This window comes from Sphingomonas sp. 1185 (genome assembly GCF_040544655.1).
Taxonomy (GTDB): domain Bacteria; phylum Pseudomonadota; class Alphaproteobacteria; order Sphingomonadales; family Sphingomonadaceae; genus Sphingomonas.
The window spans coordinates 1-57671 of sequence record NZ_JBEPKL010000002.1; the positions used below are offsets into that span (position 1 = coordinate 1).

At 67.6% G+C, this 57671-nt stretch carries 42 protein-coding genes, 1 tRNA gene and 1 pseudogene (1 of these 44 running past the window's edge); 25 read left to right on the top strand and 19 right to left on the bottom strand.

Going from position 1 to position 57671, the window contains the following annotated elements; all coding sequences use genetic code 11:
* The first annotated feature begins 198 nt into the window (after nucleotides 1-198).
* On the top strand, nucleotides 199-516 hold the full coding sequence (locus ABIC44_RS02345; protein WP_354293390.1) for a helix-turn-helix domain-containing protein: 318 nt from the start codon (nucleotides 199-201) through the stop codon (nucleotides 514-516).
* A gap of 41 nt (nucleotides 517-557) precedes the next feature.
* On the opposite strand, the pseudogene ABIC44_RS02350 reads toward ABIC44_RS02345, so the two are convergent.
* A pseudogene (locus ABIC44_RS02350) lies at nucleotides 558-671 on the bottom strand (DUF4238 domain-containing protein); the annotation flags it as partial.
* 161 nt (nucleotides 672-832) lie between these two features.
* The gene (locus ABIC44_RS02355) at nucleotides 833-961 is read right to left on the bottom strand and encodes a helix-turn-helix transcriptional regulator (RefSeq protein WP_502959812.1); all 129 of its coding nucleotides are present in this window, start codon (nucleotides 959-961) and stop codon (nucleotides 833-835) included.
* Between the two features lie 553 nt (nucleotides 962-1514).
* Here ABIC44_RS02355 and ABIC44_RS02360 point away from each other — a divergent pair.
* Nucleotides 1515-3614: an FtsX-like permease family protein gene (locus ABIC44_RS02360; protein WP_354293391.1), complete on the top strand. Its 2100-nt coding sequence runs from the start codon at nucleotides 1515-1517 to the stop codon at nucleotides 3612-3614.
* A gap of 40 nt (nucleotides 3615-3654) precedes the next feature.
* Here ABIC44_RS02360 and bioB read toward each other — a convergent pair whose 3' ends face one another.
* Nucleotides 3655-4677 (bottom strand): biotin synthase BioB, encoded by a 1023-nt coding sequence (bioB, locus tag ABIC44_RS02365; RefSeq protein ID WP_354293392.1) that lies wholly within the window; start codon nucleotides 4675-4677, stop codon nucleotides 3655-3657.
* A gap of 261 nt (nucleotides 4678-4938) precedes the next feature.
* Between bioB and ABIC44_RS02370 the strand changes: the two genes are divergently transcribed.
* Nucleotides 4939-7461 (top strand): putative bifunctional diguanylate cyclase/phosphodiesterase, encoded by a 2523-nt coding sequence (locus ABIC44_RS02370; protein ID WP_354293393.1) that lies wholly within the window; start codon nucleotides 4939-4941, stop codon nucleotides 7459-7461.
* A gap of 181 nt (nucleotides 7462-7642) precedes the next feature.
* The gene (locus tag ABIC44_RS02375) at nucleotides 7643-10096 is read left to right on the top strand and encodes a putative bifunctional diguanylate cyclase/phosphodiesterase (RefSeq protein WP_354293394.1); all 2454 of its coding nucleotides are present in this window, start codon (nucleotides 7643-7645) and stop codon (nucleotides 10094-10096) included.
* A 54-nt stretch (nucleotides 10097-10150) separates the two neighbouring features.
* On the opposite strand, the gene ABIC44_RS02380 is transcribed toward ABIC44_RS02375, so the two are convergent.
* From ABIC44_RS02380 to ABIC44_RS02415, 8 genes are all read right to left on the bottom strand, one after another.
* Nucleotides 10151-11671, bottom strand: a complete 1521-nt coding sequence (locus tag ABIC44_RS02380) for a tryptophan halogenase family protein (protein ID WP_354293395.1) — start codon at nucleotides 11669-11671, stop codon at nucleotides 10151-10153.
* Nucleotides 11668-12393 (bottom strand): DUF6445 family protein, encoded by a 726-nt coding sequence (locus ABIC44_RS02385; RefSeq protein WP_354293396.1) that lies wholly within the window; start codon nucleotides 12391-12393, stop codon nucleotides 11668-11670. The genes ABIC44_RS02380 and ABIC44_RS02385 overlap by 4 nt, the downstream gene beginning before the upstream one ends.
* Nucleotides 12394-12456: 63 nt before the next feature.
* Nucleotides 12457-15258, bottom strand: a complete 2802-nt coding sequence (locus ABIC44_RS02390) for a TonB-dependent receptor (RefSeq protein WP_354293397.1) — start codon at nucleotides 15256-15258, stop codon at nucleotides 12457-12459.
* A gap of 459 nt (nucleotides 15259-15717) precedes the next feature.
* On the bottom strand, nucleotides 15718-16722 hold the full coding sequence (locus ABIC44_RS02395) for an SMP-30/gluconolactonase/LRE family protein (protein ID WP_354293398.1): 1005 nt from the start codon (nucleotides 16720-16722) through the stop codon (nucleotides 15718-15720).
* 55 nt (nucleotides 16723-16777) lie between these two features.
* Nucleotides 16778-19069 (bottom strand): family 43 glycosylhydrolase, encoded by a 2292-nt coding sequence (locus ABIC44_RS02400; RefSeq protein WP_354293399.1) that lies wholly within the window; start codon nucleotides 19067-19069, stop codon nucleotides 16778-16780.
* Nucleotides 19066-20472 carry a family 43 glycosylhydrolase gene (locus ABIC44_RS02405; protein ID WP_354293400.1) on the bottom strand — a complete coding sequence of 469 codons (1407 nt, stop codon included), beginning with the start codon at nucleotides 20470-20472 and terminating at the stop codon, nucleotides 19066-19068. Before ABIC44_RS02405 ends, ABIC44_RS02400 begins: the two co-directional genes overlap by 4 nt.
* Nucleotides 20473-20629: 157 nt before the next feature.
* Nucleotides 20630-21799, bottom strand: coding sequence for a sensor histidine kinase (locus ABIC44_RS02410; RefSeq protein ID WP_354293401.1), 1170 nt, complete (start codon nucleotides 21797-21799; stop codon nucleotides 20630-20632).
* On the bottom strand, nucleotides 21762-22988 hold the full coding sequence (locus tag ABIC44_RS02415) for a sigma-54-dependent transcriptional regulator (protein ID WP_354293402.1): 1227 nt from the start codon (nucleotides 22986-22988) through the stop codon (nucleotides 21762-21764). The genes ABIC44_RS02410 and ABIC44_RS02415 overlap by 38 nt, the downstream gene beginning before the upstream one ends.
* Nucleotides 22989-23195: 207 nt before the next feature.
* Between ABIC44_RS02415 and ABIC44_RS02420 the strand changes: the two genes are divergently transcribed.
* Genes ABIC44_RS02420 through ABIC44_RS02440 form a run of 5 tightly spaced genes read left to right on the top strand, consistent with a single transcriptional unit; the run spans nucleotide 23196 to nucleotide 29601 of the window.
* Nucleotides 23196-24428, top strand: coding sequence for an efflux RND transporter periplasmic adaptor subunit (locus ABIC44_RS02420; protein WP_354293403.1), 1233 nt, complete (start codon nucleotides 23196-23198; stop codon nucleotides 24426-24428).
* A 13-nt stretch (nucleotides 24429-24441) separates the two neighbouring features.
* Nucleotides 24442-25119 (top strand): ABC transporter ATP-binding protein, encoded by a 678-nt coding sequence (locus ABIC44_RS02425; RefSeq protein ID WP_307097969.1) that lies wholly within the window; start codon nucleotides 24442-24444, stop codon nucleotides 25117-25119.
* Nucleotides 25120-25130: 11 nt separating this feature from the next.
* Nucleotides 25131-25892, top strand: a complete 762-nt coding sequence (locus tag ABIC44_RS02430; RefSeq protein ID WP_354293404.1) for a GIN domain-containing protein — start codon at nucleotides 25131-25133, stop codon at nucleotides 25890-25892.
* A gap of 27 nt (nucleotides 25893-25919) precedes the next feature.
* Nucleotides 25920-28334, top strand: coding sequence for an ABC transporter permease (locus ABIC44_RS02435; protein WP_354293405.1), 2415 nt, complete (start codon nucleotides 25920-25922; stop codon nucleotides 28332-28334).
* Nucleotides 28327-29601 (top strand): TolC family outer membrane protein, encoded by a 1275-nt coding sequence (locus ABIC44_RS02440; RefSeq protein ID WP_354293406.1) that lies wholly within the window; start codon nucleotides 28327-28329, stop codon nucleotides 29599-29601. Before ABIC44_RS02435 ends, ABIC44_RS02440 begins: the two co-directional genes overlap by 8 nt.
* A gap of 13 nt (nucleotides 29602-29614) precedes the next feature.
* Here the strand turns inward: ABIC44_RS02440 and ABIC44_RS02445 are convergent, their stop codons facing one another.
* From ABIC44_RS02445 to ABIC44_RS02465, 5 genes are all read right to left on the bottom strand, one after another.
* Entirely contained in the window at nucleotides 29615-30001 is a 387-nt protein-coding gene (locus ABIC44_RS02445; protein ID WP_354293407.1) for a response regulator, read from the bottom strand.
* Entirely contained in the window at nucleotides 29994-33407 is a 3414-nt protein-coding gene (locus ABIC44_RS02450; protein ID WP_354293408.1) for a CheR family methyltransferase, read from the bottom strand. The genes ABIC44_RS02445 and ABIC44_RS02450 overlap by 8 nt, the downstream gene beginning before the upstream one ends.
* Before the next feature lie 32 nt (nucleotides 33408-33439).
* Nucleotides 33440-34030 carry a PAS domain-containing protein gene (locus ABIC44_RS02455; RefSeq protein WP_354293409.1) on the bottom strand — a complete coding sequence of 197 codons (591 nt, stop codon included), beginning with the start codon at nucleotides 34028-34030 and terminating at the stop codon, nucleotides 33440-33442.
* Between the two features lie 102 nt (nucleotides 34031-34132).
* Nucleotides 34133-36028: a M61 family metallopeptidase gene (locus tag ABIC44_RS02460; RefSeq protein WP_354293410.1), complete on the bottom strand. Its 1896-nt coding sequence runs from the start codon at nucleotides 36026-36028 to the stop codon at nucleotides 34133-34135.
* Nucleotides 36029-36200: 172 nt separating this feature from the next.
* Nucleotides 36201-36274 (bottom strand) — tRNA-Cys (locus ABIC44_RS02465).
* A 210-nt stretch (nucleotides 36275-36484) separates the two neighbouring features.
* Between ABIC44_RS02465 and ABIC44_RS02470 the strand changes: the two genes are divergently transcribed.
* The 5 genes from ABIC44_RS02470 to ABIC44_RS02490 all read left to right on the top strand — a co-directional run bounded on the left by ABIC44_RS02470 (nucleotide 36485) and on the right by ABIC44_RS02490 (nucleotide 43730).
* On the top strand, nucleotides 36485-37153 hold the full coding sequence (locus tag ABIC44_RS02470; protein WP_354293411.1) for a protein-L-isoaspartate O-methyltransferase family protein: 669 nt from the start codon (nucleotides 36485-36487) through the stop codon (nucleotides 37151-37153).
* Nucleotides 37154-37159: 6 nt separating this feature from the next.
* The gene (locus tag ABIC44_RS02475; RefSeq protein WP_309694503.1) at nucleotides 37160-38677 is read left to right on the top strand and encodes a TolC family outer membrane protein; all 1518 of its coding nucleotides are present in this window, start codon (nucleotides 37160-37162) and stop codon (nucleotides 38675-38677) included.
* 52 nt (nucleotides 38678-38729) lie between these two features.
* Entirely contained in the window at nucleotides 38730-39311 is a 582-nt protein-coding gene (locus tag ABIC44_RS02480; RefSeq protein WP_354293412.1) for a DUF2497 domain-containing protein, read from the top strand.
* 78 nt (nucleotides 39312-39389) lie between these two features.
* Nucleotides 39390-41015: a histidine kinase famiy protein gene (locus tag ABIC44_RS02485; protein WP_354293413.1), complete on the top strand. Its 1626-nt coding sequence runs from the start codon at nucleotides 39390-39392 to the stop codon at nucleotides 41013-41015.
* A 42-nt stretch (nucleotides 41016-41057) separates the two neighbouring features.
* A complete protein-coding gene (locus tag ABIC44_RS02490) occupies nucleotides 41058-43730 on the top strand; it encodes a valine--tRNA ligase (protein WP_354293414.1) in 2673 nt (890 codons plus the stop codon).
* A gap of 142 nt (nucleotides 43731-43872) precedes the next feature.
* On the opposite strand, the gene ABIC44_RS02495 is transcribed toward ABIC44_RS02490, so the two are convergent.
* A complete protein-coding gene (locus ABIC44_RS02495; protein ID WP_354293415.1) occupies nucleotides 43873-45651 on the bottom strand; it encodes a cation:proton antiporter domain-containing protein in 1779 nt (592 codons plus the stop codon).
* Between the two features lie 112 nt (nucleotides 45652-45763).
* Between ABIC44_RS02495 and ABIC44_RS02500 the strand changes: the two genes are divergently transcribed.
* Nucleotides 45764-46213: a c-type cytochrome gene (locus tag ABIC44_RS02500; RefSeq protein ID WP_354293416.1), complete on the top strand. Its 450-nt coding sequence runs from the start codon at nucleotides 45764-45766 to the stop codon at nucleotides 46211-46213.
* A gap of 668 nt (nucleotides 46214-46881) precedes the next feature.
* Here ABIC44_RS02500 and ABIC44_RS02505 read toward each other — a convergent pair.
* Nucleotides 46882-48102 (bottom strand): NADP-dependent isocitrate dehydrogenase, encoded by a 1221-nt coding sequence (locus tag ABIC44_RS02505; protein WP_354293417.1) that lies wholly within the window; start codon nucleotides 48100-48102, stop codon nucleotides 46882-46884.
* A gap of 142 nt (nucleotides 48103-48244) precedes the next feature.
* Between ABIC44_RS02505 and ABIC44_RS02510 the strand changes: the two genes are divergently transcribed.
* On the top strand, nucleotides 48245-48967 hold the full coding sequence (locus tag ABIC44_RS02510) for a phosphatidylserine decarboxylase (protein WP_307097985.1): 723 nt from the start codon (nucleotides 48245-48247) through the stop codon (nucleotides 48965-48967).
* Nucleotides 48968-48975: 8 nt separating this feature from the next.
* Complete coding sequence (gene pssA, locus ABIC44_RS02515) at nucleotides 48976-49785, top strand: CDP-diacylglycerol--serine O-phosphatidyltransferase (protein ID WP_354293418.1); 810 nt, start codon at nucleotides 48976-48978, stop codon at nucleotides 49783-49785.
* On the opposite strand, the gene ABIC44_RS02520 is transcribed toward pssA, so the two are convergent.
* Entirely contained in the window at nucleotides 49724-50044 is a 321-nt protein-coding gene (locus tag ABIC44_RS02520) for a hypothetical protein (protein WP_354293420.1), read from the bottom strand. The genes pssA and ABIC44_RS02520 overlap by 62 nt on opposite strands.
* A gap of 284 nt (nucleotides 50045-50328) precedes the next feature.
* On the opposite strand from ABIC44_RS02520, the gene rpsB reads away from it, so the two are divergent.
* The 8 genes from rpsB to rseP form a co-directional block, all read left to right on the top strand.
* A complete protein-coding gene (gene rpsB, locus ABIC44_RS02525; protein ID WP_307097988.1) occupies nucleotides 50329-51138 on the top strand; it encodes a 30S ribosomal protein S2 in 810 nt (269 codons plus the stop codon).
* Nucleotides 51139-51298: 160 nt separating this feature from the next.
* Nucleotides 51299-52234: a translation elongation factor Ts gene (gene tsf, locus ABIC44_RS02530; RefSeq protein WP_354293422.1), complete on the top strand. Its 936-nt coding sequence runs from the start codon at nucleotides 51299-51301 to the stop codon at nucleotides 52232-52234.
* Nucleotides 52235-52556: 322 nt separating this feature from the next.
* On the top strand, nucleotides 52557-53282 hold the full coding sequence (pyrH, locus tag ABIC44_RS02535; protein WP_307097990.1) for a UMP kinase: 726 nt from the start codon (nucleotides 52557-52559) through the stop codon (nucleotides 53280-53282).
* 3 nt (nucleotides 53283-53285) lie between these two features.
* A complete protein-coding gene (gene frr, locus ABIC44_RS02540; RefSeq protein ID WP_307097991.1) occupies nucleotides 53286-53843 on the top strand; it encodes a ribosome recycling factor in 558 nt (185 codons plus the stop codon).
* 89 nt (nucleotides 53844-53932) lie between these two features.
* A complete protein-coding gene (gene uppS / locus ABIC44_RS02545; RefSeq protein WP_502959814.1) occupies nucleotides 53933-54601 on the top strand; it encodes a polyprenyl diphosphate synthase in 669 nt (222 codons plus the stop codon).
* Between the two features lie 53 nt (nucleotides 54602-54654).
* On the top strand, nucleotides 54655-55422 hold the full coding sequence (locus tag ABIC44_RS02550) for a phosphatidate cytidylyltransferase (protein ID WP_354293691.1): 768 nt from the start codon (nucleotides 54655-54657) through the stop codon (nucleotides 55420-55422).
* Entirely contained in the window at nucleotides 55422-56579 is a 1158-nt protein-coding gene (gene dxr / locus ABIC44_RS02555; RefSeq protein ID WP_354293424.1) for a 1-deoxy-D-xylulose-5-phosphate reductoisomerase, read from the top strand. The genes ABIC44_RS02550 and dxr overlap by 1 nt, the downstream gene beginning before the upstream one ends.
* Nucleotides 56576-57671, top strand: the 5' portion of a protein-coding gene (gene rseP / locus ABIC44_RS02560; protein ID WP_354293426.1) for an RIP metalloprotease RseP. It continues 41 nt past the right edge of the window; 1096 of the gene's 1137 nt are visible here — the first part of the coding sequence; the start codon lies at nucleotides 56576-56578; its stop codon lies beyond the right edge, outside the window. The genes dxr and rseP overlap by 4 nt, the downstream gene beginning before the upstream one ends.

Here is a 57671-nt window from a genome sequence, read left to right on the forward strand (position 1 = left end):
GTTGGGGGCCGTGCGGAGGACGTGGTGTGGCGGTGTTCCGCCGCCAGCTGCCGGGCGAGCAGCTGCACGAGTTCGGCCAAAGCCTTCTCGCTTTTTGCATTTTTCACCCACGAGATCCGCGCAATGGCCATGGGGCGGTGATAGGAAGACAAAAATCAGGCGTGCATCAACGATACACAATCGTTAGATCGTATTTCGATGGCCCATCGAAAGCCCGCCCGGATGCGCCTCCCGCCTGGCTATGCCAGGCTCAAGGACAACCTTGGCCAGATCATCCGGGCGCACCGGCTGGCCGGCACCGGCACAGATGGGCCTCTGCCGCCCAAGCTCTTCGCACACCGCGTCGGCATTAGCCGGGTAACGCTGTCGCGGATTGAGCATGACCGAGCCTGGCCACGCTCCGAGACGCTGGAGGCAATCATCGACATTTTCGGGATCGACTGGTCTGATGTTGCCGAGCCCGGTGTGACGCGCTCACCACCTCGGCGGATACCCTCATCGTCGAACTGCGAATAATAATAGCGCTCGAACCCGGTCGACCCCGGGCGCTGCCGGAAGGGCCGGGCAGGATCGTCCTTGCGGAAAACCTGCAGCTGCCCCGAGCCATCGCAAAAATTCTTCAGATAAGTGACCGGCACATAATGGTGACGTTTCGGCATCGAGAAGAACATAGCCAAAACATCGGCGCGCTGCGAGGCTGATTCTGGCCGCGTCGATCATTTGGGATCAAATTGAACGGCTTAGGCGCTGCGAAAAAGGCGGCGTGCGCATCTTCAACGGCGCGACACACTGGGCGATCCGGCTCGATACCGGTGACCTCATTTCAGGCCGACTATAAGGCGTGGCTGGCGGCCGAGCCGAAGGTGCCGTTGGCTATCTTCCGGTAGAGCGTGGACCGGCAAAGCCCGGTCTGGCCGAGGACGGCCTTCAGACGCAGGATGCGGTCGGGGTTGGCGGACATGGCATCACCTCGCAGTTCTTTGGAAGGGAGCCGGCAAGGTCCTACTTTTCCATGATTGGCAGGAGAGCTTCGCTGGGGTCCTGACGGCACTGTCGAGGGACATTCAGACAGCAGAGCGATGCCGTCTCCTGCGATGCCGCAGGACCGGGCTCTACGCCGCTGGCGCGTCGCCGAGCCGTGCCGTCTCGGCCCATGCGGGTTGCGATCCCTGACGGGTGACGGTGCGGCCTCCGCACCGTCAGCGGACAGCGTGGGGGGCACGCTGGCGTTGCGCGCCTGGCGCGTCTGGCGAGGGTGGGCGTCACGGCCCTGTAGTCCCGCCGCGGCGTGCTGCAACCGGCTGCGCCGGTCCTCCACTTCGTTTCGGCCCATTGGGTGCAGCCAGCCTCGTATCGGCGGGACTGTCGGTCCGCTCCTGCCGCCCACCCCCGCCATTCCGGCCGGGCTGCGGTGGTTTTGAAGGAGTGAGGATCATGTCCAGGACCATCGACCACCGTCAGACCCTCTATGCCGAGGTGACGGCATCCGGGGCGGCAAGCAGGGGGGCAGCATCGTGCGACAGGGCGACGCGATCGTCGCCGATGTCGCGCAGGTGGATCCGGGATTCTTCGATGTCTTCGACCTGCCGATGCTGCGCGGCGACGGGCGGCGCGCGCTGGCGGACCCGTCCGGCGCGCTGCTCAGCCGGACCGAGGCGCGCAGGCTGTTCGGGGATGCCGACCCCATCGGACAGAGCCTGACCATCGCGGTCGATACCCCCGAAAGCTACCGGGTCGCGGGGATCTTCGAGGATCTGCCCCGGAACAGCGACCTGCAAATCTCGATCCTGATTCCGATGCCGCGCAAGCCGCCGCCCGCGCGGTGGGATTGGTATAAATGGGGCACGGTCGATGCGATGACCTATCTGCGCTTTCCCGATGCCGTGACCGCGCGCGCGTTCGAGGCGCGGATGCCCGCCTTCATCCGGCGCCATGCCGGACAGGATCTGGGCCCCGATCCCGCCAAGGTGATTTCCCTGCCGCTGCTGCCCATCGCGCGCTTCCATCTCGAGCCGCCGGGCGGCGCCGAGGTCGGCGCGCGCAAGCTGACCGTGGTGACGCTGGGGCTGGTCGGGCTGCTGACCCTGCTGATCGCGATCATCAACCATGTGAATCTGGCGACCGCGCAGTCTGGGCTTCGGGCGCGCGAAGTGGCGATGCGCAAGGTGCTGGGGGCGGATCGCGCCCGGCTGATCCGCCAGTTCCTGGGCGAGGCGGTGGCGATGGCGGCGGTCGCGACGCTGGCGGGCATGATCCTGGCCGAGCTGAGCCTGCCGCTGGTCAATGCGGCGGGCGGATTGTCGCTGGCCTTTCCCTATGCGCTGGCCCTGCCGATCCTGGCAGGCATGGCGCTGGCCGTCGGGGTGATGGCGGGCGTCTATCCGGCGATGGTCCTGTCGCGCTTCCCGGCGGCGGCGGTCCTGGCCTCCGCGCACGCGCCGGGGGGCGGGCGGGCGGGGATGCGCGGTCGTGAGGCGCTGGTCGTGATCCAGTTCGGGCTCGCCATCGCCTTCCTGATCGCCACGACGGTCCTGGTCGCGCAGACGCTGCATGTGCGGCGATCCGATCTGGGCTTTCGGCGCGAGGGGCTGATGCTCATTCCCTCGCTCGCCGACAAGCGCATCTTTCCGGATCAGGCACGCCCGATCCTGGCGGCCTTTCGCCGCCTGCCCGGTGTCGTCTCGGTCGGGGCAGCTTCCTCGGCGCCGGGGGGCGGATCGGAGAATGTGGACATGCTCGACCTGCCGGGGCGAGCGCCGCTGACGATCGGCAATCTGATCGTCGGGCCCGATTTCTTCCGGACCTATGCCCCCATATTGCTCGCCGGGCGCGTGTTCGACGATGCCCACCGCGCCGACGACGCCAGCGACTGGACCCGGTGGAAGGACGGACGCAACGTCGTCATCAACCGGCCCGCCGCGCGCGCGCTGGGTTTCCGCAGCCCGGCGGAGGCGATCGGCAAGACCGTGGGGCGCGGCAATCCCCGGACGATCATCGGAGTGATCGACCAGCTGCGCTTCGGCTCGCCCCGCGCGCCTGACATGGTCACCTTCTATCAATATCACCGCGACGGGCCGCCGAATGCGATCGCGGCCATCCGCTATACCGGGGACGCGTCGGTCATGCTGGCGCGGGTGCGGGCGACCTGGCGTCGGCTGGCACCTCAGATACCGCTGGACGCGCGGACCGCCGACCAGCGGCTGGCGGAATTCTATACGAGCGACGATCAGGCGGCCCGCCTGTTCGCGATCGGGGCGGCCATGTCGGTTCTGATCGCCTGTGTCGGCCTATGGGGCCTTGCCTCGTTCGACACCGCGCGGCGGGTGCGGGAGATCGGTATCCGCAAGACCCTGGGGGCGTCGTCGGCGGATATCGTGCGGTTGCTGCTGCTCCGCTTCCTCCGGCCGATCCTGATCGCGAACCTGCTGGCCTGGCCGCTGGCCTATGTGGCGCTGCGCCTGTGGCTGGCGGGGTTCGGCGACCGGATCGCATTGTCGCCGCTCCATTTCGTCGCGCCCAGCCTGGGGGCGATCGTCATCGCCGTGGCGACGGTGCTGGGGCAGGCCGTGCGCGCCAGCCGGGCGACTCCGGCCTGGGCGCTGCGTCAGGGGTGAGCGGCGGTGCCCCCCGGCCTGCGCCGGGGGGGCTCGACGTTTATTCCGCCGCGACCCGCATGGGCTCGGCACCTTCCATCGGCTTCAGGCCCAGTTTGGCGAACAGCGCAGCGTCGGCATCGTCGCCCGCATTGCCCGCGGTCAGCAGCTTGTCGCCGGTGAAGATCGAGTTCGCCCCCGCCAGGAAACAGAGCGCTTGCGTCGCCGCCGACATGCTCTCGCGCCCCGCCGACAGGCGGACCATGCTCATCGGCATGGTGATGCGCGCGACGGCGACCGTGCGGACGAACTCGATGTCATCGATCCGCGCCAGCGGCGTGTCGGCGAGCATGTCGCCCAGCACCGTGCCCTTGACCGGGACCAGCGCATTGACCGGCACGCTTTCCGGGTGGCACGGCAGGGTGGCGAGCGCATGGACGAAGCCGACGCGATCGCCGCGCGTCTCGCCCATGCCGACGATACCGCCGCAGCACACCGAAATGCCCGCCTCGCGCACGTTGGACAGCGTCTCCAGCCGGTCCTCGAAGCAGCGCGTCGTGATGACGTTGGCGTAGTTCTCGGGGGAAGTGTCGATATTGTGGTTGTAATAGTCGAGCCCCGCTGCGGCCAGCCGCTGCGCCTGGGGGGCGTCGAGCATCCCCAGCGTCATGCAGGTCTCCAGCCCCATGGCCTTCACGCCTTCGACCATGGCGACGACCTTGTCCATGTCGCGCTCCTTCGGGCTCCGCCAGGCCGCCCCCATGCAGAAACGCTGCGAACCCGCCGCCTTGGCCTCGGCGGCGGCCGCCAGCACCGCCTGCACGTCCATCAGCTTTTCCGCCTTCACGTCGCTCTCCGCCGAGGCGCTCTGCGAGCAATATCCGCAATCCTCGGGGCAGCCGCCGGTCTTGATCGAGCACAAAGTGCATAGCTGCACCTCGTCGGCGGCATGATGCGCGCGGTGGACCTCGGCGGCGCGAAACAGCAGTTCGGTGAAGGGCAGGTCGAACAGCGCGGCGATCTCGGCGCGGGTCCAGTCGGTGCGCAAATGCGCCTCGGGGCGAAGCGCTATGGTCGTCGTCATTACGTCTGGTCCTGTCCTTCGCCCGTCTCGGGCGGCATGTTATGGCCGAGCAGCCTCAGCCCGTCCTCGGCCGCGTCGCAGGGCGCCTGATAGTCTCGCCATGGGGCAAGGTCACCCGGTATGTCCCGGTTTTCTTCCGGCAATCCGGCCTAGCAACCTTGGCACGCCGCGTGATAGGACGCGTTTTCATCTTTGTTAAGATGTCCAATTTAATGACGGTTCGTTATCGATCGGCGGTGGGGGCCGCAAAAATTGCTGTCCATGTTCAAAGCGCTGCGGCTGGTCATGCTGGCCGTCCTGATCGGCCTTGCGCCGGGAATCGCGTCGGCCGCCGGCGTCGATCTCCATCGCTCGGTGTGCAGCGCGGCGCTGCCGGACAAGGCGGGCGATGCCGCGATCGCCGCCGCGTCCTATCGCTGCGGCGCCGAGGCCCCGACCGACAGCGACCAGTGGCTGTGGCTGCGGCTGGACCCGTCGCATCTCGGGGGGCTGGCCTCGCCGTGGAGCCTGCTGGTCGACCAGGTGCGATTCGACCGCATCGCCGTGCTGAGCGTGACCGACCGGGGCATGACGCGCCGGAGCTGGTCATCCTCCGAGCTGGGAGGCAACTGGGCGCCGGGGGGGCTGCTGAAATTCCCGATGACGGTGCCCGGTCGTGACATTCGCGGCCTGTATCTGGGCTTTCGGCGGATCGACGACCTGTCGCTGATGCGCAAGGTCGTGGCGATGCCGGGTTCGGCGCTGACCACGGGCGAGGTGAAGTGGCTGTTGCTGATCGGGCTCTTCACCGGGACGCTGCTCTCGGCCTTCCTCTACAATCTCGTCATCCATACCGGGCGGCGTCTGGCGTTTCAGCGCTGGTATCTGCTCTGGGTCTCCGTCTCGCTCGCTTATGGGCTGGTCTGGACCAATGCGGCGGCCTTTGTGGTGCCGCAGCTGGTCGGCCCGGTGGCGTTCCGGCTGGATTATGTGCTGGTCGGGCTGATGGTGGCGGCGTGCAACATGTTCTTTTTCTCGGTGATCGAGGAGGGGATATTGCCGCGCGGCTTCGTCCGGGCGGGGCGCGTGCTGGCCGTGGCGGGGGCGGTGATGGGCTTCGTGGCGGCGGCGGACATGTGGTTTCCGGTCATCCTCACCGACCGCCTGCTCAACTATGTGATCGCGGGAACCTCGGCGATCATCGCGCTGTCCTGCGGCATCGCGGTGCGGCGCGGCAGCCGGGTCATCTGGTTCTACATGATCGGCTGGGGGCCGGTCATCTGCCTGTTCCTGCTCCGTCTCGCGCGCAATCTGGGCTTCGCACCCCAGAACGACCTGGTCGACCTGGCGACCTTCGCCGCGCTGGCCTTCGAGGCGCTGGTCCTGTCGCTGGCGATCGCCGACCGGTTCCGCCTGATCCGCCACCAGCTCGAACTCGCGCGCCAGCGCCGCGAGGTCGACATGGCGGAGACCAAGACGCTGCGGATCGCCGCGCATACCGACTTCCTGACCGCGCTGGGCAACCGCGCCGCGTTCCAGCAGCACGCCAACGACCTCATCAAGGGCCATGTCCCGTTCAGCCTGTTCCTCATCGACGTCGATTATCTGAAGGACGTCAACGACCGGCTGGGCCATGCCAGCGGCGATGCCCTGCTGCTCAGCGTCGGCTCGGCCTTGTCCCAGGCCACTAGGCTGTTGCCCGACGTCCGGGTGGCGCGGATCGGCGGCGACGAATTCGCCATATTGTGTCCCGGATCGGTCGAGGCCGAAACCGCGCTGTCCGAGGCGATCATGACCATCCAGGGCGACCGCTGGCACCCGACCGACAGCAACTGCACCCTGTCGCTCAGCATCGGCGCGGCGCGCTATCCGGACGATGCCGACGCGCTCGACATGCTGTATCAGAATGCCGATCTGGCGCTCTATACCGCCAAGCGGCTCGGACGCGCGCGCTATATCCGGTTCGATCCGTTGCAGCGCAGCCTGCGCGACCTGCAACTGGAATTCACCAGCGATGTCGAGGCCGCGCTCCAGCGGGGCGAGTTCCAGCTCTATCTCCAGCCGATCGTCTCGCTGGAGACCACGCGGGTCTGCGGCTATGAAGCGCTGCTCCGCTGGAACCACCCACGTTACGGCCTGATGGCGCCCGACCGCTTCGCCGATGTGCTGGTGGCGGAACGGATCGGCCTGCGCATCCAGGAACATGTCCTCGAACTCGCGCTGCTCCAGCTACGCGAGCATGGCGAGCGGATGGGCGTGCTGAGCGTGAACTTCACCTCGGCCCAGCTCTCGGGCCCGCGCTCGGCGCGCAATGTCCTCGACCGGCTCGCGCATCACGGTATCGCGGCGTCGCGACTGTGCGTCGAGGTGACCGAAGGGGTGATGCTCGACCGGACGGCGGACACGATATTGGCCAATCTCCGTATCCTGCACGATGCGGGCGTGACGATCGCGCTCGACGATTTCGGCACCGGCTATGCCTCGCTGGTGCATCTCCGCCGGTTGCCGGTGGACCGGATCAAGATCGACTGCTCCTTTGTGTCGAGCATCGAGCAGTCCGAGGGGGGGACGATGGCGATCGTCCGGGCGATCGTCGGCATGGGCACCGGTCTGGGCAAGGTCGTGGTCGCCGAAGGGATCGAGAGCGAGGCGCAGGCGCTGTGCCTACGCGACCTGGGGTGTCAGCTGGGGCAGGGGTTCCTCTATGGCCGCCCCGCACCCGGCCTGGTGGCGGATCCCCTGCGCGTGGCCGCCGGACCGGCCGCAGCCAATGACGTGGCGCAGGTGGCGGCGGCCCACCACTAAGCCCGAATGGCGGGCGGCCTGCCCCCGAGTGGGACAAACCGGCCCTTTCGGCCGCAAATGGCGATGCGGTATTCCGCGTTAACATAGTTTATGGAGGCGGCCGTCGCGCTCGGCCTCGGGCGGGCCTGACCCTTTCTCCCGCTTTTCTTGGAACCAGGATCGCCTCTTGGCTGCATGCTCTATGGACGGATCGGACGTGGACGGCGGCACGGCGCTTTCCCGCTTCTGCGCGCTGGCCCGGCAGCTTTTCGCCATGCCCCATGCCTTTGTCCTGCTGGAAGAGGGGGGCGAATACCGCCTCGTCGCAGGATCGCGGGGCGAGGATCGGGATGACGAACGCATTCTGCACGACGAGGTGATGCGTCGTCGCGCGGTGAAAGTGCTCGAAGTGCAGGAAGACGGCGGCACCACGGCCTTTCGGGCTGCGGCACCGCTGATGCGCGCGGATGGCGGATGCGCGGGGGTGCTGGCGCTCGGCGACCGGGGGCCACGGCGTTGGGACGCGCGGTCGTCAGCACTGCTCGAACGGCTGGCGGCGGACGCGGCAGCCCTGTGGCAGCGCGAGGCGGAGAGCGCCGCCACCACCGCCCGGCTGCGCGATCAGCTGGCCGAGACGCGGCAGGAACTGCACGAACTGGCGGATCATGGCGCGCATGCCCGCATGTTGAGCCGCCAGATGCCCTGGACCGCCGATCCGAACGGCAGCATCCGCGAGGTGGACCCGCGCTGGCTGACCCTGACCGGGCGCACGGCCGAACAGATATTGGGCGAGGGCTGGACCAGCGCGGTTCACCCCGACGACCTGCCCGTCATCGCCGCGGCGTGGCAGCGGGCCCTGTCGACCGGAGCCTCGACGGGGGTCGATGCGCGCGTGCGGATGCAGGACGGGGCCTATCGCTGGTTCAACACCCGCTCCGCCCCGCGTCTGGGGGAGGATGGTTCGATCTATCGCTGGTACGGGACGATCGAGGATATCCATGATCGCGTCATGGCCGAGCAGGCGCTGAGCGAAAGCGCGGCCTTTACCCGCAACGTGCTGGAAAGCACGACCGATTGCGTGGTCGTCATCGATCGCGACTGGCGGATCACCTATCTGAATGCGCGGGCGTCGAAATTCTTTCGCCCGTTCCGCGCGGCGGCGGTCGGCGACGCGGTCTGGGATCGCTTCGCCGAGTATCGCAAGAGCGACCTGGCCCAGCGCCTGAAGGTGGCGATCGGCACCGGCCAGCCCAAGCGGTTCGAGATGCACCTGTCCGACCCCGATATCTGGCTGCATATCCACGCCTGTCCGGTCGCCGAGGGACTGGCGATCTTCTTTCGCAACATCACCAAAAGGATACGCGACCGCGAGCGGCTCGTCCGGCTGGCGCATTGCGACCCGCTGACCGGGCTGGCAAACCGGACCTTGTTCAACCAGGTGCTGGAAAGCGCCTTTGCCGGGCGGACCGAACGGCCGGTCGATGTCCTCATGCTCGACCTCGATTTGTTCAAGGAGGTCAACGACACGCTGGGCCATCCGGTCGGCGATGCGGTATTGTGCGCGGTCGCGGAGCGGTTTCGGTCGGTGATGGGCGAGGGGGACGTGCTCGCGCGGCTGGGCGGTGACGAGTTCGCGGTCATCCACTGGCCCGATCCGGCGGGGGGCAGCGCGATCGCGCTGGCGCATCGGCTGCTTGCCTGCTTCGCCGCGCCCTTCCCGCTGGAGGATACGGCGATCCGGCTGGCGGCCAGTATCGGCGTGGCGTCCTCGGTTCAGGCGCAAGGCTCGGCGAACGAGCTGTTCAAATCGGCCGATATCGCGCTCTACCGCGCCAAGGAGGCGGGAAGGGGAACGATCCGCGTCTTCGACTGCCCGATGGCGGCGCGCGTGCGCGACCGTCAGGTCATGAAATATGATCTGGAAGCGGCGCTGTCGCGTGACGAATTGCGGCTGGTCTATCAACCGCTGCTCGACCTGAAATCCGGTCGGATCACGGGGGCCGAGGCGCTGCTCCGCTGGCATCATCCGACCCGTGGCGAGGTGCTGCCCGCCGATTTCGTCCCGCTGGCCGAGGAAACCGGCCAGATCGTGGCGATCGGCGACTGGGTCGTGGCGACGGCATGCCGCGATGCCGTGAAATGGCCCGGCGATGCGACCGTCGCGGTCAATCTGTCGGGCGTGCAGTTGCGCGACGACCTGCTGCCGTCGCGGGTGCTGTCCGCGCTGTCGCGATCGGGGCTGGCGGCGGAGCGGCTGGAGCTGGAAATCACCGAGTCGATCCTGATGAGCGACAGCGACGGCACCATGGAAAAGCTGCATCGCCTGCGCCGGCATGGCGTTCGCATCGCACTCGACGATTTCGGGACGGGCTATTCCTCGCTCTCCTATCTGCGTCGTTTCCGTTTCGACAAGCTGAAGCTCGATCGTTGCTTCGTCGATGACATCGGCCGATCGCCCCAGTCGGACTCGATCGTGCGCGCGGCGTGCGAAATGGGACGCGCCTTTGCGATGACGATGACGGCGGAAGGCGTGCAGACGCCCGAACAGCTCGAATGGCTGCGCGCGCATGGCTGGTCGCAGGCACAGGGTTACCTGATCGCCCGCCCCCTGGAGGCGGACGCGTTCCTGCGTCACATGGTGGCGTACAACCGCTAGGTCGGATCGCCGTTACAGGCGTCATGCCTGATCGTCCCGCCCCGAACCGACCCGTTACCGCCCGGCGGCGCAATGCCGGGCGATGAAGTCGGCATGGGCGGGGATATGGCCGACCGCCGCGCGGGTCACGGTCGCGATCCGCTCCAGCCGCGCGCGCAGTTCCTCGATCGGGATGCCCGCCGCGATCGGGTCATAGGTGCCGGGGTGAAGTCCCTGTCCATCCATCACCGCCAGCCAGCTCGTCTTGGTGAACAGTTCGTCGCCCTCGCGGAACACGCGCCCGGTGCGGTCGTAGATCGCGATCCGCTCGGCCAGCGAGTCCGGGATCGGCATCGCCGCCAGCTGCCGCCAATAGGGGGTGTCGCGCCGTTCGGTCGCGTGGAAATGCAGGATCAGGAAGTCGCGGATGCTTTCGAACTCGGCCGCCATCAGCCGGTTGTAACGCCGGGTATCCGCCGCCTCGAACGCACGGGTCGGCAGCATTTCTAGCAGGCGCGCGATCCCCGCCTGGATCAGGTGGATGCTGGTCGACTCGAGCGGCTCCATGAACCCGCTCGCCAGCCCCAGCGCCACGCAATTGCCGATCCAGAAACGGTCGCGGCGCCCGGTGCGGAACCGGAGCAGTCGCGGTTCGGCCAGCGGCTCGCCGTCCAGATGTGCGAGCAGCGTCGCGGTCGCCTCGTCGTCGGAGATATGACGGCTGGCATAGACATGGCCGTTGCCCGTCCGGTGCTGAAGCGGGATGCGCCACTGCCATCCCGAACCATGCGCGGTGGAGCGGGTGAAGGGGACAGGCGGTCCCGCCGGAGCGGTCGGCACCGCCACCGCGCGGTCGTTGGGCAGCCAATGGCCCCAATCCTCGAACCCCGCGCCCAGCGTCTCCCCGATCAGCAAGCCGCGAAAGCCGGTGCAGTCGATGAACAGATCCGCGGCGATACGGGTGCCGTCGGCCAGCACGACCGCCGCGATGCGCTCCGGCCGGGCGTCGCGCGCCACCTCGACCACGCGGCCCTCTTGCCGGACCACGCCCTGCGCTTCGGCATGGCTGCGCAGGAACCGCGCATAGAGCGCCGCGTCGAAGTGAAAGGCATAGCCGATATGGGCCAGCGGAGTATTGCCCGGCTGCGGCCGCATGAACCGTCCCGCCCGGGCCGCCGCCGCGCAGATCGAATAGGCCTCTAGCGGCGCGGCTTCGCCCGCCAGCCGCAACCGCTGCCACATCGCCTCGAACGGCACCGCGCCCCGGTCGACGCCGTGCACGCCGAAGGGGTGGAAATAGCGATGGCCGGGACGCAGCCAGTCGACGAACTCGATGCCCAGCTTGAACGTGCCCTGCGTGGCGCGGACGAAGCTGTCCTCGTCGATGCCGAGCAGCGCGTTGAACGCCTGGATCGGGGGGATGGTCGCTTCGCCGACGCCGACGGTGCCGATCTCCTCGGACTCGACCAGCGTGATGGCCGGGCCCCGCGGTCCCAGCACGCGGGCCAGCGCGGCGGCGGCCATCCATCCGGCGGTCCCGCCGCCGATGATCGCGATCCGGGCGATCGGTCCGTCCTGGTCGTCGCGTCGGCTCATGCGTCCATCCGGCATTGCAGGAAGAGATTGCCGGTCAACCGGCCATGGCGCGGGTCCGCCGCCCTATCGGGCAGCGCGGTGATCTGGCCCGAATGGAGCAGCGCCGCGCGGTAGAGGATCAGCCGGTCGGGCCGGGCGGGGATCGCCTCGATCCGCACGAAGGCCGGGTCGTCGCCGGTGCAATAGCCCGGCGGCGGGGCGGGGTCCGTCGCCCGCGCCGCCTGATAGGCAGGCAGGCGCGCGGCATCGATGGTCTCGAACCCCGTCGCGCGGTGGCGGAAAAAGGCGGTGCCATCCGCTTGGTCGGCCGACAGGAAATGCACGGTCGCGAATTGCAGGCGGTCGGCGGTGTCGACATGCGGCGCGCGCTGATCCTCGCTCAGATCGGCGGCGGGCGTGGTGACGAGCGAGAAATTGCCGCGGGCACGGGCCGGACGAACCGGCGCGCCGGTGAAATGCGCGGCGATCAGCGGCAGCACCGCGCGCACCATCGCATCGATATAGGCGACCGGCGCAGGTCCCAGCAGGCCGGGATAGCCGCTGCTTACCGATGCAGCGGGCGCGAAGGCGGAGCGGCTGGCGGCGAAATCGCGCAGCGCCGCCATCTGCCCCGACGCCCGGTCGACGATCAGCACGGGTTCGCGCTCCCGCCCGATCCGCAACAGGGTGAAGGCGGCCTCGGCGCCGAAGAAGGAGAATGCCGGGGGCGGCAAGGTGGCCATGGCGATCGTCCCGCAAAAAATACCGGCATGTCCTTGCGATAAGGACATGCCGGCAGTCGGGGATCAATAGGTCGCGCGCAGCGACAGGCCGAAGCGGCGGTCGTTCAGCTGATATTGCAGCGGCTGGCCGATGGTACCGATATAGGTGACGTTCATGCGGTTTGTCAGGTTCACCGCATCCGCCGACAGCGCGATATGGCTGTTCACATTGACGCTGACCGAGGCGTCGAGCGAGGCATAGGGCTTGGCATATTGCGGCTGGTTGGTGCCCGCGCCGAAGGTCTGGTCGAGATAGCTCGACCGCCAGTTATAGGCGAGGCGCGCGGTCAGCGGCCCCTTTTCGTACAGGCCGATCAGATTGTAATTATGCTTGGACAGCTTCTCCAGCGGCAGCTGGGTCGACATGCCCGATCCGGCGACCGCGAACGGGTTGGTCACGTTGGAGTCGACATAGGTATAGTTGGCCTGCACGCCGAACCCGCTGAGCAGCCCCGGCAGGAAGTCGAAGAATTGCTGATAGCCGATCTCGGCACCCTTGATCGTGCCCTTGCCCGAATTCAGCACCGTGCTGACGTCATAGGCGCGCCCCTGGAAATTCTGGACGACCACGCCGCTGGCCAGGAAGCCGTCGACCTTCTTGTAGAACAGGCCGCCGGTCAGCGAGCCGGTCGGCGCGAAATACCATTCCGCCGTCAGGTCGAAATTGCCCGAAGAGATCGGGTTCAGGCGCGGATTGCCCGAGCTGGCGCTGGGGCGGCCGGTGATCGGGTTGACCTGGTTGGGATTGTTCAGCGTCAGGTTGGTCGATAGCTGGTCGAAGTTCGGCCGCGCCAGCCCCTTGGAATAGGCGAAGCGCATCTGGAACTCGTCGGTCAGCCGGGCGCGGATGTTCACGCTGGGCAGCGCGCGGGTATAGCTTTTCTGGACCGCCAGCGGCGAGGTGGTGCCGTTGGAATTGAACTGGGTCCCGAACGAGGTCAGGTCGGTCTTGACCAGCCGGACGCCCGCGCCGCCGTCGAAGCGCACGCCGCCCGCCGTGAATGCGAAGTCGCCCGCGCCCCAGACCGTATAGGTCTTTTCGGTCTGCGCATTCAGGTCGCCCGGCGTGAACGCGTCCTTCGTCTTGGCGCCGAACAGCGCATAGAGCGCCTTGGTCTGCGCCCAGACCCCGTCGCCCGCCGGGAAGGCGGGATAGAGCAGCCCGCCGGTGACGGTGCGTCCGTCGAAGAAATTCTTGGACGGGCCCTGCATCGCCAGCTGCGGATTGCGGCTGAGCGGGATGAGCGCGGTGCCGTCGGGGGCCGAGCAGGACGGGTCGGGGCCGGTGGCGTACAGGCAGACGCCGTTCCAGGTGCCGCGCAGGTTGATCGAATTGTCCGAATAGCGCGCGCCGCCGCGCAGCTTCTGCAGGAAGCCGCCCTCCAGGTCATAGTCGATGTCATAGGCCAGCGCGAGCGTGTCGGCGTCGTTCCGCTGCAACGCGTCGGCGATATAGGGGGTGGCGTAATTGGCCGGGTTGGTCAGCAGCGCCTTGTCACGGACATCCCATTGTGGACGGCTGCCGCGCAGGTCGAAATCGATGGTCGACGGATGCGGCGATCCGGTCGTCGTATTCTGGCCGGTCGCGGTGAACAGCGTCAGGACATGGCCGTTGCGATCGGCGTTGTAATAGCTCTTCAGATACTGGACGTCGAAATGCACCTTGGCGCGGTCTGTCGCCTGCCAGTCGGCGCCCAGCGTGAAATTCTGGCTCTGGCTCCACAGCTGCTGGTCGAAGCGACCCGACTCGAAATTCTGGCCCTGGAGCGACCCCGATGTGGCGTAGCCATCCTTGTTGAAGGTGAAATTGGACCCCGGCAGCGGGCTCGACTGGCTGCCGCCATTGACGGTGTAGAAATAGGCGCCGCGCCGGTTGAACCAGTATTTGGCGAGCTGATACTGGCCGGTGATCAGCAGATTGTCGGCGGCGCGCCACTGGATCGCGGTCGCGACGCCTAGGCGGCGGCGGTCGCCCAGATCGTCATAGACCTGCATGCCCATCGGCGCCTTGGCATTGGCGGGCGCGCCCGCGATCGATCCGGCGGGGATCGGCTGCTGCGGATTGGCGAGGATGCCGTCCTGACGGTAATAGCTGGTCGAATAGACCGCGTTCACCAGCAAGCCGATCTCGCCGATGCCGGTGTCGAACCGGTTGCTGTACAGGCCCGAGGTGGAATAGCCGAACTTGTCCGCACGGTCATAGTAATTGCCGCGAATGGTGCCGCTGATCGTCTGGCCGGGCTTGTCGAAGGGCAGGCGGGTGCGCAGGTTCACCGCGGCGCCCACACCGCCCTCGATGATGTTGGCGGGGGCGTTCTTGTACACGTCGATGCCCGCCAGCAATTCGGGCGGAATCCCCTCCAGATCGAAGGCGCGACCGCCCGAGGCGGAATAGATGGCGCGGCCGTCGAGGAAGTTCTGCACCTGGGTCAGGCCGCGCACGGTGATGGCGGGTGAGGTGCGGTGGTCGAAATCGGTCGCGCCTTCGCCGTAACGGCGCTGGATCTGGACGCCGGTGATGCGCTGCAACGCCTCGGTCGTGTTGGCGTCGGGCAGCTTGCCGATATCCTGCGCCTGCACCGAGTCGACGATCTGATTGGCGTTGCGCTTGAGCGCCTGCGCCGACCGAAGGGACTCGCGCACGCCGGTGACGACGATGTCCTGGTCGGAGACGCCCTGCGCGACCTGGGTGGCGTTCAGTGCGCCCGTGGGCTTGGTCGGGTCGCGGCCCGCCTCGACGCGCAGGCCGCCGCCCTGCATCGGTGTCGCGTCGCCGGTCTGCGCCTGTGCGCCACCGCTGAACCCGCTTATGGCCAGAGCCGCCATGGATGCACCGATCAGCCAGCGCGATTGCAAATCTCGCATATATCCTCCCCCAATGTCCGGCCGCTCTTCGCGGCTCGACTGGGATCATGCCATATCGGCAAATGACTGACAAATAGAAGTTGCGGCCCGTCACCTGCTCAGATTAAGGATGGGGAAGCAAATCGCTCATTTTTCAGCAGAAAAATTGTGAAAACGGCTGTGTCTTGCGCATAGTGGCGAGCGTCGCTGATGTTCCTGCCGACCATCTGCGAGTGCCGATGAAGCGGAAATGAGTCGTTGCAGCCTTTTCATCAGACAAAATAACACGGTTGGGTCACCGGGCACGACAACGCGATTCGGCGGCGCGGTCGACCCGGTCGGCCGTTCGCGTTCGGCATGGCGCCCGGTCATGAAAGCATGCCGGATGGCGATCCGTGAGTGGGGCGCGGCGCTGCTGATGCCGGACCGCGCCGGACGGCTTTATCCATGCCAGCCCGGGCGGAGCGCCACGCGCAGGATGCGGTCGTTCGCCGCCAGGAACAACGCGCGGCCGCCCTCGCCAAAGGCGCAGTTGGCGATCGGCGCGTCCTGTTCGATCAGACCGAGCGGCTCGGCCTCCGGTGTCATCAGCATCATGCCGCCGGGCACCGAGCAGACCAGCGTGCCGTCGCGCGCGACCTTCATGCCGTCGGGCAGTCCGGCGCCGCCCGCCGCCAGCATCGACCGCGCATCGAGCAGCACGCGCCGCCCGCGCGCCATGCCCTTGGCGTCCAGATCATAGACCATGATCCGGGGCGCGGCTTCGTCCGAAACCGAGACATAGAGGCGGCGCTCGTTGGGCGACAAGGCGATGCCGTTGGGGCGGGTCAGATCGCCGTCGATCAGGTCGATCCGGCCATCGGGGCGGCGGCGATAGACGCCGTTGACCGTCTGTTCCTTCAGCGCCGACGTGTCGCCGTCCTTCAGGCCATAGGGTGGATCGGTGAACCAGATCGTCCCGTCGCGCGCGACATGCAGATCGTTGGGGCTGTTGAAGCGCTTGCCCGCATGGCGATCGGCCAGCACGATGCGGCGGCCGGTGGTCAGGTCGACCCGGTCGATCGATCGCCCGCCGCTATTGGCGATCAACAGCGCGCCGTCCCCGTCCAGCGCCAGCCCGTTGGCGCCGGGCTCGCGGACCAGCGCCGGATCGGTGCCCGGTGCGCCCGACGGATCGAGCACGACCGACACCGCGCGGCCGCGCTGCCACCGGCGGACGATATTGGCGGGCGGATCGGAGAAGAGGAGATAGCCGCCACGCGGCACCCATAAGGGCCCCTCGGCCCAGCGTATGCCGGTCGCGATCACCTCCGGCTCGCTCCCCGGCGCGATCATCCGGTCGAGCCGCGGCGAAAGGCGGCGGAGGCGCGGGGTCGTCTCCGCACCCGCGGGCGCGGCGAGCATGGCGAGACCGGCGGCAAGCACGGAGCGGCGGGAGAGTGTCATGATTTCGGCAGCTTGCGGGAAAAGCGGTCACCCGGCAAGCGGGCGGACCGGGGCGTCATCGCCGGGCCTTGCCGCGCGTGACCGTCACCCGCATCGTCACGCTCCGCTGCGACGGCGCGACCTCCTCGTCACGGGTCATGTCGAGGACGGGGCGACCATCGGCGGCCCAATGGACCCGGCGCAGGCGCGTGTCGCGACCATTGCCGCCCACCCCGTCGCCCCAGCTGTGATAGACGTAGAGCGGATTCCCGTCCTCGTCGGTGGTGAATGCGCCGTGGCCGACCCCTTGTTCGTACCGGCGATAGTCGACGACGCCCTTGGGCATCGGCTCGCTATGCTGGAGCGGCGCGTTCCATTTGTGCCAGTTGTCGATCCGCGTCGGGTCCTCCCCGTCGCGGAGCCATGCGCCGCCGACGACATAGGTCGGGCTGACCCCCGAGCTGGAATAGATCAGATGGGTGCGTCCGCCATGATGGAGGGCAAAGGCCCCTTCGGACAGATTTTCCTCGAAGGACCGTGTCGGCGCGACGATCGGGCGCGGGGTGGAGGTGAGGCGGGTGGGATGCGCCGGATCGACCCGTGCGATCCAGGTCAGCGGATCGCCCAGCGGGCCCTGGCCGGGCAGATAGCGCTGCGACCAGGTGTAATAGGCCTTCCCGCCGATCGTGACATAGGACATGTCGAGGCTGATGTTGCGGGCGAATTCGGCGCGACCCAGCGGTGATCCGTCCGCCTTTCGAATGGCGGCGGGCCGCGACCAGTCGGCGGGGTCGGCGGGATCGCCGCCGGGCCGCAACTGCATGATATGCGACGCCACCCGGTCCCAGGCGCCGTCCTTGTTCGACTGATCGTCCTTGGGGTTGAAGCAGGGCGCGAACAGGATGGACAGCCGCCCGCCAATCTCGTGCAGTTCGGGCGCCCAATAGCATCCGGCGATCACGCGTCCCTCGGCGGTACGGTCGCGCCGGGTCAGGCGGTTGAGCAGGTCGACCTCGCGCCCCCGCCCGCCATGGTCGTCGGCCAGCGCCGCGATGCTGTCCGCGACCCGGATCGGCAGATGGACCGATCCGACATTGTCGTTGTTCGTATCGTCGGTCGCGATGAACAGATAACGGACCCGGCCGTCCCGTGCGTAGGGATAGATGACCGGATCGGCGCGGTTATAGGCGAAGATGGCCGGATAGACGGGCTGGCGGACGGTCCCCCGCACGACATAATGCCCCGGCCCGCCGCGGGCGACCCGCGCCAGATCGGCGGAGTCCCAGTCGACGCCCCGTGTCGCGGACGATCCGTCCGAATAGGTGAGGCGCGCCCGCGCTTTCGCCAGCTGGGGGATTTGCGCGATCGTGATGCGGCGCGGGTCGACCATGGCTCGCAGATTGACGATCCGGCCATAGCGATCGGCCAGCGCGGCGGCGGTCCGGCTGTCGAGCGGCAGGGCGGCGTCGTCCTCCGCCATTCCGGCGACCTCGCCCGCCTGCACCGCACCGACATTGCCCGCCGCGACGATGCGCATCCGGCGTCCATCATGATCGGGGAAGAAGGGCGTCGCCACCCGCTCGGTCCGTGCCAGATCGGCGACGCTGGCCCAATGCGGCTTGCCCGCATCGTCACGCCAGGCGACCCGATAGCGCCGCGCGGCACTGTCCCAGATCGCACGCGGGGCGACGACGCCGCCGGTCGTGCCAAGGTCGATCAGCCCCAGTTCGGTGAAGTCGGCGGGACTGGCGGGATCGCTCTTGAACACCAGCGCGCTCGACCGCTGCGACTTATCCGGCTTTCCCGCCAGATCGACCCGCGTTGCGATGACGCCCAGGCTGCCATCGGCGAAATGGAACAGCGAAGGGGTGACGATCCCGCGATGCTCGACCCGGTCGACCCCGACATATTCGCCGATGGGAAAGAGGATGCCGTAATTCGCGTTGAGCGGGGTTGCGGCGCCATCGCCGGTGGCAAGCGCCAGATGGACCGAGCGGGCGATGATCGGCTGGTTCGCGTCATGCGCATCGGTCGGGCTGCGACCATAGGCCGACAGGCGCGGCGCGGATCGGGGCAGGAGGGTGACGGTGAAGCGCTTCTCCTCGGCCCCGGCCCCGGCCGTGACGCGACGCCCGGTCAGCGTGACGCGAACCGGCCGATCGCCGCGAAGGACCAGGCGATCGCCATCCAGCACCGGTCGGTCGGCGGACCAGCGTATCGCTCCCTCGGGCGAGACGGGCAGGCGGCTGCCCGATGCCATGACCGGCGGCACGATCCAGGGGGACGCTTGCGCCGCGACCGGCTGGGCGGAGCCGGGGGCGGCCATGACGATCAGCGGCCAGGCGGCGGCGCGAAGCAACCCGCTCATCGCTCCGCACCGCTGGTCGGCGCGGCGGGGCTCCAGCGGGCGACCAGCGCGTCCCGTTCCTTGGCGGTGATCGACAGGACCGAGCCGTGACGCGGCGAGGCGGGCAGGCGGAAATCCTTGGGATAGGTCCATCGGATGGTGCCGCGCAGCGACCGGGTGGCGAGCGGGATGTAACCGACGCCGCCATAATTATCGACCCAGAGGAAATATCGGAACCCGCTGGTGTCGCCCGGATTGGCGACGAAGGCGCTCGGCCCCTCGACCTCGGGCGTCCCCGCCTTTCGGCCGATGCAGCGGTCGATGGTGTGCCACGCACCCGAATGGCCGGTAGCGCGCAGCGTGCGGGAACGCTGACCCATGATGTCCGACGAAGGACAGCCCGACACCTCCGACACCTTGGTGAAGCGGTAATAGTCCGCGCCGTCCTTGAGCACGGTGGAGTCGATCATGCCCTTGTCTTTCACCAGAAAGGGCAGGTCGGCGGCCTTGAACCAGGGGCGGGGCGGGGTGAAATGGCGGAAGTCGCGGGTGGTGGAGATCAGGATTTGCGGCCCATTGCCGTCACTGGTCCGGTGGCTGGCATCGGTGAACAGGGTCGATGTCCAATAGACGACATAGGCCTGGATCGTCGGGTCATAGGTCGCCTCGGGCGCCCAGGTCATGCCCGCTTGGGGAAGGTTGACCTTCACATGACGCTGCTCGCTCCAGTGGACGAGGTCGGTCGATTCCCAGATTTCCAGGTAATGGCTGCCCTTGTCGGTCGCGCCGCCCCAGCCGCTGCGCCCCACCGACAGGTCGGTCGCCAGCAGGAAGAAGCGGTCGCCCTCCGCCGATCGCAGGATGAACGGATCGCGCAGGCCCATCGTGCCCTTGCTCGACTCCAGGACCGGCCGTGCGCCGTTCAGCTCCCGCCATCGCAGCGCATTGTTGCCGTCCGAAACCGCAAAGCGCAGCTTCTCGCCCTCCACCGTGTCGGAATGGAAATAGACGAACATATAGGCGCTCATGTCGGCGGGACGCGGCGCGGCGGCGGCCAGGACCGTCAGGTCGAGCGGGACCATGACCGGCGCGGCCCCCGGCGCGGTGACGGTCGCGGTCAGCCGAACCCGGCGGTCGGTCCGGCCGCGATGGACCACGCCCTTGCGGACCCGAACGTCGCCCCGGCCCCGGTCGCTGTCCGACAGGATCGCCGGGGCCGACGAGCGCCAGCCTATCGTGACGAGACGGGCCTGCGGGTCGTCGGATGTGGCGGCAAGATCGGCGGCGGTATCGGGCAGGGTGATGCTGCCCCGGATCGGCACGGTCAGCGCGGGATCGCGACGGATCGCATCCGCCACCCGGTACACCAGCGCCGTCGCGTCATCGGCGGGCACTGCCACTGGAGGGGTCGGTGCGGCGGGCATCGCCCATGTCGGAGTGATGGCGACGCTGGCCAACGCCAGCAAAAGCCCTTGCCCGCGCCCCAATCCCGGTATCCTGCCCGACATTCCCGCTCCCCGATGCTGTGATTTCGAGGCAGGATCGATTATTATGTCCTACAAGTAAAGCGGCAAGGTTGCCCTATTCGCCGGGTATGGCCAGTGCGAATGTCGTCGTCGCCACCGGCAACAGCGTCAGGTCGCCGCCATGCGCGCGGGCGATGCGGCGGGCCAGGGTCAGGCCGATGCCCGACCCGTCGGGTTTGGTGGTGTGGAAGGGGCGGAAGATCCGCGCGCGCTCCGGCCCCGCTACGCCGCCGCCGCTGTCGGTAATCGCAAAGCGCAGGCTAGGCCCGTCCATCGCGGCGGTCAGCGTCACCTGCGGCGCGACCGCTCCGCCCAGCGCCGCCTCGGCCGCGTTTTGCAGGAGTGCCCAGAGCGCTTGCGTCATCTGATCGCGGTCGCACCGCCCGATCAGTCCGTCCGGCACCGCCATGGAGAGCGCGACCCCGCTTCCGAAGCGCTGCTCGAACAACCGCGCCAGATCGACGGCCAACTCAGCGACCTTGAACGGATTGCGGACCGGATCGGGCAGCCGGGCCAGCGTGCGATAGGCGCGGGTGAACCGCTCCAGCCCCTCGATCCGCCTTGCAAGGGTGGCGAGGATGCCGTGCAGTCGCGCATCCTGCCGCTCCGCCGCCATCACCGCGCTGTCGGCCAGCGACACGATCGGCGACAGGCCGTTCAGCAGCTCGTGCCCCAATATGTCGATCATCTCGCTATCGGCATGCGCCTCGGCGGTGCGGCGCTCCGCCTCGACATCGATCAGCATGGCCAGCGCGCGCTCGGGTCCGGCCTCGACTCGTTCGATCCGCCAGCTTCGCCCCTCATGCCGCAACCGGCTTTCCTGCGGCTCGAACAGCGCGGGCGGCGGCGATGGCAGGCGGTCGTCGGTCGCGAACAGCGTCCGGCCGGCACGGTTGAGCGCCCGCGCCGATCGCCCCTCGATCCGCAGTAGCGGCAAGGGGATCTGGTCGAACAGCGCATGGAGCGGCGGCCCGCGCGGCGCCATGTCGGCGGGCGCGGGGGCGGGGGGCAGGAGGGGTGTCCGCGCGGCGGCCCAGCCGATCGCCCCGATCAGCCAGCCGGTGCCCAGGCCCAGCCCCAGCATCGACCCCAGCATGCCGTTCTGCCACGCCACCACCATCAGCCCGCCGAACAGCGTCAGCATCAGTCCCGACAGGAGGATGGCGACGACCCGCCGGGTGGGCGCGTCAAAGACCATGGCGCGCCATGCGACGATATAGCGCACCCCGGCTGAGCCCCAGGGCCTGGGCGGCATGGGTGACGTTGTGATGATGCTCGATCAGCGCCGCCTCGATCATCCCCCGCTCGGTTTCGTCCAGGTCGAAGCTGGAGCGCGGGGCGGCGGCGACGACCGGCGCGGCGGGGGCGAGCAGCGCCGCCTCGATCACGCCACCATCCCCCAGCAGCAGCGCCCGCTCGATCGCGGCGGACAGGCCGCGCGCCTCGTCGGGCCATGGCGCGGAGATCAGCAGCGCCTCCGCCGCCGGGGTGAAGCGTGGGGCGGGGCGACCATGCCGCTCGGCCGCGATCCGGGCGAAATGGCGCGCGAGCAGGGGAATGTCCGCCTGACGCCGGGCGAGCGAGGGGGCGGCGATCTCCACCGTCGCGATCCGCCGCGCCAGCGCCGGGGTGATCCCGCCCGGATCGTCGGCGATCGCGATGAAGCGCGCCGCCATTGGCAGCCGATCGAGCAGCCGCGCCTGCGCGACCTCGTCCAGCCGGTCGGGATGGCGCAACAGCCAGGTCCCGGCCTCTTCACCGGCCAGCCGGTCCCACGCCGCCATATCGCGCAGGTCCAGCCGCGCCATCGGCCGGTCCGCATCACCGGAGGCGGCGTGGACCGCCTGGGCGATCAGCGTCCGCCCCGCGCCCGACGGGCCGGTGACGACGATCCCCGCCCGGGTCGGCCCGACGCGGCGGATCAGCGCGCGCACCTGCTCGATCGCGGGACTGTCCCCCAACAGCCGGGCGGGTTCGCCGCCGGGGACCTCGCCGCCATAGACATGGGGACGATCGGAGCGCGGGGCGGCGCGGGCGGCGGCGACCTCGATCTTGGCGATCAGCTCGGCATTGCGCCACGGCTTCATGACGAAATCGCGCGCGCCCGCCTGCATCGCGGCGACGGCCAGGCGTATGCCGCTGTGGGCGGTGATGACGATGATGCAGGCCGCCGGATCGTCGGCGAGCAGCCGCGCGAGCATGGCCAGCCCCTCCGCGCCATCGGTGCGTCCGGCGGCATAGTTGAGGTCGAGCAGGATCGCGTCGTACCGCTGCGCCGCCAGGCGGGAAAAGCCCTCTTCCGGCCCCGATGCGATATCCAGCCGGTGTCCGGCCATCTCGATCGCGATGCCCAGCGATTCGGCGATGCGCGGATTGTCGTCAATGACCAGGATCGACAGCGCGCTTGACGACACCCCGCACCGTCCATTTCCGGACAGGCTGTCCGGACGCGAACGGTCGGATTCGGCGGTCGGCGGGGAAAGTGGCGGTTTCATAGGGCTTTAGGTTTTTCGGCCGTCCTGGGTGACATTCGTCCCATGATGACCGAACAGATGACAGGCGCAATCACTTCCGCCAGCGGGGATGGCGGAGGCGTTTCGGGGACCCCGCCGGGGGCCGCGATGGACCGGCGGATCGCGCGAAAGCCCGTCCCCTGGTGGCGTCGCCGCGCGGTCGTGATCGCCATGCTGGTGGTGATCGGCGCGGGGCTGGTCTGGCACTTCCTGCCCGCCGCCGGATCGACCGACATCGCCGCCGCCAATGTCGACACGGGCGAGGTCACGCGCGCCGCGTTCGACGATTACCTGCCGGTCCGCGCCACGGTGACGCCGCGCGTCACCACGCTGGTCGGCGTGCTGGCGGGCGGACAGGTCGAGAAGCTGCTGGCGCAGGACGGCGACATGGTTCGCGAGGGACAGCCGCTCGCCACCCTCGCCAATCCGCAGCTCAAGCTCGACGTGCTCACCCGCGAGGCGCAGATCGCCAGCCAGCTGGGCGGCGTGGCGAGCGAGGGGCTGGGGATCGAGCGCAACAAGCTCGACCGCGCGGGGCAGGTGGCGCAGGCCGAATATGACCTCATCAAGGCGCGGCGCGACCTGGGTATCCGGCGCCAGCTTCACGATCAGGGCTTTCTGTCGGATGCGGGCGTCCGCAGCTTCGAGGAGGAGGCCGCCTATCAGGAAAAGCGCCTCGCCCAGCTCAGGTCCGGCCGCGCGACCGAGGCGCGGATCACCGCGACCCAATCCGCGCGGCTGTCCGACACACAGACGCGGCTGTCGGGCAATCTGGCGGCGGTTCGCGCCGGACTGGAGGCGCTGACCATCCGCGCGCCGACAGGCGGACGGCTGACCAATTTCACGATCCAGCCGGGCCAGACGCTCAAGCCCGGCGATCCGGCGGGCCAGGTCGATAGCGAGGGGTCGTGGAAGCTCGTCGCGCAGGTCGACGAATATTATCTGGGCCGTGTTGCGGTGGGCCAGAAGGCGACGACCTCGGAGGGCGTCGGGCTGACCGTGTCGAAGGTGCTGCCCGCGGTGAAGGACGGGCGGTTCCAGGTCGAGCTGACCTTCGACCGCGCGCCCGCCGGGCTCAATCGCGGGCAGACGATCGACATCCGCATCACGCTGGGCGCCGCGAGCCGCGCGCTGGTCGCCCCGGTCGGCGGCTGGCTGGAGGCGGGCGGCAGCTCGGCCTTCATCCTCGATCCCGACGGCGCGCATGCCCGCCGCCGCACCGTGCGCATCGGCCGCCGCAATCCCGAACAGGTGGAGATCCTGTCCGGCCTCAACCCCGGCGAGCGCATCGTCACCAGCAACACATCGTCCGTGAAGGGCGACATACTGAACATCCGATAAGGGGGACCGACAGATGATCCGACTGGAAGGCATTCAGCGCCGCTATGTCTCCGACGAGGTGGAGACGACCGCGCTGCACGATATCGACCTGCATGTGGCGGCGGGCGAGTTCCTGGCCATCATGGGCCCCTCGGGTTGTGGCAAGTCGACCTTGCTCAACACGCTGGGCACGGTCGACCGGCCGACGGGCGGGCGATACCTGTTCGGCGACCGCGATCTGGCGGCGATGGACGAAAAGGAACTGGCGAAGTTCCGTGCCGAGACGCTGGGCTTCGTCTTCCAGAGCTTCAACCTGATCGACGAGCTGACCATCGAGGAGAATGTCGCGCTCGGCCTCGCCTATCGCAGCGATGCGGGGGATCGTCGCGGCCGGGTGGCGGCGGCGATGGACAAGGTCGGCATCGCCCACCGCGCGCGCCACTTCCCGCACCAGTTGTCGGGCGGTCAGCAGCAGCGCGCCGCCATCGCCCGCGCGATCGTCGGCGACCCCAAGCTGATCCTGGCGGACGAGCCGACCGGCAATCTCGACACCGCCAATGGCGAGCAGGTGATGAACATCCTGACCGGCCTGAACGATGCGGGCGCGACCATCGTGATGGTCACCCACTCGCCCAGCCATGCCGACCTCGCCAAGCGCCGCATCGACATGCTCGACGGCCGCATCGTCGCCAGCGCCATGCGCGCGATCTGAAAGGATTTGTGATGAAGACCATGATCCCCGCCATCGCCCTGCTCTCGCTCGCCGCCGTTGGCGCCTCCGCGCAGGACAATGCCCAGACCTCGCGCAGCTTCGATGTGCGCGGGTTCGACCGGATTTCCCTCGAAGGGTGTGACAGTGCCGTGGTCACGATCGGCTCCGACTTTTCGGTCAGGGCGATCGGGCCATCCATATCCCTGGCCGTCATCCGCGCCGAGGTGCGGGGGCAAAAGCTGATCGTCGACCGCCCCGAGCATATGTGCGACAGCCGCGCCAGGCGGCCGGGCGTCACGCTCGAAATCACGCTGCCGCGCCTGCGGGCGGTCGAGTCGGAGGGCACCGGCTCCTTTCGGCTTCGCCCCTTCGAGGCGGCGGAGTTCCAGGCGGACATGACGGGCACCGGCAACCTGACCGTCGAGGGCCTGCGAAGTCAGCGCGTGGGGATCGTCATGTCCGGAACAGGGAACGCCATGCTTCAGGGCATCCGGATTGCCAGGCTGTCGCTCGAGCTGAACGGGACCGGCTCGATCCGAGGGGCGGGCGCGGTCGAAGCCTTGGCGATCGACAGCAGCGGCACCGGCAATGTCGATACCACCGCCATGTCCGCCCGCAACCTGTCGGTCGATGCCAGCGGAACGGGCGGCGTGCGGGCGCAAGCCGACGGACCGGCGACCATCGACGCCAGCGGTATGACCCGTGTCGTCGTGAGCGGCCGCCCGCAATGCAGCATCGACAAGAGCGGCTTTGCCCGCGTCACCTGCGGCTGAGCCGGGATTATCGGGGGGGCTGTCATCATGAACCGCTACGCACTTCTCTCGCTCTATCGCTCGCTTGTGCGCCACAAGCTCTATGCCGCGCTCAACATCGGGGGGCTGGCGGTGGGCATCGCCGTGTTCCTGGTGCTGGGCCTCTATGTTCGGTTCGAGACGGGGTATGAGAAATGGCTGCCGAACCATGACAAGATTTATCTGGTCGAGACCGTATGGAATCTGAAGGGCAGCGAGTTCAACGGTCCGTCGGCCGAGACGATGGGTGGTCTGCTCGACCAGTTGCGGGGTGATTTTCCCGGCGTCATCGGCACGCGACTGAGCGGCGGCAAGGGGGGCGGCAGCGTGCTGGTCAACGGCGTCGCCACACAGGAGGATGTCGCGCAAGTCGACCCGTCCTTCTTCGATGTATTCGACCTGCCGATGGTGCGGGGAAACGGGCGTCAGGGTCTTGCAAGCCCGACGGGTACGCTCATCAGCGAAAGTCTCGCGCGCAAATATTTCGGCAACCAAGACCCTATCGGCCGAACCATGACGATCGTCGGGGATGCGCCGAAGCAATATCGGGTCAACGGTGTGTTCCGGGACCTGCCCCATGCGACCGAACAGCAATTCACGATTCTCGTCCCCTTGCCGCGCACGCCTCATTCTCCCCAATGGACTCATTGGGGCAGCACGGCGCTGACGACCTATCTGCGTTTCGATACGTCGGCAGCGGCACGGAGTTTCGAGCAGAAAATGCCCGGCTTCATCGATCGGCATGGCGCGAACGATTTGGATGGTCGTCCATCGGATCAGATCGGCATTGCGCTTTACCCCTTGGCCAAAGTCCATCTGGCCCCGGATGTCGGCGAAGGGCAGCGCATGACCGTGGTGACGCTGGGTGTCGTCGGCGTCGTGACGCTGCTCATCGCGCTGGTCAACTATGTGAACCTTGCGACTGCGCGATCAGGACTGCGGGCCCGTGAAGTTGCGATGCGCAAGGTGCTCGGTGCCGATCGCTTCGCGCTGATCCGCCAGTTTCTCGGCGAGGCCATATCGATGGTTGCCTTGGCCGCATTGTTCGGCCTGATCCTCGCCGAACTAGGCCTGCCGCTGGTCAATGCCGCGGGCGGCCTGTCACTGACCATACCGTATCGGCTTGTGCTGCCCGCGCTGGCGTTGCTGGTGGTCGTTACCGGTGTCACGGCGGGCTTCTATCCTGCAATGGTTCTTGCCCAATTTCCCGCCGCCTCGGTTCTCGCTTCGTCGCGTACACCCGGTGGCGGCCGTTCCGGCACACGAACGCGTGAGGCTTTGGTCGTCTTTCAGTTTGGTCTGGCGATCGCGTTCATGATCGGTACGGCCGTGCTGGTGGCGCAGACCTGGCATGTCCGCAACGCTGACCGGGGTTTTCGGCGCGACGGCCTTCTGATCATTCCGTCGTTATCGAGCGATCAGATCGGACCGACGCGTGCCGACGCGATCATTGCGGCGATCAGGGCATTGCCGAACGTACGCGCCGTCGGCGTATCCAATTTCGTGCCGGGCGGTAGCGGCAGCAAAAGCAGCGACAATGTGCCGTTGCCAGGTGTGGCTGGAAACGGACCCATGCTGAATTGGGTCGATGTCGGTCGCGATTTTTTCAAGACGCAGGGTGTCAGCCCTATCGCCGGCCGATTGTTCGACGACGCGCATCGTAGCGACGATCGTAGTCTGGTGGCCGACGGCGGCGGGAATAACATCGTCATCAACCAGAAGGCGGTCAGCACACTTGGCTTCAAGTCGCCTGAGCAGGCGGTCGGCAAGACGGTGGGGGGTGATCGTCCACGCACGATCATCGGCGTCATTCCCAATGTCCGCTTTGAATCGCCACATGATCCGACGGCCGCAACCTATTATTACTATACGACAAAGGCGCCATCCTCCGTTACCGTCGCAAGCGTTCGGGTGTCGGGCGATCCGCGTGCGACCTTGGCGCAGATCCGCAGCATCTGGCAGCGATTGGCGCCCCAGGTACCGTTCGGTGGCCAGACAGCGGATGAGCGTCTCGACCGCTATTACAAGGCCGACGAGCACGCGGCCCGCTTGTTCGGCATCGGAGCGGGCTTAGCCGTCCTGATCGGCTGCGTCGGCCTCTGGGGTCTGGCCTCGTTCAACACCCAGCGGCGGGTGAAGGAGATCGGGATCCGCAAGACGCTGGGCGCGTCGTCGGCTGCCATCGTGAAGCTGCTGGTCGGACAGTTCCTGCGGCCCGTCATCCTGGCCAATCTCCTCGCCTGGCCGCTCGCCTATGTCGCGATGCGGACATGGCTGGCGGGGTTCGAGGATCGCATCAGCCTGTCGCCGCTCTATTTCCTCGCCGCCACCGCGCTGGCGCTGACCATCGCGGTGCTGACCGTGCTGGGTCAGTCGCTGCGGGCCAGCCGGGCGGCACCGGCCTGGGCGCTGCGTCATGACTAGGCGGTGGCTTCTGGCTGGGGCGGCGCTGGCCCTGGCCGTGCCCGCGTCGGGCGAAACCCTGCGCGATGCCATTGCCGCGGCATGGGACGGCAATCCCCAACTCGCCGCCGCGCGCGCCCGGCAGGAGGCGCTGGCCGAGACGCCCAACCAGGCGCGCGCGACCGGGCGGCTGACCGCGGCGGCGACGGGCGGCGCGGGTTATGACCGGCTGGGCTATGACGACACGGGCAGGCGTTCGGGCGCGTCGAGCGGGACCGGCGCGGTGACGGCGACCTTGCCGATCTGGACCGGCGGGCGGGTGCGCGCGGCGGTGCGTGCGGCGGACGGCGATGTCGCGGCGGGGGGCGAGGCGCTGCGCGATGTCGAGGCCGATGTGCTCGAGCGTGTCGTCGGCGCCTATGCCGACCTGCTCTATACGCAACAGGCGGTGGAGATCGCGCGGGTCGGGATCGAGCGGCTCGACCGACAGGTGGCGGAGGCCCGCTCGCGCTATGGCCTGGGGCAGGCGACGCGCACCGACATCGCCCAGCTGGAGGCGCAGCGGGCCAGCGTCGTCTCCAACCTCGTCGATGCCGAAGGGGCGGCGGCGACGGCGGCGGCGAGCTATCGCGCGGTCGTGGGGCGCGACGCGGGGGCGCTCGACGCGACGATCGCGCCGCCCACGGCCTTGCCCCGCACCCTGGCCGATGCGCGCGGCGCGGCGGAGGCGGCCAATCCGCTGCTGCTGGCGCAGCGACAGCGGGTGGAGGCGGCGTCGGCGCGGGTCGATCAGGCCCGCGCCGAACGCGCACCCGCGCTCGACCTGACCGGAAATTACGGGCGCGGGGTGCAGGTGGCGGGCGGCCGCTGGACCGGCTTCGACAGCGCCGCGAGCGCGGGGCTGGGCCTGCGGGTGCCGCTGTTGACCGGGGGGCTGGTCGCATCGCATGTCCGGCAGGCGGAGGCGGTGCGGCGGGCGGAGCGTTTCGATGTCGAGACGGCCGCGCGCAATGCGGTCCGGAGCGCGGATACCGCCTGGGCCTCGCTGATCGCGGCCGAGGGACGGCTGAAGGCCAGTGTGGAGGGGCTGTCCGCCGCCGACCTCGCGCTGAAGGGCGTGCGCGCCGAATATGGGTTCGGGCTCCGTTCGACCATTGACATTCTGGTCGCCGATCAGAGCTATCGCTCGGCGCAGCTGGCGGTGGCGCGGGCGAAGGTCGATGTGCTGACGGCGCAGGCCGCGCTGCTGCGCGCGACCGGGCGGATGGGACGGGGCGCGTTCGACTGAGCGCGGACCCGCCTCAACTGGCTTCGCGGTCGCCTTCGCTGGGGCCTGATACCGCCATCGACAGCGTGCGGCGGAGCAGCGAGGGCGAGCAGGGCTTGCCGCACACCGCCGAGCCCGGATAGCGATTTTGCAGCGCCTGCTCATCGGCATGACCCGAATGGAAGATCAACGGCACGCCCGCCTCGCGCAGCCGCTCGGCCGCCGGAAAGACCTCGCCGTCGCGCAGCCGGACGTCCAGAATCGCGCAGGCCAGGTTGGGACGATCGCCGTCGAGATGCGCCAGCACCTCCTCGACGCTGACATAAGGACCGTCGACCTCATAGCCGCCGTCTTCGATGATAGTCTGGATATCCAGGGCTACGAAAAATTCGTCTTCGACCAGCAAAATCGTTTTAGTCATGCGCGAGGACCGTTTCAGGTAGAGCTAAGTTAAGAATGAAACGCCCATCGGCGTAATTCCGCTCCAGCCGCGCACCCAATTGTCGTGAGGAAGTCTGGACGAGAAGTGTCCCGAAACCGTGCGCCGCGCCGCTGTCGGTCGGCGAACCGCCGGTTTCGACCCACTCGATGGACAGCGTGCCCCCGGCCAGCGTCCAATGGATGGACAACTCGCCCAGTCGGTGCGCCAGCGCGCCATATTTGACCGAGTTGGTCGCCCATTCGTGCAGGATCAACGCCAGCGGCGACAGGCAGCGGCGGTCGACCAGCAGGCGCGGGCCGTCGATGGCGATCTTCGACTGGCCGCTATAGGGTGCGATCGTCGCCTCCACCAAGGCGCGCAGCTCGATCGCCTGCTGCTCGCCCGCGGGCGAGGCCAGCGAATGCGCGCGGCCCAGCGTCGCGATGCGCTCGCGGACATCGTCGGCCAGCTCGGTGACATCCTCATGCGAACGCGCCGCCGCCGACACGATCCCCGAGATGATCGCGAACAGGTTCTTCACCCGGTGGTTCATCTCGCGCAGCATCAGCTCGCGCGTCTCGGCGATGGCATATTCGGCGGTCACGTCGATCGACACGCCGACCATGCGGTGCGGCGGACTGGTGGTGACGCGGCGGCCGAAGCCCTTGATCCAGCGCTGGGTGCCGTCGATGTCGAGGCGGAAGGTCATCTCGAAATCGCCGTTCCCGGCCATCGCCTCGGCCATGCCCAGTTCGACCCCGGCGCGATCCTCAGGCATGATCCGCTCCAGCCAGCGGCCCATCCGGGCCCCGTCATCCTCCGCGCCCAGGCCGAACAGCGCGCGGCCGGTGTCGTCCAGAAAGGTCTCGCCGGTGTCGCCGCGATATTCCCAGACGCCGATGCCGCCCGCCTTGATCGCCAGGTCCAGCCGCTCGCGCTCGGCGGCCAGCGCGCGTTCCATGCCGAGCGCCTCGGTGATGTCGGTCAGGACCAGCGTCGCCCCCTCGATGCCGTCCGACTGGGTGCGATAGGGCAGGATGCGCAGCGACAGCGTCCGCGCGCCGTCGCGGGTCGTGACGCGCTGCTGCGACGGCGATCCGCCCGCCGCGATCGATGCCGCGCCGTCGAGATAGTCGGTGTTGCTCAGCCGGGTCGACACATCGGCCAGCAGGCGCCCCCGGTCGCTGGGTTGCAGCGGGAAGATCGAGCGCGCCGCCTCGGTATAGCTGCGCACGCGCAGATGCCGGTCGAGCACCACCACCGCCAGGTCGGTCGATTCGAAGAAATTGCGCAGGTCGGAATTGGCGACGGTCAGCTGGTCGACCTTGGTCTTCAGCTCGTCATTGACGGTCGACAATTCCTCGTTGGTCGATTGAAGCTCCTCGTTCATCGACATCATTTCTTCGTTGGAGCTTTTCAGCTCCTCGTTCGCCGTCTCCAGTTCCTCGACCGTCGAGCGCAGGCGGTGGCGGGTCAGGCGAAGTTCGTCCTCCAGCGCCTCGATATGATCGTCGCCGGGTTCCAGATCGGCCAGGTCGCTCGCCTCGATCGGGCTGAACGGCTCGGTATCGCGGAACAGGAACAGCAGCGATCCGTCGGTCAGCGGATCGCAGATCACCTCGACCTTCTGGACGCCATATTCGGTCGTCACCGCGACGTCGCGCGCGGCGATCCGCTTGCGGGCGTCGCGCGCCTGGCGGAGCATCGGGCCGATCACTTCGCGCAGGCCGGTCCGCGCCAGCGTCACCGCGCTCGATCCGCCCGCGCGGGTGACGGGGAAGTTGAAATAGCGGCTGAGCTTGCCGAACGCGGCCAGGATGCCGCCGTCCTGATCGACCACCATGCTGGGCGGGGCATAGCGATCGACGATGCGGCGGGCCGCCAGGCTCTCCTCGCCCATCGGCGCGCCATGGTCCCGCTCGCCGCGCTCGCCGCGCCGCCGGATGCTGCGGCTCGTCCCGCCGGGCAGGTCGATCGGATAGGAGGGGGAGCCCGGCGAGCGCTCGAACAGGCGGGCATGGCCGTCGATCGCGGGGAAGAGATGGTCGAACCGCCCGACGCTCTCGGACGGACCCAGGAACAGATAGCCGCCCGGCCGCAGCGCATAATGCAGCAGCGGCAACACCGATTGCTGCAACCGATCGTCGAAATAGATCAGCAGGTTGCGGCACGACACCAGGTCGATCCGCGAAAAGGGCGGGTCCTTGACCAGGCTGTGGTTGGAGAAGCGGATCATGTCGCGGATCTGCGCGCTGATCGTGAACCGCTCGGCATGCGGCATCGTGTAGCGTTCGCGCAACGCTGCCGGAATGTCGGCCAGCGCGGCGGCGGGATAGCTGCCCTCGCGCGCGATCTGGAGCATCTGCTCGTCTATGTCGGTCGCGAAGATCTGCACCGCCAGCGGCTGTCCGCTTTCGCGCGCGGCCTCGGCGAAGAGCATCGCGATGCTATAGGCTTCCTCGCCGCTGGAGCAGCCGGGAATCCAGATGCGGATATCCTCGTCCGGGTCGCGCGCGCGGGTCAGCGGCAGGATCGCCTTGGCCTTCAGCGTATCGAACAGCTCGGCATCGCGGAAGAAGCGGGTGACGTTGATCAGCAGGTCGCGGAACAGCGCCTCGCACTCGTCGGCATCCTGCTTGACCCGCGCCAGATAGGCTGAACCCGTCGCGATGCCCAGAACGTGCATCCGCCGCTCGACCCGACGGACCAGCGTGGTGCGCTTATAGCCCGAAAAGTCATGGCCGATGGCGTTGCGCAGCACCCGGCACAGATCGTCGATATGATCGGCGACGACCTCGGCCTCTTCCTCCTTGGGATCGCCGGAACGACGCGCGAAAAAGGCGTGGAGACAATCCAGTATCTCGCCTGCGGGCTTTACGAAATCGACCAGGCCGGTACCGACCGCCGAAAGCGGCATGCCGTCATAGCGGGCGCTTTCGGGTTTCTGGACGACGCTGACCCCGCCATTTTCCTTGATCGCGCGCAGCCCGGTCGTGCCGTCCGCGCCGGTGCCCGACAGGATGACGCAGGCGGCATTGGCCTGCTGGTCGCTGGCCAGCGACAGGAAGAAATCGTCGATCGGGCGGCGCAGCCCGCGCGGCTGGATGAAGTCGGTCAGCTCCAGCACGCCGCCGCGTATCGCCAGTCCCCGGCCGGGCGGAATGATATAGACGTGATCGGGCTCGATCCGCTCCAACCCCTCGCACTGACGCACCGCCAGATTGGTGTGCCGGTCGAGCAGTTGCGCCAGCATGCTCTCATGATTGGGGTCGAGATGCTGGACGACGACAAAGGCCATGCCGGTCGGCGCGCGCGCCGGGGTCAGCATCTCGCGAAGCGCCTCCAGCCCGCCCGCCGAGGCGCCGATGCCGACCACCGGCACGCTCAGGCTGTCATGGTTCGGCATGTCGTGATCCCCGGCGGCGGGCTGCCCCGCATTCACGGAAAGGGCGCTCGGTCGAGGTCCGAAAGCGTCAGCTTGGCCTGGGCGATGGTCGCTGCGGTATTGGCGATCGCGGTCAGCGATCCCTCCAGGACCATGCCGCTTTCCGCCAGGATCGGGGTCAGCCGTCCCAGCGTGCGTCCCAGCTCGGCGTCATAGGCGGACAGCCGGTCGGGATGCGAACGGCTGATGTCGAATTGCGAGGCGAAGATATAGGGCATGTCGCCGCCCAGTTGGCGCAGCTTCGACATGTACAGAAGGTTGACGAAGGGCGAGCCGTCCTTGCGGAAGTTGATCAGCGTCGTGCGGACATTGACCTGACGATCATTGGCCAGAAATTCGCGGATCCGGTCGCGCGCCTCGCGATTGTCGGCATGGCGTTGCAGCATCCGGCAATTCTCGCCGATCACCTCTTCGCTGGTATAGCCGGTCAGTTCGCGAAACCCGTGATTGATGAAGATCAACGGATTGTCGTCGCGCGCATCGGCTAGTGCCAGGGCAATCGGGGACTGGTCCAGATACGCGGCCAGTTGGGTCGGAATGTCGAGATTGTGCAGCAAAACTGGCTCCCTGACGCGCATTCGCATGGCGCCTGCCCCATCGCAAGGGCCGTGAACGCGGCTGGCCCCGAAAAAAGACACATGGATAAACTTCCCGGATCGGAAATCCGTTCCCGATCCGAAACGACATCATCCCGTCGTCTTGGCGGGCGATGCGGGGGCCGTGCCGACCGATGTTTCGCCCAGCCAGGATCGACGGAACCGGACTTGCGCGGGCGTCAGGGGCCGGCCGAGCGTCTCGTCGGGCACGATCTGCATCGTGGGATCGGTGCCGAGCGTCAGCGTAGTGCGGCGCTCGGCACCGCGCTGGCGATAGACGATGGGCAGGCGGTCGCCCGGCGCATGGGCGGCGAGCAGGGCGGTCCATGTCCCGGCATCGGCCAGCGGCTTGCCGTCGAGGCTGACGATCCGGTCGCCCTTGTCGAGCCCGGCGTCATAGAGCGGCGTGCCCGGTGCGGTGGCGCTGGCCAGGGTCAGGCCGTCTTCCCCCGCGACCGGCGTCGCGCCAGCCCAGGCGGCGTCGGCATGGGCCGGGCGCAGGGTCAGTCCGGCCTGCGCCAGAAGCGGCGCGAAGTCGGGCAGCCCGCTGGCCGTCACGCTGCGCGCGAAGAAGCGGTCGGCAAAGCCCTGGTCGCCGGTCACCTGTGCCAGCGCCCGGCGGAGATCGTCGGGGCGATAGGGGCGCTCGTTCCGGCCGTGGTTCCGCCACAGCTGGCGCATGTAATCGTCCAGCGTCAGCCGCGGAAAGGCCTGGCGCAGCTCCAGGTCGAGCGCGAGCGCGATGACCGCGCCGTAAGGGTAATAGGAAACGAAGATATTGGGATTGGTCGGATCGATCGACTGCGCCGCATCGACGAAGGGCGCGCGCAGGCTCATCTCCTGCGGCCCGCCATAGCGGCGCGCGGGGGTGTTCAGCAGGCCGTTCAACGTTCCCGACAATTGCCGGATATAATCCGCCAGCGGCATCTCGCCCGCGCGCAGCACCGCCAGCGGGCCGTAATATTGGGTGAAGCCCTCCGCCAGCCAGAGCGACGGCGTGGCGTTGGCGCGGGTGAAGTCGAACGGCTCCAGTTCGGCGGGGCGGATGCGCTCGACATTCCAGGCGTGGAAGAATTCGTGGCTGAGCGTCTGGATCTGCTGGAAATTCGCGGCCGCCAGCGAGCGGGGCATGCTGATGACGGTCGAGTTGCGATGCTCCATCCCGTCGCCGCTGATCTGCGGCATATAGTCGGCCAGGAAGGTATAGGTGCCATAGTCGAAGGGCGGCGGCGCGCCGAAGATCGCGATCTGCTGGGCGACGACCTTCTTGGCCATCGCGGCGAAGCGGTCGACATCGGCGGCGCTGCCGTCGTGATGCACGGTCAGCCGGATGGTATAGCGCTTGGCCCCGTCCGCCACCGTCCAGCTGCGCACGTCATGCGCGGACAGTTCGACCGGGCTGTCCATGAAATATTGCAGGTCGCGCGCGGTGAAGACGGCCGGATCGTCGGTCGGGGCGAGCTGGGTCGCGATCTTCCAGTCGGGCCGGGGGTGGAAACGGACGCGGATCGGGCGGTCGTCCTGTCCGGTTGCCCAGAGGAAGGTCGCAGGGATGTTCAGCCGGGCATGGGTCGGATCGATCTGCGCATAGGTGCCGTCGCCGCGATCGCCGAACAGCGTGTAGCGGACCGTGACCGTCCCGTCATGCCCCGCGACCGTCCAGCCATAGGGATCGGTGCGCGTCACGGTCAGCGGGCGGCCCGCGCCGTCAGTGGCGGATAGCGTATAGACGTTCTTGGCGAATTCGTGGAGCGCGTAGCGGCCGGGCGAGGACCGCGCCATCTGGAAGCGGACGGGGGCGCTGTCCAGCCCGCGATAGGTGACGCTGACCTGCGCCTCGTGATGCTCGGGGTGGGGGAAGGCGATGTCATAGTCGACCGGCGCGCGCGTCGTGGCTGCCGCGGCCGTGTCGCGCGCCCGGGCCGTGGCGGGTGCCAGTCCGCCCAGCGCCAGCGCGATCGTCGCGGCCATCGTTACGTTGCGCATATATCCCCCTGCAAAGCGTCGAGAAACCCGATCTAGGCGCTGCGGGGCGACGGGGTCCATCGCTTTTCCGAACCGGCATGGCGAGGGGGGCAGGGCAGGAGCGGGCGGCATATCCCCGTCCGGGGCAGGTATCGCTGCCCGCCCGCATCGTTCGTCCATTTCCAGGGGAAACTGGAGGCGCGACCGGGAATCGAACCCGGGTGCAAGGATTTGCAGTCCTCTGCGTCACCACTCCGCCATCGCGCCTCGATGCGGTGAGGCGCGCCCTTTGCGCAGCTTTTGGGGCGGCGTCAACCGCTCATTCATCCAAATGTCGCATTCTTGGCAAAACCCGCTAGGTCATGACCCCGCATTGATCGCGTACTCCGCTTGGCGAGGGCGGGCCCGCGCGATAGAAGCGGCAGGATTGATTTAGTGTATTGCACGGCTAAAACGGTTGTGCGACAGGGATGGGCCATGATGACGATCAGCAATGATTCCTCGAATTTCGACGCGATGCGCCACGCGATGGTGGTGAGCCAGCTGCGCACCACGGCAGTCAGCGACCAGCGCGTCGTCGCCGCGATGGCCCGCGTGCCGCGCGAAACCTTCGTGCCCGAGGCGCTTCGTCCCGTGGCTTACCGCGACGGGACGCTCGATCTGGGCCAGGGGCGCGCGATCAACCTGCCGATGGCGACCGGCCGCCTGCTGACCGAGGCCTATCTGGAGGCGGGCGACCGCGTGCTGCTGATCGGCGCGGCGACCGGCTATACCGCCACGCTGCTGGCCGAGATCGTGGCCGAGGTGGTCGCGGTCGAGGAACAGGGTGATCTGGTCGCCGCCGCGCGCACCGCGCTGGCCGGGCAGGGCAAGGTCACGCTGGTCGAGGGCCCGCTCAAGGCCGGTCATGCCGCCGGTGCGCCCTATGACGTGCTGATCGTCGACGGCGCGGTCGAGGAGCTGCCCGCCGCCCTGGTCGAGCAGGTCAAGGTCGATGGCCGCATCGTCACGGGTCTGGTCGAAAACGGCGTTACCCGGCTGGCCAGCGGTCGCCGGACCGAGGGCGGCCACGGCGTGCGTCCCTTCGCCGATGCCGAATGCACCATCCTGCCGGGCTTTGCCCGTCCCCGCGCCTTCCAATTCTGAGTGTCTATGCGCCCGTATCTTAACCTCGGCCTGACCTCTGGTGTCCTGATCGGGGCGGCGCTGCTCGGCAGCACCGCTTCGGCGGAGACGTTGCGCGAGGCGATGCTACGGGCGTATCAAAGCAATCCGACGATCACCGGCCAGCGCGCGGCGCAGCGTGCGACGGACGAGAATGTCCCGATCGCGCGGGCCAGCGGGCTGCCCTCGCTCCAGTCGACCGGGCAGATCACCGACAATGTCGTGGTTGCCAACAACAACTTCCTGAACCCCGAACGGACGGCGACCGGCGCGGTGCAGCTGTCGGTGCCGCTCTATCAGGGCGGGGCGGTCAAGAATGCGGTGCGCGCGGCCGAGACGCGGGTGGATGCGGGCCGGGCGCAGCTGCGCGGGGTCGAGGCCAATCTGTTCACCAATGTGGTGGGCGCCTATATGAACGTCATCCGGGACGAGGCGATCGTCAACCTCAACACCCGGAACGTCAATGTGCTGGAGACGAACCTGCGCGCCTCGCGCGACCGGTTCCAGGTCGGCGACCTGACCCGCACCGACGTCGCCCAGTCCGAGGCGCGTCTGGCGCAGGCCCGCGCGCAGCTGCAATCGGCGCAGGCCAATCTGATTTCCAGCCGCGAGAATTACATCAACATCGTCGGGGTCGAGCCGGTCGGGCTGGAACAGCCGCCCGCGCTGCCCAGCCTGCCCGCCTCGCCCAATGCGGCGGTCGGCATCGCGCTCGATCAGAATCCGCAGCTGATCGCGGCGCGTCGCAGCGCGGACGCCACCCGCTATGACATCGACGTCGCGCGCGCCAACCGGCTGCCCCGCGTGTCGGCGGTGTCGAGCGGCAACTATTTCAACTATCTGGGCTCGCTGAACGTCGCCACCGTGCCCTCCTCGGGCGTCAACGCGACGGTCGGCCTGCAGCTGTCGATGCCTTTGTTCCAGGGCGGCCGCCCGGCGGCGCAGGTCCGCCAGGCCGAGGCGCTGCGCGGACAGGCGCTGGAGAATGCGACCGCGACCGAGCGGCAGGTCGTCGCGCAGGTCCGCTCCGCCTATGCCGTGTGGCAATCCTCGCAAGAGGTGATCCTGTCGGCCGAATCGGCGGTGCGCGCCAACTCGCTGTCGCTGGAGGGCGTGCGCGCCGAGAATAGCGTCGGCACCCGCACCGTGCTCGACATCCTGAACGCCGAGCAGGAGCTGCTGAACAGCCAGGTGACGCTCGTCACCGCGCGCCGCGATGCCTATGTCGCCGGTTTCGCGCTGATTGCCGCGATGGGCAATGCCGAGGCGCGCGACCTGGGGCTGGACGGCGGAGCGCTCTACGACCCGGTCGCCAACTACAAGCGGGTGCGCAACAAGATCAACGACTGGGGCGGCGATGGCGAGCCCGCGCCGGTGGCCTCGACCACCGCCGGAACGCCCGCCCAGACGGCGGTCATCACCCGTCCGCTCGACCCCGATGTCAACGCCCCTGTTGACAGAAGCCCCGCATTAACCACAGGTGCATCGGCACCAAGCCGGCAATAAGGTCGGCTGCGGCCTTTGGGGGCCTTGGGGGGCTGAAATGGGGTTTGCGGTCATGGGTGATATCAGCGCCGAACCGTCGATGGAGGAGATCCTCTCCTCGATCAAACGCATCATCGCCGAAGAAGGGGAGGCCCCGACGCGCCAGCGTCGCCCTGCGCGCCCCGTGCCGTCACCGGCCGTCGAGGAGGATTCGCCCGAGGTCCTCGAACTCAGCGACCCGATGCCGCTGCGCATGAAGGTGGAGGCCGCCGCCGCGCGCGCCGCCGAATCGACGTTGCGCGCCGAACTCGCACCCCGTCCCGCGCCCGAACCGGTGGCGGCCAAGCCCGAGCCGGTCGCCCCGGCCCCCGTTCCCGCACCCGCAGCCCCCGTGGCGGCGCAGAACGGGATCGAGGCGGATGACGGCGAGGAAGCGATCGTCAGCCCTCGCGCGGCGGAGGCCAGCCGTGGTTCCCTGGAGGCGCTCAGCCGTATGATGGTCAAGCCCGAACCGAGCAGCGACGGCACCCTGGAGGGGCTGGTCCGCGACATGCTGCGCCCGATGCTGCGCGACTGGCTCGACGCGAACCTGCCCGAGATGGTCGAGGCGATGGTCGCGCGCGAGATTGCCCGGATCACTCGCGAAGGGCGCTGAGCCACGCAATTCCCGTCGATTTCCGCCCGTGCCGTTGCGCGGGCGGAACCCGCGTGACCTGACCGGGTTCGATAGCGCATGGCCGCGAGAGACGAGACGCCCGAGATGGAAAAATCGCCGCGCTCGCTCGTGTCGTCACCGCCCATCTCGGACGCGCGGCAACCGCATACGGGCCAGTCGGACATTTTCTTCGCGGCGGTCAAGACGACGCGCATGCCGATGATCGTCACCGATCCGCGCCAGCCCGACAATCCGATCGTCTTCTGCAACGAAGCCTTCAGTTTCATGACCGGCTATTCCGAGGATGAGATCCTCGGCACCAATTGTCGTTTCCTGCAGGGGCCGGAAACCGACCGCGACGTGGTGGCGCAGGTCCGTGCGGCGGTCGAACGCCGCGACGAGATCGCGGTCGAACTGCTCAATTATCGCAAGAACGGCTCAACCTTCTGGAACGCGCTGTTCGTCTCGCCAGTCTATGACGATGCGGGCGAGCTGGTCTATTTCTTCAGCAGCCAGCTCGACATCTCGCGCCGTCGTGAGGCCGAGGATGCCTTGCACGAGGCGCAGAAGATGGAGGCGGTCGGCAAGTTGACCGGCGGCATCGCGCATGACTTCAACAATCTGCTGCAAGTCATTCTGGGATATGCCGATATTCTGGAGGCCCGCGTCGATCAGGGCGACCGAAGCGGGCGGCGCGCGGTCGAGGCGATCGCGGCGGCGGCGGCACGCGGCGCGACGCTGACCCAGCAGCTGCTCGCCTTTGCCCGCAAGCAGGAGCTGCGCGACCGGCTGCTCAACTTCAACCAGCTGATCGAGGATTTCCGGCCGATCATCAACCGCACGGCGGGCGAGGGGCTGGCGGTCCGCCAGAAGCTGGAGGAAAATCTCTGGAATTGCCGGATCGACCCGGTCCAGGCGGAAATGGCGCTGATCAACATCGTGACCAATGCGCGCGAGGCGATCGCGCGCAACCAGGGTCATGGCGAGATCATGCTGTCCACCCGCAACATGATCCAGTCCGCCGACCAGCCCGAGGGACCGGCCAATCTGGAACCCGGCGAATATGTGATGGTCCGCATCGGCGACAATGGTCCCGGCATCGATCCGGCCATCGCCGACAAGGTCTTCGATCCCTTCTTCACCACCAAGGAGATGGGGAAGGGGGCCGGGTTGGGCCTGGCGATGGTCTATGGCTTCATGCGCCAGTCGGGGGGGCTCGCCTCGGTGGAGGCGGGCGAGGAGGGCGGCGCGGTGCTGTCGCTCTATTTCCCCCGCGCGGCGGGCGTGACCGAGCGGCGGCCCTCGCCGACCCAGCCCGCGCACAGCGGCGGGGTCGAACGCGTCCTGATGGTTGAGGATCAGGAGGATGTCGGCGATCTGGGCAAGTCGATGCTTGAGGATCTGGGCTATGACGTGGTCCTGACCCGCAGCGCGCGCGAGGCGCTCGACCATCTGGCCGAGGACAGCGACTTCTCGCTGCTGTTCACCGATATCCTCATGCCCGGCGGGATGAACGGGGTGGCGTTGGCGCAGGCGGTGCGGCGGGATTATCCGCGCCTGTCGGTGCTCTTGACCACGGGCTTTGCCGACGAGGCGATCGACGAGGGCGCGCGCTCCTACGAACTGATCCGCAAGCCCTATCGCCGCGCCGAGCTCAACGAGCGGATCCGCGCCGTGCTCGACCGGCCGGGCGCGCGGACCTGATAGCATCTGGCGTCCCAGCCTCAGGCTGATTAAGGCAGCGTCATGACTGAGCTGCCCAAGACGTTCGACCCCGCCGCAATCGAAGCCCGCTGGTATGGCCATTGGGAGGAAAAGGGCCTGTTCCGCCCCGACCGCCCGAATGCCGAGCCCTGGACGATCGTCAACCCGCCGCCCAACGTCACCGGCAACCTGCATATCGGCCATGCGCTCGACAACACGCTGCAGGATATTCTCGTCCGCCATGCCCGACTGAAGGGCAAGGATGCGCTGTGGGTGGTCGGCACCGACCATGCGGGCATCGCGACCCAGATGGTGGTCGAGCGCCAGATGAACGCGAAGGGGCAGAAGCGCACCGACTTCACCCGCGACCAGTTCCTCGAAAAGGTCTGGACGTGGAAGGCGGAGAGCGGCGGCCAGATCACCGGCCAGCTGCGCCGCCTGGGCTGCTCGATGGACTGGGCCAATGAGCGCTTCACCATGGACGAGGGCTTCAGCAAGGCGGTGCTGAAGGTCTTTGTCGACCTGTACCGTCAGGGGCTGCTCTACCGCGACAAGCGGCTGGTCAACTGGGACGCCGGGCTCGGCACGGCGATCAGCGACCTGGAGGTCGAGACGCGCGAAGTGAAGGGCAGCTTCTGGCGCCTGCGCTATCCGCTCGCCGATGGGTCGGGCTTTATCGAGGTCGCGACGACCCGGCCGGAGACGATGCTCGCCGACATGGCGGTCGCGGTGCACCCGGACGATGCGCGCTACACCGCGCTGATCGGCAAGCAGGTGCGCCTGCCAATCACCGGCCGCCTGATCCCGATCGTCGCCGACGAACATGCCGACCCCGAACTGGGATCGGGCGCGGTCAAGATCACGCCGGGCCACGACTTCAACGATTTCGAGGTCGGCCGCCGCGCCGGTATCGAAGCGCGCGACATGCTCAACATGCTCGATGCCAAGGCGTGCATCGTCCAGACCGCCGACGGCCTGATCCCTGACGCCTTCATGGGCCTGTCGACCGCCGAAGCGCGCAAGGCCGTCGTCGCGCGGCTGAAGGACGAAGGCGTCCTGATCCCGCATATCGACAAGGACGGCGAGGAGCACGACGCCGAGCCGCGCACGATCCAGACCCCGTTCGGCGACCGCTCCGGCGTGGTGATCGAGCCGTGGCTGACCGACCAATGGTATGTCGATGCCAAGACGCTGGCCCAGCCAGCGATCCAGGCGGTGCGCGGCGGCGATATCAAGATCGTGCCGCAGGCGTGGGAGAAGACCTTCTTCAACTGGATGGAGAATATCCAGCCCTGGTGCGTCAGCCGGCAGCTCTGGTGGGGCCACCAGATTCCGGCCTGGTTCGCCGAGGATGGCCGCGTGTTCGTCGCCGAGAGCGAGGAAGAGGCGCAGGCGGAAGCGGGGGAGGGCGTCACCCTGACCCGCGACCCGGACGTGCTCGACACTTGGTTCTCCTCCGCGCTCTGGCCCTTCGCGACGCTCGGCTGGCCGGACAATGGCGACAAGACGCTGGCGGGGCGCTACCCGAACGACGTCCTGATTTCCGGCTTCGACATCCTGTTCTTCTGGGACGCGCGGATGATGATGCAGGGCCTGCACTTCATGGAAGATGTGCCCTTCAAGACCCTGTATCTTCACGGTCTTGTCCGCGCCGCCGACGGCTCGAAAATGTCGAAGTCGAAGGGCAACACGGTCGATCCGCTGGGTCTGATCGACCAGTATGGCGCCGACGCGCTGCGCTTCTTCATGGCGGCGATGGAGAGCCAGGGCCGCGACATCAAGATGGATGAACGCCGCGTCGAGGGCTATCGCAACTTCGCGACCAAGCTGTGGAATGCGGCGCGCTTCGCCCAGGCCAACGGCATCGGCGCGTCGGCGACGCTGGAGGCGCCGAACGCCACGCTGGCGGTCAACAAGTGGATCATCGCCGAGACGGTGAAGACCGTGCAGGCGGTCGACCTTGCGCTGGCCGATTACCGCTTCGACGGGGCGGCGAACGCGATCTACCAGTTCGTCTGGAGCCGTTTCTGCGACTGGTATCTCGAACTCATCAAGCCGGTGCTCCAGGGCGGCGAAGCGGGTGGCGAGGAAACCCGCGCGGTCGCGGGCTGGGTGCTCGATCAGATCCTGGTCCTGCTCCACCCCTTCATGCCGTTCATCACCGAGGAATTGTGGCACGCCATGGGCGCGCGCGATCATGACCTGATCGTCGCGCATTGGCCGATGGCCGATGCCCGCGCGCTCGACCCCGAGGCGGAGCGCGAGATCGACTGGCTGATCCGTCTGGTCAGCGAGATCCGGGCGGCGCGGACCGAGCTGAACGTGCCGCCGGGCGCACGGCTGCCGATGCATGTCCGCGATGCGAATGAGGCGACGACGGCGCGGCTGATTCGCCAGGCCTCGGCGCTGGCGCGCCTCGCGCGCGTCGACGCGGCCGATGGCGAAGTGTCGGGCGGCGCGGCGCAGGTGGTGGTGGACGAAGCGACCTTCGTCCTGCCGCTGGAAGGCGTGATCGATCTCGACGCCGAACGCCAGCGGCTGACCAAGACAATCGCGGCGGTCGAAAAGGAACGCGACGCGCTGGGCGGTCGGCTGAGCAATGCCAGCTTCGTCGAACGCGCCAAGCCCGAAGCGGTCGAAAAGGCCCGCGCCGACCATGCCGACAAGATGGCCGAGGCCGCCCGGTTGCACGCCGCCCTGGGCCGCCTGGGCTGACCTCTGAAATCCTCCCCATGCGCAGCATGGGGAGGGGGACCGCGCCCGCAGGGCGTGGTGGAGGGGCATGACGCCATCCGTCTCGCCCCTTCGCTGACGCGACGGTCTCCCTCCCCAGGCATGGCTTGGGGAGGATCGGCTCCTACCCCTGTTCCCCCAGCCGCCGCAGCCGCCGAATGCGCGGTTCGCGTTGCAGCTGTGCCTCGCGCCGGATGACCTGGCGCAGTTCGTCGCGCTTCTCATGGATCGATGCGATCACCGGCCCCATCGCGACGCCCAGGTCGACCAGCACCGCCTCCGACAATTGCAGCGAGCTTTCCAGCGTTTCGGGCACCGCCTCGCTGACGCCCGCGCGATAGAGTTCGGTGGCATGCGCCATGTCGCGCGCACGGGCGATGATCGGCAGGTCGGGCGCCGCCTCGCGGATGCGCCGTGCCAGCCGCACCGTCAGCACGGGGTCGTCCATCGTCAGGATCAGCGCGCGGGCGGCGGGCAGGTTGAGCCGGTCGACCAGTTCCGCGCGTGCGACATCGCCGAACAGCACCGGATAGCCTGCACGCCGGGCGTCGCTGACCGAATCGATATCGGCCTCGACCGCGACATAGGATTGGCCGTGCACGGTCAGCATGTCGGCGATCATCTTGCCGACGCGGCCAAAGCCGATGATGACGGTCCGGCCGCCGTCATGCTCGAGTTCGGGCGGGGCAGGGCCATCGGTGCTGCGCGCCTCGATCCGGCGGGAGATGACGCGACCCGCTTTCGCGAGCAGCGGCGTGATGGTCAGGCCGATCGCGGTCACGGTCTGCCAGAAGGCGGCGGTCGAGGGCAGGATCAACTGTGCCTGCGCTGCGGTGCCCAGCACGATCAGCGTGGTTTCGGACGGGCTGCCCATCAGCAGCCCGGTCTCCGCCGCGACCCCGCGCCGCGCATGGGCGACGCGCAGCAGCAGATAGGTGACGATCGCCTTCACCGCGACGACCCCGATCACCGCGAGCAGCAGCGTATCCCAGTTCCGCGCGATCAGCCGCAGGTCCAGGCTCATGCCGACGGTGATCAGGAACACCCCCAGCGCCAGCCCCTTGAAGGGGGCGGTCATCACCTCGACCTCCGAATGATATTCGGTCTCGGCGATCAGCAGACCGGCGAGCAGCGCGCCGACGATCGGCGAAAGGCCAGCGGCGGTCGTCGCGACGCTCGCGACGATGACGACGAGCAGCGAGGCGGCCAGGAACAGCTCGGGGCTCTTGGTCCGCGCGGCTTGGGCGAACAGGCGCGGCAGGACGAACTTGCCGCCCAGATACATCGCCACCACGGTCAACCCGCCGCGCAGCGCCACGCCCGCAATCCCGACCCAGCCCTCATCGCTCGCGGTCGGTGCCATGGCGCCCAGTGCGAAGATGATCGGCACGAGCGCCAGATCCTCGAACAACAGCATCGCGAATGCCCCGCGACCGACCGGGCTGGTCGTGCCGACCAGCGGCAACACCAAGGCGGTCGAGGAAAGCGTCAGCGCCAGCCCCAGCCCGATCGCCCCGGCCCAGCCCTGTCCCAGCAGGTTCAACGCCGTCCCGATCAGCACCGCCGATCCGAGCAACTCGGCCACGCCGGTTCCGAAGACCAGCCGTCGCATCGCCCATAGCCTGCGAAAAGATAGCTCCAAGCCAATGGAAAACAGCAATAATATGATGCCGAACTCGGCAAAGGGCTCGATCGACTCCGGGTTGGAGATCGTCAGATAATAGAGCCATGGTGCTTGGGGGACGAGCGATCCCAACCCGGCGGGGCCGACCAGCAGGCCGACCAGGATGAAGCCGATGATCGGGCTGACCCGGAAACGGGCGAAGGCCGGGATGACGATCCCCGCCGACCCGAGGATGACGAGCGCGTCGGAGAAACCCTGATTGTCGAGCCGTAATGCCATGACGGCAACCTAACCCGGGTTGGTCGCGCTTGTCAGGTCGTTAATCGGGCGAAACGGTGATGGGACGATCGGTCCACTGACGGCGGGCGTCTCCCGAGGCTAGGGGGCGGCGATGACCAAGCCCTTTCGTTTCGCTTTCCTGCCTCTTTTGTCGATGCTTGTCCTGACAGGATGTGGGGATGGCGACCGCGAGGCGCGGCTGAAAGCGGCGGGTCCTAACCCTTCGCTCGATGCGTTGATGCGGGTGGCCAATGCCGATGCGGGGGCGAAGACGTTCGGCCAGTGCCTGGCCTGCCACACGATCGGCAAGGGCGAACTCGATCGCGGCGGGCCCAATCTCCACGGTATCATGGGCAAGCCGGTGGCGGGCGGCAGCGAACGCTTCGGCTATACCGCGGCGCTGATGGGGGTCGGTGGGCGTTGGGACCGGGCGACGATGGATCGCTGGCTCACCTCGCCGCAACGCTTCGCGCCGGGGACCAGAATGACCTTTGCGGGCCTGCCCGATCCGCTCGCGCGGGCGGATGTGATTGCCTATCTGGAGCGGGAAGGGCGGGAGTAACGGCCGATCTAGGGTCGATCGCCATTCGGCGATGCTCTTCCTTCCCTCGCCCCTCGCAGAGGGGAGAGGGTTGTGCAGACTTGGTCTTTGCGAAAGCAAAGGCTTAGTCGGAGCTGGGTGAGGGGTGAGCGCTCGCGAAGCGAGCGCGCGAGCCTTTGGGCTCGCTCAACCCCTCACCCAAGCTGCGCTAGCCAGCAGGCTGGCAAGCTTCGCTAACCAGCAGGCTGGCAAGCTTCGCTAACCCTCTCCCCTGTCCAGGGGAGAGGGGAAGAAGACGCAATCGTGAATGTCGATCGGCCCTGGGCAGCGAGGGCTGGGCGTGCGCTTCGACTTCGCTCAGCGTGAACGGAGGTTCCGTCAAGCGGACATTCGGTGATATCCCCATCGTTCAGCCCGAGCCGCTTGGCTGGCCACTCGGAATAGAATTCGGGGCGAAGATCCTGTGACGTTGTTCGCGCAGAGGCGCGGAGGGCGCAGAGAAGGTTTTGCTCTCGGCCTGCGTCCGGGTGGAAGGAGGTTCGTAGGGGGGGGCTTCTTCTCAGCGTCCTCTGCGCCTCTGCGCGAAACAGGATTATTTCTTCGGCCTTTGGCCTCACGCAACTTGGGCGGAACGAAAAAGGGCCCGGAGACAATGCCTCCGAGCCCCTTCTACGCAACAGGCGACAGGATTACTGCCAGTTGCCCATTTCGGTTTCAAGGTTGACGCGGATCGCCTCGAAGAACTGCTCGGTGGTCATCCAGGGCTGGTCCGGGCCGATCAGGATGGCGAGGTCCTTGGTCATCTGGCCGTTCTCGACGGTCTTGATGCAGACCTTTTCCAGCGTCTCGGCGAAGCGGACGACGTCGGGCGTGTTGTCGAACTTGCCGCGATACTTCAGGCCGCCGGTCCAGGCGAAGATCGACGCGATCGGGTTGGTCGAGGTCGCCTTGCCCTGCTGGTGCTGGCGATAGTGACGGGTCACCGTGCCGTGCGCCGCTTCCGCCTCGATCGTCTTGCCGTCCGGGGTCATCAGCACCGAGGTCATCAGGCCCAGCGAGCCAAAGCCCTGCGCCACCTGGTCCGACTGCACGTCGCCGTCATAGTTCTTGCACGCCCAGACGAACTCGCCATGCCACTTCAGCGCCGAGGCGACCATGTCGTCGATCAGGCGGTGCTGATATTCGATGCCCGCCGTCTTGAACTGGTCGGCGAACTCGGTCTCGTACACCTCCTGGAAGATGTCCTTGAAGCGGCCGTCATAGGCCTTGAGGATGGTGTTCTTGGTCGACAGATAGACCGGCCAGCCGCGACCCAGGCCATAGTTCATCGAAGCGCGCGCGAAGTCGCGGATCGATTCGTCCAGATTGTACATGCCCATGGCGACGCCCGAGCTGGGGAAGTTGAACACTTCCTCTTCGATCGTCTCGCCATTCTCGCCTTCCCACTTCATGGTCAGCTTGCCCTTGCCGGGCACCTTGAAGTCGGTCGCCTTATACTGGTCGCCAAAGGCGTGACGGCCGACGACGATCGGGTGGGTCCAGCCGGGGATCAGGCGGGGAACGTTCTTGATGACGATCGGCTCGCGGAAGACCACGCCGCCCAGGATGTTGCGGATCGTGCCGTTGGGCGACTTCCACATCTTCTTCAGGCCGAATTCCTCGACGCGCTGTTCGTCGGGGGTGATGGTCGCGCACTTGATCGCGACGCCGTACTTCTGGGTCGCATGGGCGCTGTCGATCGTCACCTGGTCGCTGGTGGCGTCGCGATTCTGCACCGACAGGTCGTAATAGGCCAGTTCGATGTCGAGATACGGCTTGATCAGGCGTTCGCGAATCCACTCCCAGATGATCCGGGTCATTTCGTCGCCGTCGATCTCCACGACGGGCGTGTTCACCTTGATCTTCGCCATATGCGCATCCTTAGATTTGGCAGGTTTGGCAACGCGTCTAGGGGAGGGGGCGCGGCGGATCAACCACCCTGCGCGATCCGCGAAAGGGCCGGGGCGAACCGAAAAGATTGTGCGATGGCCGGTGGACGGGTAGACAGGCCCGATGCCTTCGCTTGAAAAGCCTCCCATCGCCACCACCACGGTCAAGTGGCGTTTTCCCGCCGTCCATCCCGAAGGGCGCAAATATGTGCTGATCGGGGCGGGCCTGACCCTGCTCGCCACGCTGATCACCAAGGTGCTGTTCTGGCCGTTCGTCGGCCTGTGCATCTGGATCGCCGCATTCTTCCGCGATCCCGTCCGCACCACGCCGCAGGGCGACGACCTGATCGTCGCGCCCGCCGATGGCCTGGTCACCATGATCCAGCGCGTCGCGATCCCGCGCGAGCTGGTCGGCGAGCTGGGCGAGGCGCCGCTGGTCCGCGTGTCGATCTTCATGTCGGTGTTCGACGTGCACATCAACCGCACGCCGATCGCGGGCGTCATTCGCCAGGTCGTCTATATCTCGGGCAAGTTCCTCAACGCCGACCTCGACAAGGCGTCGGACGAGAATGAGCGCCAGCATTTCGTGGTCGAGGGGCGGGACGGTCGCAAGATCGGCTTCACCCAGATCGCCGGCCTCGTCGCGCGGCGCATCGTCGGCTTCGTGAAGCCCGGGGACATGGTCGCCGCCGGACAGCGGGTCGGCCTGATCCGGTTCGGCAGCCGGGTCGACGTGTATCTGCCCGACGACGTCACGCCGCAGGTCTGCCTGGGCCAGCGGTCGGTCGCGGGCGAGACGGTGCTGGGGCGTGTCGGCGGCAAGCCGATGAGCGGCATCGCGCAATAACCGATCCGGTGGCCATCTCCCCCCGCTTCGCCCGTCGAGGCCCGCCGCGCGGCCTGCCGCTCCGGGCCATCGCGCCCAATGCCGTCACCGCGCTGGCGCTCTGCTCCGGCCTGACCGGCGTGAAGTTTGCCATTGCGGGGTCGTGGGAAGCGGCGGTCACGATGATCATGGTCGCGGCGGCGCTCGATGGCCTGGACGGGCGGATCGCGCGGCTGCTGCGCGGGGAGAGCCGGTTCGGTGCCGAGCTGGACTCGCTCTCGGACGCGATTTCGTTCGGCGTCGCGCCTGCGCTCATCCTCTATCTCTGGTCGCTGCAGAACCTGCCTCGCATCGGCTGGATCTGCGCGCTGCTCCAGGCGGTATTCTGTGCGCTTCGGCTGGCGCGGTTCAATTCCCAGCTCGATGTGATCGACCAGCCGCGCAAGACGGCGGGTTTCTTCACCGGGGTTCCCGCGCCCGCCGGAGCGGGGCTGGCGATGCTGCCTCTCTATCTCTGGTTCTGGACCGGCGAGCCGATCTTCGCCTCGCCATTGCTCGTCGCGCCATGGGTGGCCTTTGTCGCGCTGCTGATGGTGTCCAGCATCGCCACCCTGTCATGGACCTCGTTCCGGTTGCGGCGTCATATCCGGTTCGAGGCGCTTGCCATCATCGTCCTGGTCGGAGTGGCGCTGATCTCGGCGCCCTGGCATGCCCTGACGGCGATATGCCTTGCCTATCTGGCGAGCATCCCCTTCACCATGTTCGCCTATGCCCGCATCAAGCGGCCGCGCGGCGGCGGACCAGCGAAGGGGCAGGCGAGTTCGCCGCCCAGCGCCTGACCGCGATCCGCCGCTCGGCCACCACCAGCGTGGCGAGCGGCGTGAAGGCCGGTTCGGCATGTCCGGTCGCCAGATGCAGAATACGCCGCCATTGGGGGGCAACCATCATGACGATGGTGCCGAGCGAGGCGACCAGCGCGCCCATGAAAACCAGAACACTCACCACGATCATCATGATGCCTGCCTCCTGCCGTTCCCATACGGTGCGGCCATTAACCGAACCGTAACCGTTGATTTTTTCGTCCGGTTCCGTCGCCATCGCGGCAACATCAGGGCGAGTCGTGCCAAAACCCCGATGTTGCGAATCCGTGATGAGGCGATTCGTCCCGTTTCCCTGTTGTGGTCATCTTATGTTCCATCGATGTTCCGGAGTCAATCGGCGACGGAACAAAAGTGAACGCAAAGGGTGGCTTGCCAAGCGGTCGGCCATCGTCTAAGGGCGCGCACCTCAACACCGCATGGGAAGCATCATATTTCGGTGCGCATGGGCTTTGCCCGCCGCGTCATCCGCTTCCCAGAGGACCAACCGGAAGGAATATCACTATGGCGGCACCCGTCGTCACCATGCAGCAGCTGGTCGAGACCGGCGCGCACTTCGGCCACCAGACCCACCGCTGGAACCCGAAGATGAAGCCCTACATCTTTGGCGACCGCAACGGCGTCCACATCCTCGACCTGTCGCAGACCGTGCCGCTCTTCGCGCGCGCTCTGGAGTTCATCAGCTCGACCGTCGCTGGCGGTGGCAAGGTCCTGTTCGTCGGCACCAAGCGCCAGGCGCAGGAGCCGGTCGCCGAGGCCGCTCGTCGCGCGGGCCAGCATTTCGTCAACCATCGCTGGCTGGGCGGCATGCTCACCAACTGGAAGACGATCTCGAACTCGATCAAGCGCCTCAAGACCCTTGAGGAGCAGCTGTCGGGCGACACGCACGGCCTGACCAAGAAGGAAGTGCTGAACCTGACCCGCGAGCGCGACAAGCTCGAGCTGTCGCTGGGCGGCATCCGCGACATGGGCGGCATCCCGGACGTGATGTTCGTGATCGACGCCAACAAGGAAGAGCTGGCGATCAAGGAAGCCAACACGCTGGGCATCCCCGTCGTCGCGATCCTCGATTCGAACGTCTCGCCCGACGGCATCGCGTTCCCGGTTCCCGCGAATGACGACGCCAGCCGCGCGATCCGCCTGTACTGCGAAGCCGTTGCCATCGCCGCGACCCGTGGCGGTCACGAGCAGCAGCGCCGTGGCGGTGCGGACTTCGGCGCGATGGCCGAGCCGCCCGTCGAGGAAGCGCTGACCGTCGCCCCGGCGGACGTCGCCGAGCAGGCGGTCGAGGCCGAGCGCCAGATCGACGCGTAATCGCGTGAGAAAGCCCCGCGGTGCGGGCGGGGCGATCATCGACCGGATGGGGCAACCCGTCGGTCGATGACATCGGCTTGACATGCAAGCCGTGCTAAGGGCCGCCTCCGATGGGGCGGCCCTACCCGCATCCCCCTTTTCAGACAGAGGAAATCAGACAATGGCCGATATCACCGCAGCGATGGTCAAGGACCTGCGCGAAAAGAGCGGCGCGGGCATGATGGACTGCAAGAAGGCGCTGGCCGAGACGAATGGCGACATGGACGCCGCGCTGGACTGGCTGCGCACGAAGGGCCTTGCGGCCGCGCAGAAGAAGTCGAGCCGTACCGCAGCCGAGGGCCTGGTCGGCGTCGCCACCAGCGGCACCGTCGGCGCGGCCGTCGAAGTGAACTCGGAAACCGACTTCGTCGCCAAGAACGACCAGTTCCAGTCGTTCGTGAAGGACGTCACCGCGATCGCGCTGAAGTCGACCGACGATGTCGAGGCGCTGAAGAACGAAGCGATGCCGCAGGGCGGCACCGTCGCCGAAGTGCTGACCAACAACGTCGCGACGATCGGTGAGAACCAGTCGCTGCGTCGCGCCAAGCGCCTCGAAGTGTCGAAGGGCGCGGTCGTGTCCTATGTCCACAACCAGCAGGCGCCGGGCCTGGGCAAGATCGGCGTGCTCGTCGCGCTCGAATCGGACGCGTCGGACGAGGTCCTGCAGAAGCTGGGCAAGGACCTGGCCATGCACGTCGCGGCCGCCTTCCCCAAGGCGCTGAACGAGGAAGACCTGGACGAGGCCGAGATCGAGCGTGAGCGCGCGATCGCGACCGAAAAGGCCGCCGAATCGGGCAAGCCCGCCGACATCATCGCCAAGATGGTCGAGGGCGGCATCGCCAAGTACCGCAAGGAGCACGCGCTGGTCAGCCAGCTGTTCGTGATGGACGGCAAGACCAAGATCAGCGACGTGGTGGCCAAGGCCGCCAAGGACGCCGGTGCCGAGATCAAGCTGGTGGACTATGTCCGCTTCCAGCTGGGCGAGGGCATCGAGAAGGAAGCGTCGGACTTCGCCGCCGAAGTCGCCGCGGCCTCGGGCGTTCCGCAGAAGGCGTAACGATCCACTCCGTCCCTCGATGGGACGGTGGCGGCAAAGGGGAGCGGTCGCCGCGAGGTGGTCGCTCCCTTTGCGTTTGGGGGTGGGCGATCGCTCCCGCCCCTTTGTTCGCCCTGGGCGAAATCGAAGGGCGCGGGGGCAGCGGAGCTCCATGGGCTTCGACGTCGCGCCGCCTGAACGGGGCGGGGGCCGAAATGCCGAGTCGCTTTTGTGAGACACTGCAGGCCCACGAAAATCCCCGCGATCCGCCGCTCCACGGTTGCCCGCCGCCCGCCCGCCGCCTAAGGTCCGCGGCACTTTCACCATCAAGATCCGAGAAACGATGACCAGCCCGCGCTTCAAACGTATCCTATTGAAACTTTCGGGCGAGGTGCTGATGGGCGAGGGGGGGCTGTCCATCTCCCCCGAGATCACCGCGCGCGTGGCGCAGGAGATCGCCGACGTCCGCGCGCAGGGTTACGAACTGTGCATCGTGGTCGGTGGCGGCAACATCTTCCGCGGCCTGTCGGCGGCGGCCAAGGGGTTCGAGCGCGCGACCGCGGACTATATGGGCATGTTGGCGACCGTCATGAATGCGCTGGCGGTCCAGAATGCGCTGGAACAGATCGGCGTCGACACGCGCGTCCAGTCGGCCATTCCGATGGCCAGCGTCTGCGAACCCTTCATCCGTCGTCGCGCCGAGCGGCATCTGGAAAAGGGCCGGGTGGTGATCTTCGCGGCGGGCGTCGGATCGCCCTTCTTCACCACCGACAGCGGTGCCGCGCTGCGCGCCGCCGAGATGAAGTGCGACGCGCTGTTCAAGGGCACCAGCGTCGACGGTGTCTATGACGCCGATCCCAAGAAGGTGCCGACCGCCACTCGTTACGAAACCGTCAGCTATTCTAAGGTTTTGTCCGACGACCTGAAGGTCATGGACGCCTCGGCCATCGCGCTGTGCCGCGACAACAATATCCCGATCGTCGTCTTCAACATCCGCGAACATGGCAATTTCGGTGCCGTGCTCGCCGGTCAGGGTGTGTCGACGGTCGTTCAGAACGCAGGAGCTTAACCCATGCCAGCCTATGACAAGTCCGATCTCGAGCGCCGTATGCAGGGCGCGGTCGAATCGCTGAAGCACGACCTGAACGGTCTGCGCACCGGTCGCGCGTCGACCGCCTTGCTCGATCCGGTGACGGTCGAGGTCTATGGCAGCCATATGCCGCTGAACCAGGTCGCGACCGTCTCGGCGCCCGAGCCGCGCATGCTGTCGGTGCAGGTGTGGGACAAGTCGAACGTGTCGTCGGTCGAAAAGGCGATCCGCTCGGCGGGTCTGGGCCTGAACCCGATCAATGACGGCCAGACTCTGCGCCTGCCGATCCCCGACCTGACCGAGGAGCGCCGCAAGGAGCTCGCCAAGCTGGCGAACAAATATGCCGAGGGCGCGCGCATCGCGGTGCGCAATGTCCGCCGCGACGGCATGGACAGCCTGAAGACCGACGAGAAGAAGGGCGTCTTCGGCGAGGACGAGCGCAAGCGTCACGAGACCGAGGTCCAGAAGCTGACCGACGCGACCGTCGCCGAGCTGGATGCGGCGGCGGCGGCCAAGGAAAAGGAAATCCTGGGCAAGTGAGTCCTCCGGCCGCCTCGGCCCAGACGGCTCTGGGGTCGCTGGTGGCCGTGCCCGATACGGGTGCGGTCCCGCGTCACGTCGCGATCATCATGGACGGCAATGGCCGCTGGGCCAAACGCCGTCTGCTGCCCCGCTTCGCCGGTCACAAGGCTGGGGTGGATGCCGTGCGTCGCATCGCGCGCGCGGCGCGGGCAATGGGGATCGAGGCGCTGACGCTCTACGCCTTTTCCTCGGAAAACTGGCGGCGGCCCGAAACCGAGATCAGCGACCTGATGGGGCTGCTCCGCATCTTCCTGCGCAAGGACTTGGCGGAGCTGGTGTCGGACAATGTCCGGCTGCGCGTGATCGGCGACTATCGCCGCTTCGCGCCCGATCTGGTCGCGATGATCGACGACGCCATTGCCCGGACCTCGGTCAATAGCGGGCCGGTGCTGGCCATCGCGCTGAACTATGGCGCGCAGGCCGAGCTGGTCGAGGCGACGAAACGGCTGGCGATGAAGGTCGCGGCCGGCGAGATGCCCGCCGACGCCATCACGCCCGAGGCGATCGAGGGCGAGTTGCAGACCAACGGCCTGCCGCCGCTCGACCTGGTCATCCGCACCTCGGGCGAACAGCGGCTGTCCAACTTCCTGTTGTGGCAGGCCGCCTATGCCGAGCTGATGTTCGTCGACACGCTCTGGCCCGATTTCGACGAGGCCGCGCTGGCCGATGCGGTGGCCGCCTTCGGACAACGGCACAGGCGTTTCGGCGGCCTGTGATCGATCCCGATTCCGAACCCGCGGCAAGGCCGGTCGAGCCCGCCGCCAAGCCGATGTCCAACCTGACCAAGCGGGTGTTGGCCAGCATCGTGATGATCGCGTTGGCCAGCCTGTGCCTGGCGCTGGGCGATCTGGCCTTCTGGTTGCTGGCGGTGGTCGTCGGCCTGTTCATGATGGCCGAATGGTCCGACCTGTTGAAGGTTGACGCCAAGCAAAAGCGACTGGCGCAGTTCGCGTTGTCGGTGCCGCTGGCGATCATGGCGCCGGGACTGGCGGCCGGGCCGGGCTTTTTCGCGCTGGGCCTGATCGCGGCGACCTTCTTCTTCCTGACCATCGTGTCGCGGCGACCCGCATTCGGGGCCGGTGCCTTCTATGTCGGTCTGCCGGTCTTCTCGCTGCTGGCGATCCGTCTGCATGACGATGGGCTGGCGCTGTCGCTCTGGGCGATGGCGCTGGTCTGGGCCTGTGACAGCGGGGCGTTCTTCGCCGGGCGGCAGTTCGGCGGACCCAAGCTCGCGCCGAGCATTAGCCCGGCCAAGACCTGGTCGGGGCTGATCGGCGGCGTGGCGGCGGCGACCCTGCTGGCGGTGCTGATGCGTGCCTATCACGGCCTGCCTTTGCACCTCGTCATCGCGACCCCGGTGCTGGCGGTGCTGGCGCAGATCGGCGACCTGTTCGAAAGCGGGCTGAAGCGGCGGGCGGGGGTGAAGGACAGCGGCAATGTCCTGCCCGGCCATGGCGGCGTCATGGACCGGCTCGACGGTATCGTGCCCGTGGCCCCGATCGCGGCTCTCCTGATCTTTCTGCCGGACCTGTTCTGATGCGAAGCGTGACGATTCTCGGCGCGACCGGCTCGGTCGGCACCTCGACGCTGGACCTGATCGAGCGCGAGCCCGATCGCTACCGCGTCCGCGCGCTGACCGCCAATGGCGATGTCGCCAAGCTGGCGGCGGCGGCGAAGCGGACCGGAGCCGAGCTGGCGGTGGTCGCCGACGAACGCTGCCTGCCCGATCTGCGCGAGGCACTGGCGGGGACCGGGACGCGGGTGGCGGGCGGCCGCGCGGCGGTGATCGAGGCAGCGGCGAGCGGCGCGGACTGGACGATGGGGGCGATCGTCGGGTGCGCAGGGTTGGAGCCCGCCATGGCCGCGATCGCCCAGGGCGGCACGGTGGTGCTGGCCAACAAGGAGCCGCTCGTCTCGGCGGGCGAAGTGGTGCTGGCGGCGGCCGCGAAGACGGGGGCGACGCTGTTGCCCGCCGACAGCGAGCACAACGCCATCTACCAATGTTTCGACTTTGCGCGGCCCGAGCGGGTGCGCCGCATCGTCCTGACCGCCAGCGGCGGCCCGTTCCGCACCTGGACCACCGAGGCCATGCGCCAAGTCACCCCCGAACAGGCGGTGGCGCATCCCAACTGGTCGATGGGCGCGAAGATCTCGGTCGATTCGGCGACGATGATGAACAAAGGGCTGGAGCTGATCGAGGCGGCCCGGCTGTTCCCGGTGCCCTCCGACCGGATCGAGATCGTGTTGCATCCCCAATCGGTGATCCATTCGGCGGTCGATTATGTCGACGGCTCGATGCTGGCGCAGCTGGGGCCGTCCGACATGCGGGTGCCGATCGCGCATTGCTTGGCTTGGCCGGACCGGATGCCGACGCCGATGGCGCCGCTCGATCTGGTCGCGCTGGGCCGGATGGACTTCGCCGCGCCCGACCCGGTGCGCTTTCCCGCGCTGCGACTGGCGCGTGCCGCGCTGGAGGCGGGTGGGGCGGCTCCGGCCATTCTGAATGCAGCCAATGAGGTCGCGGTCGCGGCTTTTCTTGCGCGTCGCATCGGCTTCCTCGAAATTGCCGCAATCGTTGAGGATATTCTCCATCGCTACGACCCGGCCCCGCCGGAAACGCTCGACGCGGTGATCGCGATCGATGCGGAGACGCGGGAGCTGGCGGGCGAGCGCGTTGAGGATTGCGTCGTTTGATCGAAACCCCCGGCCTGTTATTGACCATCCTGGCCTTTGTTCTCGCCATCGGTCCGCTCGTGTTCGTGCACGAGATGGGCCATTACCTCGCCGGGCGCTGGTTCGGGGTGAAGGCGGAAACCTTCGCGATCGGCTTCGGGCACGAGGTGTTCGGGCTGACCGACCGGCGCGATACGCGGTGGAAGATCGGGTGGCTGCCGCTGGGCGGCTATGTGAAGTTCGCCGGCGACATGAACCCCGCCAGCCAGCCCGACGCGGCCTGGCTCTCGCTGCCCCCCGAGGAGCGCGCACGGACGTTCCAGGCCAAGCCGGTATGGCAGCGCGCGATCATCGTCGCGGCGGGCCCCGCGATCAATTTCGTCGCGGCGATCCTGATCCTGGCGGGCTTTGCCTGTGCCTATGGCGAGGCGGTGATCCCGCCGGTGGTGGGTGAGGTCGTGACGGGTAGTGCGGCTGCCGCCTCGACGCTGCGTCAGGGCGACCGGGTGACGGCGATCGACGGGCGCTCCGTCACCGACTTCGCCGATATCGCGCGCTATGTGCAGATCCGCGCCGGACAGCGGGTGACGATCGAGGCGACGCGCGGCGGCGTGCCGTTCACGACCGACGTCACCGTCGGCACCGACGAGCAGCGCGATCGCTTCGGCAACCGCTATCGCATCGGCCGCCTGGGCGTGCGCGGCACCGGCACGGTCGATGTCCGCCCGGTCGGTCTTCTCCGCGCGCCCGTGGTAGCGGTGAAGCGCACCGGCGAAATCGTCCGCATGATGGTCGAGACGCTGGGACAGGTGATTTCGGGCCGCCGCTCGGTCAAGGAACTGGGCGGGCCGGTGTCGATCGCCAAGGTGTCGGGCGAGCAGATGGCGCTGGGCCTCGACGCCTTTGTTTTCTTCGTGGCGCTGGTGTCCATCAATCTGGGGTTCATCAACCTCTTGCCAGTGCCGATGCTGGATGGCGGTCATCTTCTCTTCTATGCGATCGAAGCGGTGCGACGTCGCCCCCTGGAGCCGGCAGCCCAGGAATGGGCGTTCCGTGGCGGTTTGGTGGCGATCCTGGCCCTGATGCTCTTCGTGACGTTCAACGATCTGGGCA

Bases quoted from the DNA above. Each gene is read 5' to 3' on its own strand.
- pyrH (WP_307097990.1), top strand. From the start codon at position 52,557: ATGACCAGCCCGCGCTTCAAACGTATCCTATTGAAACTTTCGGGCGAG.
- ABIC44_RS02470 (WP_354293411.1), top strand. From the start codon at position 36,485: ATGATGACGATCAGCAATGATTCCTCGAATTTCGACGCGATGCGCCAC.
- ABIC44_RS02430 (WP_354293404.1), top strand. From the start codon at position 25,131: ATGAAGACCATGATCCCCGCCATCGCCCTGCTCTCGCTCGCCGCCGTT.
- ABIC44_RS02400 (WP_354293399.1), bottom strand. From the start codon at position 19,069: ATGAGCGGGTTGCTTCGCGCCGCCGCCTGGCCGCTGATCGTCATGGCC.
- ABIC44_RS02445 (WP_354293407.1), bottom strand. From the start codon at position 30,001: ATGACTAAAACGATTTTGCTGGTCGAAGACGAATTTTTCGTAGCCCTG.
- ABIC44_RS02455 (WP_354293409.1), bottom strand. From the start codon at position 34,030: ATGCGAATGCGCGTCAGGGAGCCAGTTTTGCTGCACAATCTCGACATT.
- ABIC44_RS02435 (WP_354293405.1), top strand. From the start codon at position 25,920: ATGAACCGCTACGCACTTCTCTCGCTCTATCGCTCGCTTGTGCGCCAC.
- bioB (WP_354293392.1), bottom strand. From the start codon at position 4,677: ATGACGACGACCATAGCGCTTCGCCCCGAGGCGCATTTGCGCACCGAC.
- ABIC44_RS02345 (WP_354293390.1), top strand. From the start codon at position 199: ATGGCCCATCGAAAGCCCGCCCGGATGCGCCTCCCGCCTGGCTATGCC.
- ABIC44_RS02440 (WP_354293406.1), top strand. From the start codon at position 28,327: ATGACTAGGCGGTGGCTTCTGGCTGGGGCGGCGCTGGCCCTGGCCGTG.
- ABIC44_RS02355 (WP_502959812.1), bottom strand. From the start codon at position 961: ATGTCCGCCAACCCCGACCGCATCCTGCGTCTGAAGGCCGTCCTCGGC.
- ABIC44_RS02420 (WP_354293403.1), top strand. From the start codon at position 23,196: ATGGACCGGCGGATCGCGCGAAAGCCCGTCCCCTGGTGGCGTCGCCGC.
- ABIC44_RS02460 (WP_354293410.1), bottom strand. From the start codon at position 36,028: ATGCGCAACGTAACGATGGCCGCGACGATCGCGCTGGCGCTGGGCGGA.
- ABIC44_RS02520 (WP_354293420.1), bottom strand. From the start codon at position 50,044: ATGGCGACGGAACCGGACGAAAAAATCAACGGTTACGGTTCGGTTAAT.
- ABIC44_RS02395 (WP_354293398.1), bottom strand. From the start codon at position 16,722: ATGACACTCTCCCGCCGCTCCGTGCTTGCCGCCGGTCTCGCCATGCTC.
- ABIC44_RS02405 (WP_354293400.1), bottom strand. From the start codon at position 20,472: ATGCCCGCCGCACCGACCCCTCCAGTGGCAGTGCCCGCCGATGACGCG.
- ABIC44_RS02450 (WP_354293408.1), bottom strand. From the start codon at position 33,407: ATGCCGAACCATGACAGCCTGAGCGTGCCGGTGGTCGGCATCGGCGCC.
- dxr (WP_354293424.1), top strand. From the start codon at position 55,422: ATGCGAAGCGTGACGATTCTCGGCGCGACCGGCTCGGTCGGCACCTCG.
- rpsB (WP_307097988.1), top strand. From the start codon at position 50,329: ATGGCGGCACCCGTCGTCACCATGCAGCAGCTGGTCGAGACCGGCGCG.
- ABIC44_RS02370 (WP_354293393.1), top strand. From the start codon at position 4,939: ATGTTCAAAGCGCTGCGGCTGGTCATGCTGGCCGTCCTGATCGGCCTT.
- ABIC44_RS02390 (WP_354293397.1), bottom strand. From the start codon at position 15,258: ATGGCGGCTCTGGCCATAAGCGGGTTCAGCGGTGGCGCACAGGCGCAG.
- ABIC44_RS02475 (WP_309694503.1), top strand. From the start codon at position 37,160: ATGCGCCCGTATCTTAACCTCGGCCTGACCTCTGGTGTCCTGATCGGG.
- ABIC44_RS02490 (WP_354293414.1), top strand. From the start codon at position 41,058: ATGACTGAGCTGCCCAAGACGTTCGACCCCGCCGCAATCGAAGCCCGC.
- ABIC44_RS02485 (WP_354293413.1), top strand. From the start codon at position 39,390: ATGGCCGCGAGAGACGAGACGCCCGAGATGGAAAAATCGCCGCGCTCG.
- ABIC44_RS02550 (WP_354293691.1), top strand. From the start codon at position 54,655: ATGTCCAACCTGACCAAGCGGGTGTTGGCCAGCATCGTGATGATCGCG.
- frr (WP_307097991.1), top strand. From the start codon at position 53,286: ATGCCAGCCTATGACAAGTCCGATCTCGAGCGCCGTATGCAGGGCGCG.
- ABIC44_RS02510 (WP_307097985.1), top strand. From the start codon at position 48,245: ATGCCTTCGCTTGAAAAGCCTCCCATCGCCACCACCACGGTCAAGTGG.
- ABIC44_RS02385 (WP_354293396.1), bottom strand. From the start codon at position 12,393: ATGGCCACCTTGCCGCCCCCGGCATTCTCCTTCTTCGGCGCCGAGGCC.
- ABIC44_RS02495 (WP_354293415.1), bottom strand. From the start codon at position 45,651: ATGGCATTACGGCTCGACAATCAGGGTTTCTCCGACGCGCTCGTCATC.
- uppS (WP_502959814.1), top strand. From the start codon at position 53,933: ATGGACGGCAATGGCCGCTGGGCCAAACGCCGTCTGCTGCCCCGCTTC.
- ABIC44_RS02480 (WP_354293412.1), top strand. From the start codon at position 38,730: ATGGGTGATATCAGCGCCGAACCGTCGATGGAGGAGATCCTCTCCTCG.
- ABIC44_RS02425 (WP_307097969.1), top strand. From the start codon at position 24,442: ATGATCCGACTGGAAGGCATTCAGCGCCGCTATGTCTCCGACGAGGTG.
- tsf (WP_354293422.1), top strand. From the start codon at position 51,299: ATGGCCGATATCACCGCAGCGATGGTCAAGGACCTGCGCGAAAAGAGC.
- ABIC44_RS02375 (WP_354293394.1), top strand. From the start codon at position 7,643: ATGGACGGATCGGACGTGGACGGCGGCACGGCGCTTTCCCGCTTCTGC.
- ABIC44_RS02505 (WP_354293417.1), bottom strand. From the start codon at position 48,102: ATGGCGAAGATCAAGGTGAACACGCCCGTCGTGGAGATCGACGGCGAC.
- ABIC44_RS02500 (WP_354293416.1), top strand. From the start codon at position 45,764: ATGACCAAGCCCTTTCGTTTCGCTTTCCTGCCTCTTTTGTCGATGCTT.
- ABIC44_RS02380 (WP_354293395.1), bottom strand. From the start codon at position 11,671: ATGAGCCGACGCGACGACCAGGACGGACCGATCGCCCGGATCGCGATC.